A 57,671-nucleotide genomic window follows, 5' to 3' on the forward strand; every position below is an offset into this window, starting at 1 on the left:
CATCACCTGCTGTGCCAATAGCTTCAGTATATTCTGGAACTTCTTGAATAGCTGCTTCATCACCATTTACGCCACCAGTAAATTCTGGGACTTCTACTACTGGTGCTGCCTCATCACCTGCTGTGCCAATAGCTTCAGTGTATTCTGGAACTTCTTGAACAGCTGCTTCATCACCATTTACGCCACCAGTAAATTCTGGGACTTCTACTACTGGTGCTGGTTCGTCACCTGCTGTGCCAATAACTTCAGTGTATTCTGGAACTTCTTGAACAGCTGCTTCAACACCATTTACGCCACCAGTAAATTCTGGGACTTCTACTACTGAAGCTGGTTCATCACCCTTACTTGTAGTTGGAGCTGGTTTGGCTGGTTCTTCTGGAAGTTCTTGGTGGAATGTCGTCATTTCGTAGAACTCTGGTTTGCCACCTTCCCAAACAAGTTTCACATCCAATAATGGAGATTTATCTCGGACAGCAAATGTTTGGAAGCTTGAGGTAATCTCACCTATTTCTGACCAAGAATTTCTTTTATCTGATTTAAGAGTTCGAGCCAATACTCGGACCTTCACTCCTTGCGGAAGACTTGAAACAAGTCGGATATGGTTGACATCTGTCGGTTCTGACAAGTGGTAAACAAGCTCACCTTGCTCTTTCTCAGCCTTGTAGCTGGTCAAGACTTTACCATCTACGAGGTTGGTGTAGAGGTTACCTTGGCTTTCACCGCTGTTTCCTTCTACAGTTGGATCATTAATTGGCTTCACAAATTCACCATCATTGATTACCAACTCAGTGAAGCCTACAAAACGAGCATTATAGTCTGCTGTATATAGAACACGGAGATAGTTGGCTTTAACTGGGCTTGAAAGTTCACCCTCAATATAGCGGTTTCCTGGCATCTTAGAATCATGTGTCCAACCATCTGTCAAGGAATCATCACGTGTTTCATTGGCAGCACCATCACCAACTGTCACAAGATCTGTCCAAGTCTTACCATCTTGACTGACTTGAATCTTACCATCACGAAGATAATTTTGAGTACCGTCTTGAATGTAAGCTCTAATCTTCTTAATGTCGCGTTCGCTACCAAGTTTCAAAGTGATATGACCGTCTTTACGAGCATAGTCTGAGAACTCTACAAAGTTATTGTAAACACCATCGAATAATTGATCCAAGTTCTTGATCTTACGAACGTCATTTCGACCGTATGTTGGGTGGATTCCCATTGATGTAGAATCAAGTGTCGTTGGTTGAACTTCTTTTGTCTTAACAAGTAGAGATGTTGCTGTTACTGCTTGTTCTTGATCAGTCTTATTAACTAGACGAACATAACGTACCAAGGACTTATCAGTCACTTGATCAGCTGGATACCATTCTTGAGCATTTGGAGAGTATTCCAAGTTGAGGGATGGATTTTCAATACCAAGTGCTTGAATGCTTTCAGCTTGGTGGAGACGATCAAGTTTCATACCCAAGTAGCTATTAGCTGGAAGCTTAGTTCCGCTTGGAATTTGAAGCTCATAACGGCCTAGGCTGTCATAGACTGGAGTTGACTTCAGGCTTTCAACGTTTGTATCAGTCAATTCGCTATTGCCTGCACGTGTTTCAACTGAGAAGTCAGCGATACGCCACCATAGGTTGATGTTCTTAGTATTGCGAACACGGACGTAGCGAGCTGAAATTGGAGTTTCGATTTCTTTAGTTTGTTCACCAGTCAAGCGATCCAACTCTTGCCATGAGCTACCATCTGCAGAATATTCAAGAACACCTTCTGCCAATTTGTCTCCTGTTCCTTGAACTAGACGAACCTTGGTCACAGGTTTGACTTCACCCAAGTCAAGTTGTACCCAACCATTGACTGGAGTTGTGTCTGTTCTATCAGCATTTGCAAGCATGGCTTCAGTATTATCACGTCCGTCTGTAATTTGACCAACTGTTGTGTTGTACTTGTACATAAGATTTGGACTGATAGTCACAGTAGCTGACTGTTTAGTACGAGTAACTTCTACAGGACGGTTAACAGCAATTTCTCTTACCGCAAACCAAGTGTTCTCACGATCTGAAGTTGCAATCATTCGAACAGCTTTAGCATTGATATTGAGATTTTCAAATTTAAGCAGAGGCTCATTACCAGTGTAGCTTGGTTCTGAAAGTGTTACCCACTCATCATTTTCATTGAGATACTCAACCTTAGCGTTGTTAAAGGTATCACGAGGATTTGCTTGAGTTCCCATTGCAAAGGTCAAGTTTTGAACTGAAACAGCCTTATTAAATTTCAAACCAATGTAGTCACCAGTTTGAATGCTATTTGGTGACTTGATAAGGGCATGTGTTCCTAAATCTCCGTCAGTCACTTCAGCAAGTCCACCTTCGACACCTGTACGGTTTGTGATAAGGGTACTAATCACTTGGTCAGGATGCAAGGCTTTTTGGACTTCTGTTGCAAGGATTTCACGAAGGCCAAGCAAGAATGGACGGATATGTTGAACACCCAACTCAGCTCTTTCATCATGGTCTACATAGTGGAAGGTATAAGTTTGTGATTGTTCGTAGAGTTTCAAGCCCTTATAGTAACTATCCCAAAGTTTTGCAGAATCGTTCTTTTCAATAGCTTCTGTACCATCAAGAAGAGCACTCAAGGCGTCCATTTGGTCAATAGTATTATCCAACCAATAGTGGATTTGAGCACGCATCTTTTCGTCACCAGATGCTTTATAAAGTTGTGCTGCAGCTTTTAGTTTAGCAAATTCTGCACGCAAGCCTTCACGCTCTGCACCAACATCTTGACCAGCTTTCAACTTAGACATGAAGGTCGCCAATTTCGGTGCAAGTTCAACAGATTCTTCCAACTTCACAACACGACCATCCATGTTTTGGTTGATCATATGTTTACCAAGTTCACGGAAGGCAACAGATGTTTCACTGTCACTAAACTTACCTGTTTCAACAAAGTTGAAGGCGATGTCATTTACTTTCTTAGCTTCTTCTTCAGACTTCCATTGTTTCCATGCATACTGAGCTGCAGAGAAGAGGGCAATCTTAGAAGGTTCAGATTGTTGCATTGGGTTCAACATGATACCTGAAAGGAGGCTTGGGTCCACATTTGGATGAAGGAATTTCTCACCGCCACCCAAGATCAAGTGTTGTTTAGAGTTATCTGTAACAGGCCAGTTTACCCATAGAGAAACTGGTCGGTAGGTCTTCCCTCCTGCAGTCAGGTTATTCTTGAGGTTAGAGAGGAAGCTTTCAGACACTTCACCCCAAATCTTACCACCAGTAAGGGTCATAGAAGTTGAACTTGGAAGATTTTCGTTGAGTGATTTCAACTCATCTTCACGTCCATTACCCCAATATTGACCTGGAACGAAGATCATTTCCTTACGAAGGCCAACATAAGTTGCTTGTTTTTCAGTCAACCAATCTGTCATGTCCTTCATTAAGCGGTTATAGCTATTGTAGCCACCAACTGGACTTGGAGCATCATCGGCTAGAATACCGAACTCACGGACACCGACATCCATCAATTGAGTGAACTTAGCTTTAATGGTTTCAAGGTCTTTTTGGTAGTCAGCATCATTACCAAAACGGATACGGTTATTCATGAATGGATGGATGGTCCACACATAACGAGTCTTGTTTTGGTTTCCAACACGCGCCAATTCACGAATTTCAGCTAGTTTTTCTTCTGGATAAAGTTCACGCCATTTCTTGTTGTGATATGGATCATCTTTTGGTGCAAAGAAGTATTGGGTCAACTTCAAGTCACCACCATAACGCATCAACTCAGCACGATCAGCATTGCTCCAAGGGTTACCATAGTATCCTTCGATAAAGCCACGGTTCTTAATTTCAGCATAGTCTTCAACTGTTACGTTACGCAAGACTGGAGCTTCACTTTCATTCAGCATGTGTTTAAGAGTTGTCAAACCGTAGAAGACAGCATCTGTATCTTTACCGACGATAGAGATTGTATTGTTTTTGATTGATAAGGCATAGGCATCAATCTTATCAAAGAGTCCTTGAGAAATTCCAGACACTTCTTTTTCAGCCTGTGAATTTTGACCATGAACACCAAGGTAGATATTGGTAGCACCTGCCACTGCTGATTGACTACTTGTGTATGAGATTTGATGATCTTGTAAAACACTCTTCAAGCGGTTACGAGTATAGATATCCAAATTATCCCCCATAACAAGATTGACTTGTTTATGGAGTTTTGTAACACCCTCATCGTAAGTTACTTTTTGTGGCGTTGGGAAGACCTTGTACTCTTTCTTAAGGTAATCTTGACTTTTCGCTGCTGCAGCAACTGTTTCATCACTTGTTGGCTTACTAGCTACAAAGTTATCAGCAAGTTCAGTTGTACCATCACCCATTTCCTCAACTTTAGGTGTTTTTGGACTAACTGGCTCTTCTGCATTGGTAATAGAAACTGGTTTCAGAAGTTGAATTTCTGCAGCACTACCAAATCCTGCAACACCTGCTAGAACTTTTAACTCTACCTTATCCGTTTCAACTGCATCAAAGTTCACTGTTTTCTCTTTGGCATTGTTTTCCCAAGTTCCTGAAGCAACTTTAACCATCTGACCATCTTTTTGAGCATATATTTCATAAGATGTCACGACACCATTACCACCACCTGGACGTGGAAGATAAGTCAAACCATTAACTTTTTCACTTGCTTTCAAGTTCATAGCAACTGTGAATGGTGCTTGATGTCCAGACCATTTTGAATGCCAGAAGGTGTTTGGATCATTGTCGAAGGCTTTTTCTACTGGACCTTCTGCATTGGTACCTGGTAATTCTTGACTAGTTGCAGAAACTGTAAAATGATCATTTGGAATCAAACGTGGATTGACGAATGGTTCATTTGACAACTCAGCACTATGCAAGATTCCTTTGAAACCACCGATTGTTTCAAGCGGCAAAACTAAGCTGTTATGAGCAAAACGAGGATTAGCTGGATTTGCAATCCGTTCAACCTTTTCACCATCTACATAAACTTCTGTCGATTGTGGTTTCGTTACAACAGAGATTTGATAACGTTTATTCTTTTCAAGTTTCTTGTTGAATTGAATATGGAATTGTTCAAAAGTATAAGCTAAGTAGCCATCCTTATCCGCAAGATAAAGTTGGTTGTCTCCACTAGTTGAGAAGGTTTGTTCACCATCACCAGTTACAGTAACATCTAATTTCAAGACATGACTTGGTCCAGCATCACCAACTAGGCCTTCGATAGTACTATCTTTTTCGAAGTTCAAACCTGCTTCAGTCTTCTGTACTTTCTTAGCAAGATAATCTTTGATAGTTTCTGGATTGATCTTGAACAAGTCGCTTTCTTCTACTGTTTTATCAGGGTTAGATTGCGGTGCATAAACACTTGCTGGTTGAACACGTTCTGCATAGGTCTTGGCTGCACGGTCTGAACCCCAAGTGCGTTCTGCAGTTGTTTGCATACTCTTGAAGAAGCGTTTAAAGATATCGTAAGAAGTAAGTCCAGTTTCGTGAAGGTCAATATTGTCATTCCATACAGCGTGACCACCACCGATGATATTTGGATTAGATGCTTCTAGGCGTGGTCCTCCACCTGTTGTAAAGTCATTTGGAGTCCAACTATTGTATTGGCGCTCATAACTTGCATAGTCTCCGTAACCACCTTGACTATTGCTTCCGCTTGGAACACTATAGGTTGGAATATCTGTGATATTGATAATCTTAGCACCTTGAGCAATGGCAGCTGCTGGGCGTTGCCATCCCAGACTCCAGATATCCACTTCTACATCTTTCCAATCAACTGGCGTAGTTCCTTGTTTAGCAGAGAGTGAACCCCAAATACGTGGTGTTAAGCCCTTGCCTTTGATATACTTGATGAGGTCATTGACATAGCGACGATAACTTTCTGGACTTCCATAGTACTCATCTGTACCGATATGAACTGTAGATACACCATGGAGCGGTGCGTCTTCGCCATCGAGCAATTTATCATAGACTGATTTGACAAAAGCAAGCGTTTCTTCGTACTTGTTATCCAGGTCTAGCATAGCTACACGTTCTACATTGTGTTTTCTCGCACTAAGTTGTCCCTTATACATCAAATCTGGACGAACTTTAACAAATGAGAGGGCGTGACCTGGTGTATCAATTTCAGGAACAAGGTTGATATGCAAGTCTTTAGCAAGTCTAATGATCTGTTGCATTTCTTCCTTGGTGTAATGCTCTTTTGATGTTAATTTTTCACCATTCTCACCAACAACATCCGTTTCTACACGGAAGCCTGTCTTGGCATTTTTAAGAACATAATCTAGTTCTTCATCTTGAGAAAGATTTTTACCAGCCAAGTGATCTTTTAGGAAGATATAGTTGTCATTCAAGTGTAACTGAAGATCATTCATTTTGTAGTAGGCCATGTTGAGCATGATATCTACAAGCGTATCATAAGGGATAAACTTACGACCTGTGTCTAGCATGAAACCACGGTGACTGAAGCTTGGAAAGTCACGGATTTCACCGTTCTGTAAGTCTTTTTCTCCCATCTGAAGAAGAGTACGAGTAGCATAAAAGGCACCTGCGTTCGTTGCAGCTTCTACAGTGATAACTCCATCTTTAATGGTGATACCATAGCCTTCTTTTCCATAGCCCTTGTTTTCAACCTTTTTAAACTCAATGCGGCTTTGTGCTTCTTGACCACCTGTTGCGACTTCCAAACCACGATTTTCAAGGTCTGTTTGATAGAACTTCGCTTCTTTGTCAAATCCAGAATCTCCAACTGAAATGACAGTTTCTGAAGTAATAGAAGTTTTCCCTTCAGTTCCATACCATTGTTGGACTGCTGGCGCAACTGCTGGTTTGGTTCCAACACCTTCGTCTGCATGTAATCCTTTAATAAGAACTTCAAATTCTTTTGTGAAGGTATGGCTATCCTTAATCTGTTGAACCATAACTTTCACACGTTGGTCTGTTAGGGGTTTGTAGATTTTGTTATTAAGATCAACAACCCCCTGTTTGTTGCTACCAATCAAGCTAACTTGACCAGGTAATTTAGGCAATACAAGTGATTTTCCATCTTCAGCAACTGTTAATTCTGTAACTTGACGAATATCTGTCGGTTTGCTAGCGTCTGGAATGTTTGAGTAGGCACGAATTTCTTGAATCCCAACATTTTTCCAGTTCATTGTACCAGCTTGATAGTCTGTGATTTCAAGTTTAAGGTATTTGGCTTGGATAGCTTCTTTTAAGTCAACCTTTTCATCAAGTACAGGTGTTCCTGTTCTTTGATGAGCCAACTTCCATTCTTTTGCTCCTGAACCATTTACATCATCTTGACCAGCATAGTAGAGATTCCAAGATTTGATATTTGGATCATTTTGTTGACCACGAAGACGGCGATCCCAATCAATTTCCACATGCTTAATTACAGTTGTTTTCTCAAGTGTAAATTCGATTGTTGGTTTCTCAACGTTTTGGTCAGTAGCCCAACGAGTATCAGGTTTGCCATCAATTGCCTTTTCTGCTGTAAATGGTGTGTTGGCTTCATGGTTTGAAGCTGTTGCAGTCGCCTTTTCTAGATGATTGACATCTGGTGTATCTACTACATCTTTAGTCGCAGGACTTGCAACTAGTTTCGCCTCAGAAGCTGCTTCCTCTTTAGGATTTGTAGCTGGTTTTGAAGCTACTTCTTCCTTAGGAGCAGGAGTTTCAGTTGGTTTTGGAGTAGTTGTTTCAGCTGCAGTTGCTCCAGTTTCTGACGCTGCAGGTTGATCATCTACAGTTCCAGCACTCGCTTCTGCTTTTTCAATAGCTGCTGCTATATCTGCTGGCAGTTTATCCAGAGGCTGAGCCTGTGTTACCGTACCTTCTGTCTCTGCAGGTCCTTCTGTTTCAGCAGCCTGAACCACACTAGCTCCAAAGATACTGGCACCAATCATAACAGAAGCTGCGCCGATTGTAAATTTACGTATACTGTAATGACACCGTTTCTCAAAAAAATGTTTTCCCATTTTTTCCTATTTCCTTTCATACGCTCACAAGTGGTAAGCGTTCTCATTCCTCTTTAGAAAAAGAGAGGACCTAGAGGGTCCTCTCTGGGTTTTCTTTTTCTCCACGACAATGATTGTGGAGTCTAAGCTCTCTTTTATTGAAAACTTTTTTGTATTTTAATCTTCTTTTCTTTTGACAGCTAAGAGTGCTGCTGAAACTGCCATGCTGACACTAGCGATGAAGAGAGCTGTTTCAGAATTATATTCACCCGTATTTGGAAGAACATTTGAATGTGACTCTTTAGATGTATCTTTATTCTCTACTAAATCTTCTCGATACTCTGGTTTTTCCACTACAGGGGCAGGTTGGTTACCTACTGTACCAATTTGGCCTTTGTATTCTGGAATTTCATGGATTGCGCCATCACTTCCATTCACACCTCCGGTAAACTCTGGTACTTCATGAATTGCGGATTCGGTACCATTTACACCACCTGTGAATTCTGGTGCTTGGCTCACAGCTGCTTCTGCTACGTTAACTCCACCCTTGAATTCTGGAACTTCATTTACAGCTACTTCTTCTCCTGCCGTTCCAACTACTCCTGTATACTCTGGAAGTTCTACAACTGGCGCTGCTTCATCGCCTGCTGTGCCAAGAACTCCAGTGTATTCTGGAACCTCTACAACTGGCGCTGCTTCATCGCCCGCTGTGCCAAGAACGCCAGTGTATTCTGGAACCTCTACAACTGGGGCTGCTTCATCGCCCGCTGTGCCAAGAACGCCAGTGTATTCTGGAACCTCTACAACTGGGGCTGCTTCATCGCCTGCTGTGCCAAGAACTCCAGTGTATTCTGGAACCTCTACAACTGGGGCTGCTTCATCGCCTGCTGTGCCAAGAACTCCAGTGTATTCTGGAACCTCTACAACTGGGGCTGCTTCATCGCCTGCTGTGCCAAGAACGCCAGTGTATTCTGGAACCTCTACAACTGGGGCTGCTTCATCGCCTGCTGTACCGATTGGTTCTGTGTACTCTGGAACTTCATGGATTGCGGCTTCAACACCATTTACACCACCTGTGAATTCTGGAAGGTCAACAACTGGCGCAACTTCGTCACCCTTGCTTGAAGTTGGAGTTTCAGGTTTAGGTTTTGGAGTTGGTTCTGGATCTGGAGTTGGAGTAGGTGTTTGGTCTTTCAATTGGTCGAGATAATCTGCAAAGTATTCAAGCATTCTATTTGTCAAGAGATGATTATCTGTTGCAAATTTCATGCTGGCAACAACACTTGCTACTTCCTCTTGATTGCTCTTATCAGTCAATTTTTGAGCTTTAGCCAAGGCTGCTTCATAAGCTGTAGTATCAAGACCAGTTTCAGCAACTTGTGGACGAGCGAAGATCAATTCTGCAGCAGATTGATATCTATTGCCACCATCTCCGTAAGTTCTTGTTCCTGTTAGGACAATCTTCTTAGCTTTGATAGTCTTGCCAAAGTCGATATCTTTTGGCTTATTGTTATCAGCCCAATTGGTTGCATTGAAGGTATGTTCCTTACCTGTTTCATCCGTTACTACAAGAGTCACATCTCTCAAGTTACCATTTGAACCTGAACCACGCGGAACATAACGGAAGCCTGTGATTTCAGTTGGTTCCTTCAAGACCATAGTTGCAGGTTTACCAACATCTCCTCCGCTCCATGATGTATGCCATAGGCTTGACACGTTGCCATCAAAGGCATTTTCAAGACCTTCTTGAGCCTGAGCAGGAGCACTTAGGCTTGAAAAGTCATCTGCTACAAGAGCTGTTTTCTTCATCACTAAAGCATCTTTAAGAGCATTGACCTTAGCAATTTCAGACTTAGCTTCTTCTACACTTATATCATCGTCTGCTTGGCTGAGGTTGAAGACTGCTTCTTTCAAAGCATCCATTGTTTCTTTGGTGTAGTTGGTCATAGCAACAGTTGGAAGATAGTTCTTGACAGCATTTTCTGTCATCATCTTACCAGTCAAGACAATTTCTTCGATTTGAAGTCTGTCCATGATGAAGTCATTGTAGCCACGGAAGTTAGCATTACCACCTGAGTCTCCGCGAGTGTTACTTGCATTGCCTGTAGAGTAGATACCTACCCATGTATCGCCAGTTTCTGCACCTGTTACTAGGAAGGTTGCACGTTTCGCTTTCTTAGAATCTGTCCAAGTATTTGGCAATTCATGCACTTCCATATTGTTCGTTTGACCAGATTGGAATTCTCCCTTACCGACTACAAAGGCATAAGTATTGTCAGATCCAGCTTCATAGTCAAATGTAATACGATAGGTCTTGCCTGCTTCAAAGCGGAAGTTTTGTGGAATTGTTTGGTAAACCAAGTTACGACGACTTACGAGACCATTTGTCTTGAGTGACCAATTTCCTTCGATAACGTCATCAACTTTCTTGCCATTCCAATCACGTTGTGTGTATGGTCCATGTTTTTCAGACAAGTGAGTACGGTTGTCTTCAACACCTTCGATACCACCGATGACAAATGGGAAGATACCTTGACCAACATTTTCAAAGTCTTGTTTGAAGACGCCTGTTGCAGTATCGTGACCATCCCCGTACATATTTGATTCATTTTCAAAAGTACGGATTTCATCAAAGTAAGTTGCTTCATCGCCTGCTTCACGACTCAAGGTCAAGGTTACATTTGATACATCTGAACCTGTTGTGAAGAAAGCATACATATTTTGGAAGTAACTTGTGTTATCAACTGTTGCATTACTTCGACGAGTATTGTGAGCATAGGCTTTTACATAGTTAAGAGCTAGTGACTTGTTGGTGTAGTTGGTTACTTCTTTTTCACCAGTATTAACGGTAATACTTGCTTTAGCATTACTACGGTTGTCTACACCGACATAGACTGCGTATTTAGTATTTGGCTTCAAGCCAGTCAATTTTTGAGTGAGACTAACTTTTTCTTTATTGCCTTGGATGCGGAGCATTTGGTTTGCACCTTGAGACTTCACGATTTCAGCCTTAGAAGCATCTCCCGAAATCTTCCAATGATCCAAAGATTCACTGTTAAATCCTTGGTCATAGATGTGCATTCCTTCACTCCATGACATTTCTGGATTTGTTTGTTTAGAACGATAGAGAACATATGGCTGATTTGCAGTGAGGTCAAGGGTAATCTTACCGTCTTTCACGGCAACTTCTTTTTCCTCAGTCTTACCTTGGTCAGTTAGTTTATAAAGGTAAACCTTACCATTTGCCCAGTCGCTAGGAAGTGTCCAAGTTGTTGCACCTGCTTCAGTATTGAAGTAGTACATTTTTTCCTTGTCACTTTCAAGCTTATTACCATTTGCATCCCAGTTCCAAGGTGTCAAGTAGGCTGAACCATCTTGAATCACACGATCGTTAAGCGTAACAATTCGTTCACGATATTGTGGACTGTTGACATCATTGGATTTACGAGTTACCACAACCTTGTTATTTGCAGCATCGACCAACTCAACTTTCATTTCTGGAGTCCATTTATAGGTACTACCATTGTCAGTCATGGTTACTGGTTTACCATCTTCCCATTTGCTGACTGTGAAGTGTTGGAAGAACTTAGTCATAACGTCATGAGCAAACAAGTTGGTTACATAACCGTTATAATCACTACGTCCTTGCCATCCTTCGAAGTCCTTCATGCTATAACCGCCTAGAAGTGGGTAGTCAGCTGCACCACCATAACTTCTGTAGTCCCCAACCCAAGAATCTTTTTGGTGGTTACGGATAAAGCGAGTGATGGCACTGTTAATACCTTTATTTGTATAGCCACCATAGGTTAAGTCAGCTGCCCAGTGTTGGAAGGTAGAATCATATTCACCACCATGGCCCCACTCAATAGCAAATCGCCAACCTTGTTTGTTAATTTCTTTAGCAATAACATGAGTTGCCCAGGCACCGTTGTCACCTGATTGACCGTTACCCCAAACGTCGACGTAGATGAAGTCTAGACCTTCACCCAACTCTTTCTTCAACTCTTCCCAACGAGCTAGACGCCCATGAGCGAGGTCATAACCAGCATCAATGTTGATACCTTGGTCAAGCCAGTTCCAACCGTAGCTGTAGCTACCATCTGCATTTTTACGAAGAATATCTTCATTAAAGTATTTAGACTCTGGATAAGTTTCTGAAGCGTTGACGTGGATACCGAGGTGGGCACCGTATTTCTTAGCTTTCTCAATAAGAGTCTTAAAGTCTTCAACACCACCGATACGTTTACCGATGTCCGCGTAGTTCAAGTGACCAGAGTCATGTCCTTCACTTCCGTATCCTTTAAGGAGTACACCTTGACCAAGACCATCTGTATGGAGGTTGATCTTCTTGATACCATCCAAGGTCATGAGGAATGGGTTCTGCGCTTGTGAACCAAAGTTCATAGCGATACGGTAAGCTGTAATATCTTTGACTTTTTCCCAACCTTGAGGGTTGTTCATGATGCTACGGTAAGCAATCGCACCATCTTGCCAGTCAACTTTATGGTCAGCATTGGCATCTTCTGTGATGACAACTTTTGCACTTGGAAGTTCTTGAGTGTATGCTGGGAAGACAACTCCATTGTGGGCTTTTTCCCATTGCCATTCAGAGCTATGAATTTCCACGTAGTTAGCATTGCCAATCGTATTCTTATAAGCTGTCAAACGTGTCCAGTCGTAAGAACCACCACCGTAGCTATTTTGCGAGTTACTCCATACACCAGCAGCGAGTTTATCTGTTGAAACAAATCCGTACATATAGCCTTTGGCTAATTCTTTCATTGGATTTGTTACTTCGATATGGTCATCACCACTGACGTGAGTATTGTTTGACATGGTTGCCCCATCAAACTTCGCTCCCGCTTGATCGCTTGAAACAGATACCAAGGCATTTCCTAGGAAGCTGATTGAAGAAAGTAATTTACGTTCGTCATCAATCTTTTGTCCTGGTGTAACTTGGTTATGGTTGATAATCTTAGTCACATCAAAGTGAAGTTGGTTGTCCACCACTTGCAAACGAACGGTCATATCTGCATTGATGAGATTTTCCTCATCACGGAGTTTCATTTCATACTCGGCAGTCGTTGCATTGACCTTCTTATAGGTAACTTCAGGAGTCACAGCGTGCTTGTTAATCACAACTTGATTAATCGGTTGCACTTGACCTGGGAGCTTGTTACCATTAAGGACGTACTCTTTAATACGTGGGAAGGCTTGGTCGATGACTGCTTTCAATACTGTAGATTCGATCGTGTCATATTTGACTTTGCTATCGTCTACTGTATCACCTTTTTCTTTTTCAGCAGCCTCTTGGTCGTTTTTCACGCCTTCTTGGTCATCTGTTTTAACATTGACAATGGTTCTCTCACTGCTATAGCTTCCAGCCTTAAGAACGATTTTCTTCTCATCTTTGAGCTTGTCATTTACAGCAGATGGTAAGGTAAGTGTGTCAAAAAGTTTGACATCATTGTTTGTTGCGTTAAGTTGTCCATCTGATTTAAGACTGATGGTCAAGTGGTTGGTTGAGCCATTAACAGGAGCTGCAACACGTCCACCTTGGTACCAAAGTCCACTTCCATTTGACTTGTATTCCCAGAACCATCCGCCTTGGTCATAACCTACAAAAACGTTGTTATCAGTGTCTTTGAATTTCATGAAGACACCAAAGCGTGATTTACCTGTTTCAGATTCTTCTTTAAAGGTCAAATCGACTGTGGCATTTCCATTAGCATCGACTGTCAAACCATCTTTTTCAAACAAGGCTGGTTTCTTACCATTGTCATTTTGAGCAGTTGAAGCTAGTTGGTTGTAACGAACTCCATTTTCTTCACGGATTGTTACTGTTCCCTGTTGGTCTTTATTTTCAACTGTTTTCCATTCTGGAGAAACTTCTTTTGATTCAGCTGGTTTATTCTCAGCTGGCTTGTTTTCAGCAGGTTTATTTTCTGCTGGCTTGTTCTCAGCTGGTTTATTTTCTGCTGGTGTTTCTTCTTTTGGCTTATCTTCCTTAGGTTTATCCTCTTTTGGTTTTTCTTCCTTGTCCTCAACTTGTTTATCGAGAGCATCTAGACCAGCTGGTTTCGTTGTTTCAATACCCTTGATGTAGTTTTGAATCCATTCTAGCTGAGCAGGTGAGAAGAGAATACCTCCACTCCGTTTACCAGATACACCATTTTGGTGAATACCAATCAATTTCCCATTTTCATCGAAAATACCGCCACCACTAGCACCTGGTTCACTTCCTTGATAGCTAATGCCACGAACACCTTCTCCGTGATTGTTAATATCCTCAACAGTTGTATTCAGAATCGGATCAAGTTCGCCTTTTGGATAGCCAAATACATGAACCTTATCTCCTACCTTAGTTGTAGCAGGCTTGTCAGTCACTTCAACTGGTGCATTTGCAAGAGGTGTACGAAGCTTAACGATTGCCAAGTCATTTTTATATCCTTTGAGGAATCCTTCACGATCCCAGTGTTTTACATCATTTTTACTGAATTTGACGTCTGGAGCGCCTTGGTAAGAAATTGTGTAAACATCGTCATCACTTTCAACATTATCAGCTACCTTACGATTATTGCCATCTGGAACATCTTTGATAAAGTTATGAGAAACAGACAAAACGAGATTTTCCCCGATAACGATACCACTACCGAGCCCAGCAGAGCTTTTAATTTCGACAGTCGCACCGTAGTTTAATACCCCATTTTTTGTTTTAGCTACTTCTTCTGGAACTAAGCTTTTATCTTCTTTTTCTAGTTCTTCTTTTGAGGCAGTGCGACCATTTTCTTCAGCCTTATCAAGTTTTCCACGTAGTTCTTCAGGAAGAGTATCTGAAGCTGCTGAGCTTGTTGCAGTTGCAGTTTCTTTTTCTTTTGCCAGCAATTCTTCTTCAGTCTTTGGTCCTTCAGTTACTTCAGGAGAACCCTGATCTTCACCAGGTTTTGGCGCTTCAAAGTCATGCCCATCATCCTCTTTAGCATTGGCAAGAGCTGCCGCCAAATCAGCTGGCATATTCGCTGTTGAACCTGTTTGTCCAGAATCTGCGAGAACAGTGCTAGTTCCAAAGAAAGCTGCACCAATCATAACAGAAGCAACCCCTAATGAAAATTTCCGAATACTATATTTGCAACGTTTTTCAAATAATCCTTTATCCATCAGTTTTTTTGTTCCTTTCAGTTTACCAAGTAAGCGTTTGCATTTTGTTTTAAAAAAATATCCTCCTCAATTTTTAAACACTTCTGGATAAACATATAATTTTTTCTATACCAATTTAATATATCAAAAACAGTTTGAAAAATCAATAGTTTAATAGGTAAAACTAGTAAAAGTAAAATCCAATTATTGGGCAAGTCTGAAACGATTTTCAGATGGCTTTATTTCTAAAGAAATAGCCACAAAAAAGGAAACTTCATCTAAAAAGTTAGACCAATTTTGACTAACTTTTTAATAAAGTTTCCATGCATTTTTATACTATTTTTACGTTTTTTATTGTTGTAAAACCTTTCGCGGCTTCGTTCCTTCTGCAGGTCCGATAACTCCAGCAAACTCTAATTCTTCCATCAAGCGAGTTGCTCGGTTAAAACCAACTGATAATCGACGTTGAATCATGGAAGCACTTGCTTTTTGGGTTTCAATAACCAAAGCCTTAGCTTCTTCAAATAGCGGATCTCCACCTTCATCTCCTGTGCCAGACTCACCTTCTGTCTCAGAAACCTCTCCGGGATCAAAGCTGTCATCATAATCCGCATCTGCCTGAGCCTTGATAAAGCTAACAATACGCTCAACATCATCATCTGAGATAAAGGAGCCTTGCAGTCGAACAGGATGGTTTTCATCGATTGGTTTAAAGAGCATATCTCCTCGACCCAGAAGTTTCTCAGCACCATTTTCATCTAAGATAGTTCGAGAATCCGTTCCTGATGAAACAGCAAAGGCCACACGAGACGGTACATTAGCCTTAATCAGACCAGAGATAACATCAACCGACGGACGCTGCGTCGCAAGAATCATATGAATACCAGCTGCACGCGCCTTCTGTCCAAGACGGATAATAGCATCTTCTACTTCCTTGCTGGCTACCATCATGAGGTCAGCTAACTCATCGACAATTACAACAATCAAAGGAAGAGGTACTTGTTTGTACTCAGATTGAGCGTTGAATTCCTCCACCTTAGCATTGAAACCAGCAATATTACGAACCCCAATTTTGGCAAAGAGTTCATAGCGATTTTCCATCTCATCCACGACTTTTTGAAGGGCCTTGCTGGCCTTACGAGGATTGGTCACAACCGGAATCAAAAGATGAGGAATATCATTATAGACTGACAACTCAACCATCTTCGGATCCACCATCATAAACTTGACTTGGTCTGGACGCGCCTTCATGAGAATACTTGCAATGATACCATTGACTGCAACAGATTTACCAGACCCAGTCGAACCAGCTACTAGCAAGTGAGGCATTTTAGCAAGGTCGAAACTACGGGCTGTACCATTAACGGCTTTCCCAAGAGGAATTTCTAGGAGATTTTCTGGTTTTGTTTGCGATTGTTCCCAGAGTTCTCGGAAAGATACGGTCGCAATTTCAGAGTTAGGCACTTCAATCCCGACCAAGGATTTCCCTGGAATTGGAGCTTCGATGCGGACATCTTTCGCAGCCAAGGCCAGAGCCAAGTCATCTGCTAGATTGGAAATGCGATTGACACGAACACCAACTGCTGGCTTGACTTCGTACTTGGTAACGGATGGACCAATTTCAGCACGTTCAACCGTTACCTTGATACCAAAACTTGCAAAGGTTTCTTCCAAAATCTTGATGTTTTCGCGAACGATTTTCTTTTCCTTGGACTGGTCTTTGGGCTTATCGGGTGCAAAAAGTTGCAAGCTGGGGAGTTTGTACTCTAAAGCTTTTTTAGCAGAAAAATCTACCTCAACATCCTCATCCTCTAAGAACTCATCTTCCTCTGGAATGTCAACTTCGCTAGGAACTTCATAGTCTGCTTGAGGGAGAATAATTTCAGGTTCTACCCATTCTTCCTCTGGAAGAGGTGGTAAATCATCAAAGTGAACAGGGGGAGCTTCTAAAATCTCGCCAGTTTCCATATCAACAGGAGGTATATCCAATAAGGCTTGCTCTGCTTGTTCTTTTTCTAGTCTTGCTTGCTCTTCTGCTTCTCTTCGTGCCTTTTCTTCTTCTCGTTTGATAAAACGTTCCTGTTTCTTCTGCTCGCGTCGCTCCATCCAAAGGGCAAAACGTGCTCCAAGGAAATCAGCAACGTCATAGACAGACCAAGGACTGACTAGAAGAGCACCAATCAAGATTAAGATAGCTCCGATAAAGTAAGTACCAATATTTGAAAAAAGAAAGGCGACTGGAATATAAAGGGCAACACCTAGCAGCCCTCCCCCAGCAAAGCTAGTCACACGAAAACCTGTCAAATCTGTCAAAACTTGGGCTAAAGTTCCCTTAAAGACAGACTGCTCGATGCCATATTTCCATACTAGATAAGCTTCAAAAATCAGTAATAAACCTGAAAAAATGCAAAGAAAACCTGAGATCAGACCTTCTCGCTTCCGAATCCATTTAAAAAGAAAAAGATAGACTAGGACGACAACAATGACCAGATAAGCCAGACTTCCTACTAGTAATCGAATAAGGTTATAGAGGGTGAGTCCCACTGCTCCTAATTTCAGAGCAGCGAACATTAAGCAAAAAGCTATGACTAAGGAAATTAACATCCGTTGGATAGCTTGCTTTCTTTCTAATTCAGCTTTTGACGGTCTCCGTCTTGTTTTATTTGTATTTTTGTTTGCCATTCTTCTATTATACCATATTTCAGAAACATCTAGAAAAATCAAAAAAATGACTGCCCACTTTCGTGTTCAGTCATTTGAATGTATTTGTAATTATTTTTCTAAAGGTTTACGAAGGTAACCATAAACTACACCACTAACAAGTGCTCCAATCAAGACAAAGACAAGGTAAAGAAGGGCATTTGTTGTAAGGGCGATAACGAAGATTCCTCCGTGAGGTGCCATCAGTTTGATACCTGCAAGACCAACAAGTCCACCTGCCACTGCTGAACCAAGGATAAAACTTGGGATAGCACGAGCTGGGTCAGCCGCACCAAATGGAATCGCTCCTTCAGTGATGAATGACAAGCCCATAACGATGTTAGTCAAACCAGAGTTGCGTTCTTCTTTAGTAAATTTATCTTTGAAAAGAAGTGTTGCAACGAAGATCGCAAGTGGTGGAACCATTCCTCCAGCCATAACTGCTGCCATAGCTACTGAACCACCTGTTGACACTGTTGCTGCAAGAGTACCCGTACCAAAGACATAAGCTGCTTTATTGACAGGTCCACCCATATCGACAGCCATCATTCCTCCAAGAACGATACCAAGAAGGACAGCTGAACCGCCTCCAAGACCTGAAAGGAAGTCGTTCATTGCAGTGTTGATTGCTGCCATTGGGATGTTAACAGCAAGCATAACAAATCCTGTCAAGACTGTTCCAAGAAGTGGCAAGAGAAGGATTGATTTAGCACCTTCAAGTGAACGTGGAAGCTTCACGTATTTCTTAACCAAAAGTACCAAGGCACCAGCGATAAATCCACCAACAAGAGCTCCTAGGAAACCTGATGATACACCTGCAAGAGCTGAAGTTGCTTCACCACCTTGAGCATAAGGGATTTTACCAAAGGCAAAACCTTCTTTGGCAATAGCTCCAGCTACGAAACCTGCTACCAAACCTGGTTTTTCAGCGATTGAGTAAGCAACATATCCTGCAAATACTGGAAGCATCAAACCAAAGGCTGATCCACCGATTTTCATGAACATAGAAGCGAGTTCATGGTAAGAACCAAGATTTCCAAGGCTCTCATTTGGAACCCCCAAAGCACCATCAATCAAGAAGGCGAGGGCAATCATGATACCACCACCGATAACGAATGGCAACATTTGTGATACACCACTCATCAAGTGTTTGTAGAAGGCACCACCTAGACTTTGTTTTTCATTAGATGCTGTTGAAGCTTGCGCTCCATTAGCAGCTCGGTAGACTTCAGCATTACCAGAAAGAGCCAAGTTGATCAACTCTTCTGTCTTACGAATACCATCTGCAACTGGACGATTTACCAATGGTTTGCCATCGAAACGATCCATTTCAACTGCCTTATCTGCAGCGATGATAACAGCTTTAGCCTTACGAATATCTTCTGATGTCAATTTGTTACCAACACCGCTAGCACCATTGGTTTCAACCTTGATACCGACACCCATTTCCGCGGCCACTTTTTGAAGAGCTTCTTGTGCCATGTATGTGTGGGCAATTCCTGTTGTACAAGCTGTAACTGCTACGATAAAGTCACCAGATTCATTCGCAGGAGCTTGAACTGGTTCTTGAGCTTTTTCTGAAGCTTGGTCAAAGAGGTCAATGACTTGATCAGCTGATGTTACTTGACGAAGTTTATCAGCAAAGCCGTCTTTCATCAAGTATTGAGACAATTCTGCCAAGGCAGCCAAGTGAGTATCATTGGCACCTTCTGGAGCAGCAATCATAAAGAAGAGGTCAGTTGCTTGTCCGTCTAAACTTTCGTAGTCAACACCCTTGTTCGACTTAGCAAAGAGAACTGTCGCTTCCTTTACAGCAGCATTTTTGCTGTGAGGCATAGCGATACCGTCGCCCAAGCCTGTAGAAGTCAAAGCTTCACGCGCTAAGATTCCTTCTTTAAAAGTTTCAAAATCTGACACGTATCCGTGTTCAACCAAGCTATGAATCATTTCTTCGATAGCTGCTGTTTTTTCAGTTGCTTGTAAATCTAGCAACATAACGTCTTTTCTCAATAAATCCTGAATTTTCATCTTTTTTCTACCTCAACTTTTTCATAAGTCTCTTTGATAAATGCTGCAGTCGCCAAGTCATCTGAGAAGGTGGTTGCTGTTCCACAAGCCACTCCCCATTTGAAGGCTTCTACTGCGTCTTTTGATTTGACAAACTCACCAGTAAATCCAGCAACCATAGAGTCACCAGCCCCAACTGAGTTTTTCACTGTTCCCTTGATCGGTTTAGCAAAGTAAGCTCCCTCTGATGTTACCAGAAGGGCACCATCGCCAGCCATAGAGATAATAACGTTTTGAGCACCTTTAGCTAGCAATTCTCGAGCGTATTTTTCAATCTCATCTAAGCTTTCAAGCTTGACTCCAAAGATAGCTCCCAGTTCATGATTGTTTGGTTTGACCAAAAGAGGTTGATAATCCAAACTATCGATCAAGGTCTTACCTTCAAAGTCACAGACCACTTGAGCACCCGTTTGACGAGTCAAGGCAATCAAATCCTTATAGATGACATTGCCTAAGTTTTTAGCACTTGAACCAGCAAATACCACTGTATCTTCTGCTGTTAAACTTGAAAGAATAGCTTTTAACTCTTCAAGTTGTTCAGCTTCAACAGTAGGACCAGTCCCATTGATTTCTGTTTCTTGGTCTGCTTTGATCTTGACATTGATACGCGTATCCTCTGCCACTTGGACAAATCGGGTTTCAATTTGTTCTTCAGCTAAAGTATCTGTGATAAATTTACCTGTAAAGCCTCCGATGAAGCCTGTCGCTGTATTTGGAATATCCAGACGCTTCAAGACACGGCTAACATTGATACCTTTACCACCAGCAAACTTATCATCACTGTCCATGCGATTGACACTACCAACTTCCACTTTGTCCAGACGGACAATGTAGTCAATAGATGGATTGAGTGTGACTGTATAAATCATACTTCTATTACCTCCGTTTTCTCTTTGATAGCTGGCAAGAGCTCATGACCCTTGCTTGTAATGACAATAGCACGTTTTATAGGAGCTACTTTAGCAAAACAAGACTGGCCAATCTTGGACGAATCCGCCAAGACATAAGTCTGTTTAGCATTTTCCAAAATAGCTCGCTTAACCGCTCCCTCCTCCATATCTGGAGTTGTATAATAACCTTCATCTACACCGTTCATTCCGATAAAGGCACGGTCAAAGTGCAGTTGGTTAATCTGGTTAAGAGCTACTCCTCCGATGCTGGCATCAGTCGTCATTTTAACCCCACCGCCAATGATAACTGTCGGGATTTGCTTATCCACTAATTGAACCGCATGGTGAATGGAGTTAGTCACAACAGTAATGTCTTTTCGCTCCAATTCTTTAATGAGAAAGGCTGTCGTACTTCCTGCATCCACAAAGATAACATCTTTTTCTTTGATGAGGGAAGCTGCCTTTTGAGCAATCAACTTTTTCTCTTGAAGGTTTTTGACAGATTTTTCTTGAATGGTTTCTTCTTCTTGCAAGGAATGAGGCAACTCTGCTCCTCCATGCACTCGGCGAAGTTTATTTTCAGACTCCAATTCATCTAAATCGCGTCTAACTGTTGATTCTGAAGTATCTAGCAAGCCTACTAATTTCTCTAAAGTAACGACTTTATGTTTACCCAGCTCCTCTAAAATCAACTTTTTTCTCTCAGTTTTTAGCACTTACTCACCTCCTGTTAACGATTACAATAATCATTCTATCACAAAAAATAGCAAAGTCAAGCACTTTTTATCATTTTCTTTCATTTTCTATCATTTTGCCAATTGTTTGAATTTTAATTGCAAGATACTTGCCTTTATGATAAACTATTTTAGTAAGGATTGGAAGATTACTCAAGAGGCTTAAGAGGCCGTGTTGGAAACGCGGTAGGCGTGTGAAAGCGTGCGTGGGTTCGAATCCCATGTCTTCCGTAGCTATAGTGTGGCTGCATCTTCATGCAGCTTTTTATAATGGATTTTCGTCTATCAAAGATTTAAATTGCAAAAAATCACCCGAGAGTTAACTCTTGGGTGATTTTTTTCTAATTCACGTTAAAAGGTCCTTAAAAAATATCAAATAGCAATTTCACATTGAGGACAGTTAAGATAATGGAAACAATATAACCAAGGATAGTATTCCACTTGGCATTGGTAAATTCTCCCATCACTGATTTTTTTGAAGTGAGATAAATCAAGGGGAAGATTGAAAATGGAAGAGCGATAGAAAGAAAGACCTGTGAATAGACCAATAACTGATCCAAGGTTTTTTCCTGATGACCAAACAAAACTGCTACTATCATGACAGGCAGTAAGGCAAAGAGACGAGTCGCCAAACGAATGAACCACTGAGGCAATCGCATATGTAAGAAACCTTCCATAACGATTTGTCCTGTCAAGGTACCTGTGATAGTCGAATTCTGACCACTGGCTAATAGGGCCAAGGCAAACAAGGTTGATAAGGTTGAGCTAGCTATAGCTCCCGCAATGGTTGAATCCTGCAAGGCATTATACATTTGAGAGAAAGCAGAAATCTCAGATGCATGTCCGAAAAAGAGAGCCGCCCCTAAGATCAAAAGAAGGGAGTTAACCACAAAGGCCAAGGATAACTGGAGATTAGAATCCCAAGTCATAAAACGAACGGCTTTTCGCAAATCATTCTTGTCCTTGTGATTGATTTTCCGAGTTTGAGACAAGGAAGAATGTAAATAGAGGTTATGGGGCATCACTGTCGCACCCACAATCCCCAGCGCCAAGGTTAATTGACTTTCATGTCCAGGCAGAGGACTCTCAAACAAGGTTGCATTTGGCAAATAACCTTCAACGATTCCTTGGAAGCTTGGATGTGATAAAGCTACCAGATAGGTAAAGATTGCTAGAATCGTTAAAATCAGCGTTGTCACGATAGCTTCTATCTTCTTAAAGCCAAACTTCATCAGGAGCAATAAGAGAAAAACATCCAACACAGTCAAGAGAATGGCTATCATAATCGGAATCTTAAAGAGAAGATTTAGGGCAATGGCTGAACCTAGAACTTCTGCCAAATCTGTCGCCATCAAGGCCAATTCCAAAATCACCCATAGACTATAACGAAGCCATTTAGGTGAATGATGAGCCGTTGCTTGAGCCAGGTCCATCTGGGTTACAATACCAAGCTTTCCTGCCATCTGCTGAAGTTGCATGGCAATGAGAGATGAAATCAAGATAACAAACAAGAGACTATACTTATAGGAAGCACCACCGACTACACTGGTAATCCAGTTTCCTGGATCCATATAACCAACTGCGACAAGAGCACCCGGACCTAAAAAGGCCTTTAAATTTTGCCAGAAATGATTGTTATTTGGAGTATCGATAGATTGATTAATCTCAGAGAGTGACACTTTTTTATGAGAAGACATAGATACTTACCTCTTTCTAAACCTACTTTTTCATTATTTTCTATTAGAGAAAAATAAGATTGACTTTAAACTATTAAAACAATGAAAACTATATGAAAAACATTTAGTTTTTTCATTATTTTTCTTAAGGCACCTTAATATTTTTCTTAAGGCACCTTAATTATAACACAAAAAATGAAAACTATATGAAAAACATTTAGTTTTTTCATTATTTTTCTTAAGGCACCTTAATTATAAAAAATATGATAAAAACTTAAGAAAATTCAACAAAATTTTAGGGAAAGTCAGAATAAGTCTACTCATTAACGATAATGATAAATCTATTGATAAACTTTGACATTTAATGGTGAACTGTAACTATTATTTCTAACTCGATTTCTCTATAAAAGAGGAAAAACCAGCGTCTTTTGACGCTGGATAAAAGCTACTTAGATCATTTAACAAGAAACTAAATTGCTTCTGTGACAAAACTTCTACTTTCAAGTACCTTGAGCATGGCGTTAGCTGTATCTATGGCTGTGAAGAGGGGCACACCGTGTTCAATGGCTGAACGGCGGATTTGCTCTCCATCTTCGTCAGCAGTTCGTTTTGTTCCTACTGTGTTAATGATAGCTTGAATTCTTCCTTTACGAACAAAGCTTGGAATATCCTTATCGTCATCACCAATCTTACCAACAGGCTGGGCTTGCAGTCCATGACTAGCAAAGAAGGCTGCTGTCCCTTCTGTCGCAAGGATTCCATAACCAATATTTTGGAAACGACGAGCCAAGTCCAAGGCTTCTTCTTTGGCATCATCTGCAATGGTAAAGACAACGTTACCAAAAGTTGGCAGGTGAAGGTAAGAAGCTTCAAAAGCTTTATAGAGAGCTTTTTCTAGAGTCGTATCAGAGCCCATAACTTCACCTGTTGACTTCATTTCAGGACCGAGCAAGCTATCTACCTTAGCTAGTTTGGTAAAGGAGAAGACAGGCGCCTTGATATGAACACGAGTACTTTCAGGATAAAGTCCATCTTGGTAGCCAAGTTCTTCAAGTCTTTGCCCAAGAATGAGCTTGGTCGCTACTTGAGCCATAGGGATATTGGTTACCTTAGAAAGGAATGGCACTGTACGGCTGGCACGTGGATTGACCTCAATAACATAGACTTTTTCATCCTTGATAACAAACTGGATGTTCATCATTCCAAGGCAGTTAAGACCGATTGCTAGGCGTTTAGTATAGTCTGCGATTGTTTCTTGCACCTTTTGCGACAAGGTTTGTGGAGGATAAACGGCCATTGAGTCACCTGAGTGAACACCGGCACGTTCGATATGCTCCATGATACCAGGGATAAGGACATTTTCTCCGTCTGAAATGGCATCAACTTCACACTCTTGTCCAACGATGTAAGAGTCAACAAGAACTGGGTGGTCTGGACTAGCCTTAACAGCTGTACGCATGTAAGAACGAAGGTCTTCCTCGTTTTCTACGATTTCCATGGCGCGTCCACCCAAGACATAAGATGGGCGGACAAGAACTGGGAAGCCAATCTTGCGAGCTGCAAGAACTGCTTCTTCTTCATTGGTGGCCGTTTGACCAGGTGGCTGTGGAATATCCAAATCTTTGAGGGCTTGTTCAAAGAGATCACGGTCTTCAGCTCGGTCTAAGTCAGCAACCTGTGTACCAAGGATGGTCACACCTGCTTTTGCCAAGGGCTCTGCAAGGTTGATAGCTGTTTGACCACCGAACTGAACGATTACCCCTTTTGGTTGCTCCAAGTCAATGACGTTCATAACATCTTCAAATGTCAATGGCTCAAAGTAAAGCTTATCTGATACAGAGAAGTCGGTTGAAACTGTTTCTGGGTTTGAGTTCATGATGATAGCCTCATAACCAGCAGCTTGAATAGCCTTAACCGAGTGAACAGTTGCGTAGTCAAATTCAACCCCTTGACCGATACGGATTGGACCAGAACCTAGAACAAGTACAGATTCCTTGTCAGACTTGATAGACTCATTTTCCCAACCATAGGTTGAATAGAAATATGGTGTTTCAGAGTCGAACTCTGCCGCACAGGTATCAACCATCTTGTAAACTGGGACAATCTTGTTTTCCAAGCGAAGTTGACGAACGTGATCAGCAGTCGTTTTCCAGAGTTCAGCAATCTTACGGTCTGAAAATCCATTTAGTTTAGCCGTTTTCAAAACGTCTAGATCTTGTGGATGGGCACCCAACTCCTGCTCGATTTCAAAGATATGCAAGAGTTTGTCCAGATAGAAGATATCAATCTTAGTCAATTCAGCAATTTCTTCTGGTGTGTAACCACGGCGAATAGCTTCTGACACATAGAAGAGACGGTCATCTTGGGCTTTGACAACTTTTTCAATCAAGGCATCATCAGAAACTGAGGCAAGTTCAGGTATTTCATTGTGGTGAACACCGATTTCTAGTGAGCGACAGGCCTTGAGAAGGGATTCTTCAATGTTACGACCAATGGCCATAACTTCTCCAGTCGCCTTCATCTGAGTACCAAGACGGCGTTCACCCTTTTCAAACTTGTCAAATGGGAAGCGCGGAATTTTGGCAACCACGTAGTCAAGGGCTGGCTCAAACATGGCATAAGTTGAACCTGTAACTGGGTTAATAACTTCATCTAAGGTCAACCCTACAGCAATCTTAGCCGCCAATTTAGCGATTGGATAACCTGTCGCCTTGGAAGCAAGGGCTGACGAACGAGATACACGAGGATTTACTTCGATAACATAGTACTTAAAACTGTGTGGATCAAGCGCAAGCTGAACGTTACATCCGCCTTCAATCTTGAGAGCGCGGATAATGCTCAAACTAGCATCACGAAGCATTTGGTTTTCATAGTCTGACATAGTCTGCGCTGGGGCAAATACAATAGAGTCCCCTGTGTGAATCCCAACGGGGTCAAAGTTTTCCATGTTACAAACAACAAGGGCATTGTCAGCTGAGTCACGCATGACTTCGTATTCGATTTCCTTAAAACCAGCAATCGAACGCTCAATCAAACACTGGGTAACAGGTGACAACTTCAAACCATTTTCAGCGATTTCACGCAATTCTTCCTCGTTGGCACACATACCACCACCAGTACCACCGAGAGTGAAGGCTGGGCGGACAATAACTGGGTAACCAATAGTTGCTGCAAAGGCAACGGCTTCTTCCACTGTGTTGACAATTTCTGATTCTGGAATTGGTTGCTTGAGTTCTTCCATCAATTGTTTAAAGAGATCGCGGTCCTCTGCTTGGTCGATAGCAGACAATTTAGTCCCGAGAAGTTCTACTCCCAATTCATCAAGAATACCATTTTTAGACAACTCCATTGCCATATTAAGCCCTGTTTGACCTCCAAGTGTTGGAAGCAAGGCATCTGGACGTTCCTTACGGAGAATACGCGTTACAAACTCAAGTGTAATCGGTTCGATGTAGACCTTGTCTGCAATCTCTTTATCCGTCATAATGGTTGCAGGATTTGAGTTAACCAAGACAACCTCATACCCCTCTTCTTTCAAAGACAAGCAGGCCTGGGTTCCAGCATAGTCAAACTCAGCAGCCTGACCAATAATAATCGGACCAGAACCAATCACCATAATTTTTTGAATATCAGTACGTTTAGGCATTTACAAGATATTAAGGGCGTCAAGCGGACAAAGCTAAAATAGGAGTTATGACGAAGAACCGTCAGTTCTAGGAATAACTATCTTTTTAGCACCGTCCGTAGCCCGTATTCAATTCAGCAAATACGGCTCACCCTTCTCCTTTCTATTCGGCAACTCTCAGGTTGCCATTAAATAAATTCTCCGACGATTTTTTAGCGAAACGATTTTTTTCGATAAAAAATCTAGTGCAGGGAGTTTTTAGTTCGCCTAATAGCGACTAAAAGAAACGACCTGCCTTTCTATTCGTCGCCTCACAGGGCGACATTAAATAAGATACAAAGGACGAATAGAAAGCGATTGAATTTTAGGAAACCAAGGAAGGATTGACAATCCGAGTTGGGTTCTCTAAATTCCGAGCTTTCCGTCCGTGTTCAGTTACATAAATTCTCCGACGATTTCACACTCGTCTTTAGTTTGCTTGTTTGAAAGCTTCCATCATCTCGATGAACTCGTCAAATAGATAACTTGCATCGTGCGGACCTGGTGCAGCATCTGGGTGGAATTGCACGGAGAAACCTGGTTGGTATCTGTGACGTACACCTTCAACTGACTTGTCATTGATTTCTTCATGAGTAATCATCAAATGGTCTGGAAAATCTTCACGACTCACTGCGTATCCATGGTTTTGACTAGTAAAGTCCACGCGCCCTGTTGCAATTTCGCGTACAGCGTGGTTAAATCCACGGTGACCAAATTTCATCTTATAGGTCTTGGCACCATTTGCCATCGCAAAGAGCTGATGCCCCATACAAATACCAAATATTGGAATTTTCCCGAGAATACCACGAATCATATCGAGTGCTTCTGGAACATCTTCTGGATTTCCCGGTCCATTTGACAACATAACTCCGTCTGGATTTAAGTGAAGGATTTCCTCTGCTGTTGTAGTATAAGGAACGACCGTTACATTACAATCTCTCTTAGACAACTCTCTTAAGATTGAATGCTTGAGACCAAAGTCTACAAGTACCACACTTAAACCTACTCCTGGAGCTGGATATGCAATTTTTGTAGAAACCTGTTTGATATTATCAATTGGTAAAACAGTTGCTTGAAGCTGATCTGTGATGTGATCAATACTATCTCCCACATGTGTCAGAGTCGCTCTCATAGTCCCATGTTTGCGAATGATTTTTGTCAAAGCACGTGTATCAATACCTGAAATACCAGGGATTTTCTTAGATTTCAAAAATTCATCCAGCGTCATCTGGTTACGCCAGTTACTGGCTCTACGAGCTTCTTCAAATACCACTACACCTTTACAGGTTGGACTGATAGACTCGTAGTCATCACGGTTAATCCCATAATTCCCAACCAAGGGATAGGTAAAGGTTAGGATTTGTCCATTGTAAGACTGATCCGTAATAGATTCTTGATAACCAGTCATCCCAGTATTAAAGACGATTTCACCAGTTACATCAATATCAGCCCCAAAGGCTTTTCCTTCAAAAATTGTTCCATCTTCTAAAACTAGAAGTCGTTTAGTCATAAATTCACCTCTCGTGGATGCTCTCAGGCATCTTTTAACGTTTTGTGTCTTATTTTGCGTTTCTGTAAGTCAATACAGATTCTAAAATTGCCATTCTGACAAAGACACCATTGGTCATTTGTTGAACAATACGTGATTTTGGTGCTTCGACCAAGTGATCAGCAATTTCAACATCGCGATTTACAGGAGCAGGATGCATCAGAATAGCTTTATCTTTCAAGCGATCGTAACGTTCTTGAGTCAAACCATGCTGAGCATGATAGCCCTCTTTTGAAAAGACTGTTCCACTTTCATGACGCTCATGCTGAACACGGAGAAACATCATCACATCAACTTGGTCAATGATTTCATCAATGCTTACAAACTGTCCATAGTCTGCAAACTCTTGACTTCTCCATTCCTCAGGTCCAGCAAAGTAGAGTTCTGCTCCTAAGCGTTTTAAGATTTGCATATTGGATTTAGCCACACGCGAATGGTCAAGGTCACCAGCAATGGCTACCTTGAGTCCTTCGAAGTGTCCAAATTCTTCATAAATCGTCATTAAATCAAGCAAGCTCTGGCTAGGATGTTGCCCAGAACCGTCGCCACCATTGATAATCGAAGTCGTAATCGTCGGACTATCGATCAACTCTCTGTAGTAATCCACCTCTGGGTGTCGGATGACACAGGCATCTACTCCCAAGGCTGACAAGGTCAAAATTGTATCGTAGAGTGTTTCACCCTTGTTGACTGAACTTGTTTTTACATCGAAGTCCAGTAGGTGAAGGCCCAGTTTAATCTCTGCTACTTCAAAAGATTTGTGGGTACGAGTCGAACTCTCAAAGAAGAGATTAGAGACGATGTGTTGGTCTTCATAAGAAGCCTTTGCTCCATTTTTAAATTCGATCCCGCGTTTAATCAATTTCATGACTTGTTCTACAGTAAGGTCTTCCATTGAGACTACATGTTGAATGGCTTGTTGATTTTCTGACATGGCTAACTCCTTTGGCTATCTAAGCTTCTTCGGTAATAAGAACACGATCTTGTCCATCAAGTTCAGTCATCTCTACGATGATTTCTTCTGAACGACTGGTTGGGATATTTTTCCCTACATAGTCTGGACGAATCGGTAATTCTCTATGCCCGCGGTCAACTAGAACAGCTAAACTCACACGAGAAGGACGACCATGGCTTACGATGTTGTCAATAGCTGCTCGGATGGTCCGACCTGTGTAAAGCACATCGTCCACCAAGATGACCTCACGTTCTGTCACATCAACAGAGATTATAGAAGTATCTTCACCGCTTTTGACATCGTCACGGAATGGTTTGGTGTCTAACTCAACGACTGGCACTGAGATAGATTCCAACTGTTCCAATCGCTCTTGGATACGGTGGGCAATAAAGACACCGCGTGTTTTTATCCCAGCCAGTACAATCTTGTTCAAATCTTTATTTCGCTCGATAATCTCATAGGTAATTCGAGTAATCGCTCGCTTGACGGTCAATTCGTCTACAACTTCTTTTGTCTTCATGACAAACCTCCAAAAAGAAAAGTCTCCTTAAACAAGGAGACTTCAGAATGTATAGTTAAGCCAGCCCTACCAAAACAGCAGAGACTCCACCCTTCTACTTGATTCAGCTCCTTGCCTGCCTCACGGGACAGGATTAAAGGAATATTTGATTGGTACTACTATAACACAAACCAGGAATCGATGCAAGAAAAAACACAAGAAATCAATTTTATAACGAACTAAAATCGTACAACTGTGGATAGTGATCGCATTCTGGATTTTTCGGATGACAGATAGCACGACCAAAGTAAATCATAGCCTGATGGGCTGCAAGCCATTCTTCTGGTGGCAAAACATCCATGACACGTTTTTCGACCTCAAGGGGTGTAGCTGATTTTTTAACAATATCGTGGTGTTTACAGATTCGCTCTACGTGAGTATCTACTGCAAAAGCTGGAATACCGAATCCCACGCTCAAAACTACGTTGGCTGTTTTACGACCAACTCCTGCCAAACTCTCTAATTCTTCTCTAGTCTGAGGGACTTGACCGTCAAAATCATCCAGGAGTTGTTGGGAACATTTTTTGAGGAATTTAGCCTTATTGCGATAAAGGCCTAGGCGAGAAATATACGAGGCAATCTCACTCTCACTTGCATCTGCCATGGTTTGTGGGGTTGGAAAAGCTGCAAAAAGTCCAGGTGTAGCCTTGTTGACTGCCGCATCTGTCGTCTGAGCAGACAGCATAACAGCAACCAGAAGTTCAAAATGATTGCGAAAGTCTAGACTTGGTTTTGCATCTGGAAAAAGAGCGATGATTTCCTCAATGACATGACGGGCACGTTTCTTGGATAAAACCATCTATTCGTCTCCGTCAAACAGTCCTTGCAAACCTGCAAAAGGACTATTTTCTTCTTTCTTGACTGCTTGTTGGGCTTGATACTCTTCCTCAGACATGATTTGCCAGTCATTTCCAGAAACAAATCCCTGACCAGCTTCTTCTTCTGCCGTTAAGACTTTGATTGGAATGTTGAGCAAGATATTGTCCGAAACACTTTCAGCTAGGTCAATTTCTCCATTTTCAATCGGTAAAACCAAGTCATCATCTAGAACTTCTTGGTCCAGTTGATTTGTAGCACCTTCCATAAAGACTTCTGTCACTGGATAAGACTCTTTCAATTCTACCGGTTCCATGCTACGACTAGAAGCTAAAACGATTGTATAAGACAATTGATAGTCTAGGAAAAACATAAGGTCTTCGTACTGAACTTTTCCAATAGCGACAATATCTTTTACATCTAAAATTTCTTGATTACGGGCACGCAAGTCAGCTGCTAAGTCTAAAGTCTGCTCAAAGTGCAAGCCTTCAGGCTGCTTACGGATTTCTTGAATATTTAATTTCATACTTCCTCCATAAAGATCTACTTTCTTGATTATACCATGAAATCACTTAATTTAATCGCTCCAGACCTTGTTTTAAATATTATTAATTTTTGATATATTTATTATGACAAATTTATTTTTTGTGCTATACTATAGACATCAATACATGAGCAAAGGAGGACGCTCATATGGAAGACAAAGAACTAATCTTAGAAGCTTATCAACTCATTTCCGAGTTAAATAAAGCTTACCAAACCTGCAAACAAGGATTGCCTGATGATCTGCGCTTGCAGAAAATTATTGACCAGCTTCTAAATCAACTTAAAAAGGCTGAGAAAGTAGACAACGCCATCTTAATTGAACTGGAATCTTTTTACCAACAGACTAGTCTTTTGATTGGACTTGGTTCACTGAAATTAAATGACCAAGCCCGCACTGCTTGGCGAAACTATGACAAATTCCACTACGATCAAGTAAAGCACGTTTTGACACTCTATGGACCTGTTTTTGGTTTCTAGAAAGATTTGAATTTCTCATTTCTTTTGACAAAGTGTTCCAAAAGGTATAAAATAAACATAATAATTTTCGGAGGTAAGGGAGACATGAACAACTAAGTCTATCAAATAAAGAACCTTTATTTAGTAGATCTTGTTTCTGTCTCTTTTTGTGTGCTCTTTTTTCTGCTGGATTTTCAGCCCTTTTAAAAGAGTTTTTTGACATAGACTTTGGGCTCTACTAGATAAAGTAGAGCTTTTGTTATGCACTATGGATATTCTAGAAAGGCCAACAATATGATAAAAATCAATCATCTAACCATCACACAAAACAAAGATTTACGAGACCTTATTTCCGATTTAAATATGACTATCCAAGACGGAGAAAAGGTAGCTATTATTGGAGAAGAAGGAAATGGCAAATCAACCTTACTACGAGCTTTAATGGGAGAAAGATTAGCTGATTTCACTATCAGGGGAGATATTCAGTCTGACCTTCAGTCCTTGGCCTACATTCCCCAACATCTCCCTGAAGAACTGAAGAAAAAATCTTTACAGGACTACTTCTTTTTAGAGTCAACTGATTTAGACTACAGTCTCCTCTATCGTTTGGCTGAGGAGTTGCATTTTGATAGTGATCGCTTCGCTAGTGACCAAGAGATTGGTAGCCTCTCGGGTGGCGAAGCCTTGAAAATTCAGCTCATCCATGAATTGGCCAAACCCTTTGAGATTTTATTTTTAGATGAACCTTCAAATGACTTAGACATCGAAACAGTTGATTGGCTAAAAGGTCAGATTCAGAAGATTAGGCAAACCGTTATTTTCATTTCTCATGATGAAGACTTTCTCTCTCAAACGGCAGATACCATAATCCACTTACGACTGGTCAAGCATCGAAAGGAAGCTGAAACCCTGGTCGAACATTTAGACTATGATCGCTATAGTGAACAGAGAAGGGTTAATTTTGCCAGACAAAGCCAGCAAGCTGCCAACGATCAACGTTCCTATGATAAAACCATGGAAAAACATCGCCAAGTCAAGCAAAGAGTAGAAACTGCCTTGCGAAACACTAAAGATAGTACTGCCGGGAGACTATTGGCTAAAAAGATGAAAAATGTTCTTTCTCAAGAAAAACGTTACGAAAAAGCAGCTCAGTCCATGGCCCAAAAGCCACTTGAAGAAGAGCAAATTCAACTTTTCTTCTCAGATATAGAGCCATTAGCCACTTCAAAAGTCTTAGTTCGACTGGAAAATGAGACTTTGTCCATTGGTGAGCGTGTTTTGGCTCAGGAGTTACAATTAACTGTCCGTGGTCAAGATAAAATCGGCATTATCGGTCCCAATGGCGTTGGCAAATCCACTCTGTTAGCCAAGTTGCAGCAACTTCTTAATAATAAGAGAGAAATCTCGCTTGGATTTATGCCACAAGATTACCAAGAAACATTGAATTTGGATCTATCTCCAGTAGATTTTCTCAACCAAACTGGACACAAAGAGGAATTACAGAAAATCCAATCTCGCTTAGCCAGCCTTAATTTCAGCTATCCAGAGATGCACCACCAAATCCACTCCTTATCTGGAGGTCAACAAGGTAAACTCCTTCTTTTGAATTTAGTTCTACGTAAACCGAACTTTCTCCTTCTGGATGAACCCACACGAAACTTTTCTCCAACTTCTCAACCAGAAATCAGAAAACTCTTTGCCAATTATCCCGGTGGTCTGGTTACTGTTTCGCATGATCGACGTTTCTTAAAAGAAGTCTGTACGAATATCTATCGTCTGACAGAACATGGTTTGGAAGTCGTTGATTTACAAGATTTATAAATGTAGAAAATCTCAAAAGAGGCTGGGACAAAAGTCCTGGCCTCTCAATTGTATTTGGATTGTCGAGCAAGACGCAGTGGTTGAGTGGGCTCTACTACGCTGATTTCATCAGCTTTTACAGCCCTACTCAACTGTGCAGAGGTGGGACGACGAAATAGAATTCTAACGAATTACCGATTTCTGTCTCACTCTCTCTTTCTACATATGTTGCAAACGCTCAATTCGGTCTGAGCTTAAGGGTTTAGGATAGAAGAGTTTTTCAGGAGCCTTGCTATAGAAGGTTTTGCTACATGCTCTACAAACCAGCTCATGACTGGCTATTGTTACAGTTGTATAGGGAAAAAATTTTACCTATATTTATAAACTAAGGCATTCTAATTTGGAAATTATATCAAATACATAAAGCAGAATGCAACCAAATTATTGAGGACATGCAAGAGAATGGAATTCCAAAGATTGTCGGAAGTCTTATACCTTATACCAAATGCCAACCCCATACCTAAATAGGTGATAAAACTAGGAATCGTATAGGGTCCATGTAGATAAGCAAAGAGAACCGATGTGGCAACCAAGCCAATATATGTATTCTTAAATACTGTCCCTTGTAACAGTCCTCGCATAAAAATTTCTTCCGTAACGGGTGCTAAAATACAGAGATCTAGAAAGAGCACAGGCAATGAAAGTGATAAATTTTGAATTGATTGAGTAGTGTCTGATTGGGTAGGTCCTAAAAAATTGACCAAGATATAAAACAGGAAGAGCAAGGCGTATGAGAAAAGCCATTTCAGAATGTCTTTTAGGCAGATTTTTCGAATGTGAAACAGGTCATACTTTCTTCCTACATAAAAAAATATTGCAAGCTCAACAAGTGTAAAAATAATTGAGAGAACTAATGAATTTGTCTGCATAACTTTGTCAGCTATACTCAAGTGTATTGGTATGAAAATCAAAATCAAGAAAAAGGTCATCCAGCGCTTATACATGATTCACCTCACTAATATTTAATTACATATATTATACTACTTTTTTGTGATAGGACAAGTCACAAGTGAGGTGATAGATGCAAAAGAGAGTGGGACAGAAATCGGTAATTCGTTAGAATTCGATTTCGTCGTCCCACCTCCGCACAGTTGAGTAGGGCTGTAAAAGCTGATGAAATAAGCGTAGTAGAGCCCACTCAACCACTGCGTCTTGCTCGACAATCCAACATCAAAAAGAGGCTAGGACTTTTGTCCCAGACTCGTTTTTACATATGTTTCAAACGCTCAATTCGTTCTGAGATAGGCGGATGCGTATAGAAGAGTTTTTGCAAACCACCTCGTTTTTGAGGATCATTGATATAGAGAGCACTGCTAGCATCATCCACATGACGGCTCATTGGCTGACTATGGTCCAGCTTACGAAGGGCATTGATCATCCCTTGAGGATTACGAGTCAACTCTACACTTGAAGCATCCGCTAAAAATTCTCGTTGACGAGAGATGGCTAGTTGTACCAAAGTTGCTGCTAAGGGAGCCAAAACAATTGCTAGGAGAGAAACAACTAGCATAATAATTTCAAGTCCACCACTATCACGGTCATCACTTCTACGACCACGGCCTGCACCACCCCACCACATCATGCGTCCAGCCATACTTGATAAAAGTGTAATGGCACTGGCAAGGGCAACCGCAATAGTAGAAATCCGAATATCATAGTTACGAATGTGACTGACTTCATGGCCTATAACCGCTTCTAACTCTTCACGATTCATAACCGCTAAGAGTCCTGAAGTTGCTGCGACCGCTGCATTTTGAGGATTTGAACCTGTTGCAAAGGCATTCAAGCTAGCATCATCGATGATGAAGACACGTGGCATAGGAATTTGCGCCACCATAGCCATATCTTCAACAACATGATAAAGAGTTGGTGCGGTCTGCTCATTCACCTCGCGCGCACCATTCATGCTCATAACTATCTCTGTTGATTGAAAAATCATGGACAAGGCATAGATAAAGCCGATAATCAGAGCGATAACTAAGCCACCAAGACCAGACCGCATAAAGAGGTAACCAACTGCATATCCAACCAAAGCCAAAAGTAAAAAGAATACTAGTAGTAAAATCCAAGTTCTTCGCTTATTACTCGCGATTTGATCATACAACATCCTAGTCACCTAAACCACTAAAATCGACTTTAGGTACTGCCTTTTCTTCTTCAGGAGTTTGAAGGAAATCAGCGACTTTAAAACCAAAGAGTCCAGCAACTAGGTTACTTGGGAAAGTCTCCAATTTAACATTATAGTTGCTAACAACACTATTGTAGAGTTGGCGAGAGTAAGAAATTTTATTTTCAGTATTGGTCAGCTCTTCTTGCAATTGTGCAAAGTTGCCACTCGCTTTTAGGTCTGGATAATTTTCTGCAACAGCAAAAATTCCTGACACCTGGCGTGAAAGGGCATCACTAGCTCTCATAGCTTCTGCCGGTGAGGTTGCAGCGGCTACTTGATTGCGAAGCTCTGCAACTCTTTCAAGTGTTGAACCTTCATACTTTGCATATCCCTTTACAGTCTCAATCAAGTTTGGCAAGAGATCGTTACGACGTTTCAACTGAACATCAATCTGACTCCATGCCTCCTTAGTTTGCATGCGATTTTTAACCAATCCATTATAGGTAAGAATCACAAAGATACCAATAAGAGCAAGAACTCCAAGAATAATCAAATTCATCTGATATCTCCTTTCTATTTTTAGATTAGTACCAGTATATCAAATTTCTATCTTTTTGTGGTAAAATAAGATGATACTAAAGAAGGAAACTACTATGAAACCAGAAACATTTTATAACTTGCTAGCTGAACACAAGATTCTTCTTTCTGACCAGCAAAAATTTCAATTTGAGCGTTATTTTGAACTCTTGGTTGAATGGAATGAAAAAATCAACCTGACTGCTATTACAGAAAAAGAAGAAGTCTATCTCAAACACTTCTATGATTCCATCGCTCCTATTTTACAGGGATTGATTGAAAACCAGCCCATTAAACTCTTAGACATCGGTGCTGGAGCAGGTTTTCCTAGCCTTCCCATGAAAATTCTCTATCCTCAACTAGAGGTTACTATTATTGATTCTCTCAATAAACGTATCAACTTTTTGAATCTATTAGCCCAAGAACTAGGTTTAGAAAATGTTCACTTCTATCATGGACGTGCCGAAGACTTCGCCCAAGATAAGAACTTCCGTGCTCAGTTTGATTTCGTTACAGCTCGTGCAGTTGCCCGTATGCAGGTCTTGTCCGAGTTGACTATCCCCTACCTGAAAGTCGGTGGAACATTGCTAGCCCTTAAGGCTAGCAATGCACCTGAGGAATTAACTGAAGCTAAAAATGCCCTCAATCTTCTCTTTAGTAAGGTTGAAGAAAACCTCAGTTACACTCTTCCTAACGGAGACCCTCGCTACATTACTATTGTTGAGAAGAAAAAGGAAACTCCTAACAAATATCCAAGAAAAGCAGGTATGCCTAACAAACGACCACTTTAAAACATTTTAAAAAAAGTTGTTTACAAAAGAATTCCTCACTTTTTTATTTTTAAGCTCGGGAAAAAATGATTTACAAAATCAAACCTCGCTTTTTTATTTTCAAGCTCGGGAAAAAATGATTTACAAAATCATTTTTTTCTGCTATACTATCCTAAGCAAAGGTTTTTAATGTCATCCCGTGAGGTGACGAAGACGCAGAAATATATGAAATTCTTTAATATTGGGATAACCATGTTTTGAAGAAGTCTTACTCTGAGAGCCTATTGCTGTAAAATAATGGGCTCTTTTTTGATGCCCAAAAGTGAGGTTTATATGAAACAAGAATCAACTGTTGATTTGTTACTTGACGTTGACCAACGTCCTTCAGCTGGCAAAGGAATTCTCCTTAGCTTCCAGCACGTATTCGCCATGTTTGGTGCAACCATCTTGGTACCTTTGATCTTGGGAATGCCTGTATCGGTTGCCCTTTTTGCATCAGGTGTCGGAACACTGATTTACATGGTATGTACTGGATTTAAAGTTCCAGTTTATCTAGGTTCTTCATTTGCCTTTATCACAGCAATGTCACTTGCTATGAAAGAAATGGGTGGCGATGTATCTGCTGCCCAAACAGGGGTTATCTTGACTGGTTTGGTCTATGTCCTTGTTGCTGCAAGTGTTCGTTTTGCGGGTACAAAATGGATTGATAAACTCTTGCCACCAATCATCATCGGACCTATGATCATCGTTATCGGTCTTGGACTTGCTAGTTCAGCTGTTACCAACGCTGGTCTGGTAGCTGATGGAAACTGGAAAAACGCTCTTGTAGCCGTTGTTACTTTCTTGATTGCTGCCTTTATCAATACAAAAGGAAAAGGCTTCCTACGAATCATCCCATTCCTTTTTGCCATTATCGGTGGTTACCTCTTTGCCCTAGCACTTGGATTGGTTGACTTCACTCCTGTTCTTGAAGCTAACTGGTTTGAAATCCCTGGTTTCTACCTACCATTCAATACAGGTGGTGCCTTCAAACAATACAACCTTTACTTCGGTCCTGAAACAATTGCCATCTTACCAATCGCAATTGTAACCATTTCTGAACATATCGGAGACCATACCGTTTTAGGTCAAATCTGTGGACGCCAATTCTTGAAAGAACCAGGTCTACACCGTACTCTTCTTGGTGATGGTATCGCAACATCTGTTTCTGCCTTCCTTGGTGGACCAGCAAATACAACTTACGGAGAAAATACAGGGGTTATCGGTATGACTCGTATCGCTTCTGTCTCAGTTATCCGTAACGCTGCCTTTATCGCAATTGCCCTCAGCTTCCTTGGTAAATTTACTGCCTTGATTTCAACAATTCCAAACGCTGTACTTGGTGGTATGTCTATCCTTCTTTACGGGGTTATCGCAAGTAACGGTTTGAAAGTCTTGATCAAAGAACGTGTTGACTTCGGTCAAATGCGCAACCTTATCATCGCAAGTGCTATGTTGGTGCTTGGACTTGGTGGAGCTATCCTTAAACTTGGACCAGTTACCCTTTCAGGTACTGCCCTATCAGCTATGACAGGTATCATCCTAAACTTGATCTTGCCATACGAAAACAAAGACTAATCCATATAGAATCAACAAGAGGTCGGGACCGAAATCCCGACCTCGTTTTTATGAACAAGAAGACTTTGATACAGTAACTCATTGGACTGTTGTCAAAAAGTTTGATTTCTTAATTTCCCCAAGCAATCAAGAGATACAAGAGACTGGAACCAAACATATCTGCTAGAGCATGCATGAGAAAAAATGGCAGTAAATTCTTGACTACATACTTGTACAAGAAATAATAAAAGAGACCATAAACAAGCCCAATCACCAAGGCCCAGAGTAAGCCTTGATAGGTATGGAAAGAAATCCGTATAATTACCGAGTAGACTAGAGCCAACCACTTGTGCTTTTCTTTTACTGAGGTCAGTAAGCCTAAGAAGAAAAATTCTTCATAAAAACCATTTAGTAAAGCATAGCAAATCGCCATCGGCGTTAAAGCCATGAATTTTCGAATGATTTCCATAGGGTCTATAAAAGGAATTAGTTGAGGATTGAAATAATTATACTCACCACTAAGGGTTGTAATGATATCACCGAATATCCCAACTACAGCAAAGATAAGGGGTACCCAAATTAAAACAGACCAGCTCCAACGTATAGGAAGCTGTTTAAAATCATAATTTCGAATCACAAGATAAAGAAAGGTAATCCCTAACATAATCAATTGGAAATTGAAATTACTAGAATAAGCTGCTCCATCACTTGCTAGATTTGTCGTAGTTTCTACGACACTAGCAAGAGTTGAAGGCGATAAACTCTCCATAAATTGTTGGGTAGAACGAATGATAAACTCTCCAAACATTAAAACAGTGATGATGAGGATATCAAACCATTTTAAGTATCTTAAAGGTTTTAATGGGTGAATACTTTGTAGAAACTTCATATTCCCTCCTTATCTTTAAATGTATGGATTGATTATAAACATCCATTCTTAATACTCAATGAAAATCAAAGAGCAAACTAGGAAACTAGCCGCAGGCTGTACTTGAGTACGGCAAGGCGACGTTGACGCAGTTTGAATTTGATTTTCGAAGAGTATAAAGTTATATGAACCAACTAGCTGGAAGATTAAAACCAGCCTTATCAAAGACTGGTTTAATCCATTAAACGGAGTGATGTTTCTTTTCCAATATTAGATCCTTCAATGAAATAATTGTTACAGCTAATAAAATCATAGCCATTCCAACAAAGTCAATCGGATAGAAAATATCTCCCATAATCATGAAGGCGAAAAATACTGCCGAGATAGGCTCAATCGAAGCCAAAAGGCTAGACTTGACTGGTCCTATCATACTGGCTCCCTTGAGGAAGGCTGTATAGGCAAAGACCGTTCCAATCAGAATGATGCCTGCAAAAGCTAGAATGGTATCAAAAGCTAAGGGAACACTAGCCCCGATAATCCCTGTAAAAGGCACTGCTAAAAAACCAGAGATGGTCATTCCAACACCAATAACCAATATGCTCCCCCATTTTTGAATCAATTTTATGGGTAAAATGATATAAAGAGCATAGGTCAGGGCCGAGAACAAACCCCAAAATAAACCAGCTGGAGTCATCGAGAGTTGATCCAATTGCCCATGGGTTGCAATGAGAAAAGTCCCACCTATAGCTAAAAACATAGAGATGATTTCTGAAAGCGTCGGAGCCACCTTATCCTTGATACAAGTGTAAGCAAGGATTCCAACTGGACAGACATACTGAAGTACTGTCGCTGTCCCAGCATTTGTCTCCTGAATAGCTGATAGATAAGCTAATTGATTTAGAAAAAGACCAAATAAAGAAAATATCAAGAGAGAAAACAGGCTTGATTTATCCTTCAGAAAAGCCATAAATTTATCCCTCGATTTAGTATAAGCCAGAAGAACCAAGAGTAATCCAGCGATTATCAAACGGATATTGGTCAGAACGAGAGCTGAAATCCCGTGAACCATCAAGTACTGACCACTGGTTCCCGACAAGCCCCAGGCAATACCTGCAATGACTGTATAAAGAGTTCCTTTTAAAACTTTTGACATACTTCCTCCCTAGTCTGCCTCTCGAATCAAGTCCATAACCTGATTACGGTCCAATATCCACTGGGCACGCTCATCTTTTTCATAGGTTCTGTTAGATAAAAAGATTACCGCCTCTTGTTTCTTACGATTCCACATGATAAAGGTCCCAGTATAGCCTGTATGGTCCAGCCAATCACCTTCAAGATTCCAGGCCAATGAGCGTTCTTTATCACTCAGATCCGAAAAATTCTGACTTAAGTCTGCAGCAAAATCATACTGCAAATAATGCTCTAGAAAGATTTTTAAATCATGAACTGTCGAAAACAAACCTGCACTACCTGCATGCTTTCCAAGCAAACGAGCCTTGGGATCATGGACCACTCCTGCTTTCTGTCCACGGACCGTTGGAACAGCACAGTTAACTGGACCAAACTGAGTTTCCTTCATTCCCCAAGGATCCAAAACTTGCTCTTGTAAAATCTGATCCAAGTCCTTTTCAAAATAGTTTTCCAAGAGAAAACCTAGCAAGAGAAAGTGCACATCCGAGTAGAGAAAGGCTCTCTTCTCTCGGCGATTCAAATGATACATGGCATTCCTCAACTGGTCTTCTGAAAGCTGATCCCTATTTGGGATAAAAGGATCCAAATCTGTCGCATGCGTTAGGAGTTGACGAACAGTGATGTCTGGATAATCTACTTCTGGAAGATAGTCTCTTATGGAGTTATCAAGCTCAATCTTACCTTCCTTCCACAAGAAGGTTAAGACCGTTCCTACTCCAACAACCTTGCTGACACTTGCCAAATCATAGACCAAGTCCTCACGAGTCTGCTCACCAATTTCTGGATTTGCTTCTCCTAGATACCAGTCAGACCAAACGCCATCCTGATAATATGCAAAAGAGGCACCAGGATAAATCCCCGCCTCAATTTGTTGCTTTATTTTTTGAATGATTTTTTGTTTCATACTGCTTCAAACCACAATTCAATATTGTTGGTATCCTTAGTTAGGAAAAACTTCTCCGATTTTGGAATAAAGTAACCAGCTTCTTCAAAACGCTGACGCAATACAGGCAAATCTAAATTCTCTACTTGAAATTTCAACATGGACAAGTCCCAAGTTACATTATTTTCAACCAGTAAATCGCTCCCTTGAGCTTGATTAAAAGCTAGTCGATTTTCGATTTCTTCTTTTTCAAGCAGGCTTGATGTCTCATCTGGCAAGTTGATTTCCACCGAGATTTCAAAGGCTGTCAAATATCTCAGTTTCTCATCTATTGAAAAAGTGACTTCTTCCTCAACTTTTTTCAAATCTTTGATATTATCTTCAGCATGAATAAGAATACAATCCCCTTCTGGAGAAAGAAGCTCAAAAGCATATCCCTTAGCTCCCTTATAGAGTTGAGGGATTTCTTCCATTCTAGCTAGTAAGGCTTCAATCTCAGATGGCTTCTCTACCTTTACAAGTAATCTAGCTAATTTTTTAATCCCTTCAACCTTACGGCTCCTCATACTTGGTGACTCTTCTAAAACTAACTTTTCAATGCCTGACTGGTCTCCTAGTGATAAGAAGGCTGACTCTTCAAGCAAAGGTTTCATCCCCAAAGTCTCAATATAAAATGATTCATTTAGATTTCTATTATTTACCTTTAGCGTCGGGATCATACGCTTTATTTGATTTACAATCATAAATTCCTCCAACACTTTTTATTTTAAAGGATTTTATCTTTTTTTACAAGTTATTCAATAAAAAACTTTAACTATATTAACTCCTTAAATAAATCAACCCCTTCTGCTAATAGAAGGGGGACTGGTTTGTTTTTACTAAAATACCTTATTTAGTCTTTCCAAGCTAATTCTGCTTGGAGACCATAATGGTCGCTCACCTGTGGGCTGTTTTTACCATCAAAGACCACGTGAAGGTTTTCTACCTGCATATCCTTTGTCGTAAAGATATAATCGATTCGAAGAGGTTCGCTGTTTCCCTTCCAACCATCAATTTCAGGTGGAACGGTGTAGCTACCACTTCTTTCTTTTGCAACTTCAAAGGCGTCTTGCAAGCCTAATGGACTAGCAAGAATTGCTTGGTAACCCTCCTGACCTGCTGGGTTGTTAAAATCACCTGCTAGCAAGAGTGGCTTGTTCAATTCTTTCAAAACTGCTTCAACGCGCGCCCATTCCTCTTGGAAGCCTTTATCCCACCAAGAGAGATGGACACTCGCAACTGCAAGTGCTTTACCTTCAACTACTGTTTCTGCTAGAGCAACTCGACGAGTGTGGTAATCTGTCGGATCATCGACATCTGAAACCAAAATTTCACGCGCCTCAATTGGTGTTTTAGATAGGATTGCAACACCTTCATGGTAACGATCGTAACCGATATGGTTGTAGGCCCAAGTCCAATAATAGTTTTGACCTTGCTCAGCCAACTTCTCTACCAAAAGTCGCACATAGTGGTCTTGATGAATCGGCTCAGCCGATGGTAATGGCTGATAAAGTGGGCCTGTTTCTACTTGAGCTGAGGTGATTTCTTGGTTGATTTCCTGAAAACAAATCAAATCATAACTGTTTTCAAGTATATCTTGGAGTAAAAGTTGGAACTTTTGTTCAGGATCTTTTTCCATCCAACTATGGGTATTGAGTGTTAAAAACTTCATGCTTTTCTCCTATAAACAAGAGGTTGGAAACAGCTTCCAACCTCCTAAATATTACAATTCTACTTTTGCAACTGCTGTTTTAGCAGCAAGAGAACCTGTTTGTTCTAATTTAACTGATTTGATCGCATCACCATTTGTGAAGACAACTACTGTTGAAGTTTCGCGTCCTGCTGCACGGATAGCATCCAAGTCAGCTGTGACAAGAAGATCACCTGCCGCAACTTTTTGTCCTTCAGCAACATGAACTGTAAATGGTTTTCCTTCAAGACTTACTGTGTCCAAACCAATGTGAACAAGTACTTCAAGGCCTGCTTCAGTCACAAGACCAAGAGCGTGTTTAGTTGGGAAGATACTTGATACAGTACCTGATACTGGAGATACAATGTTTCCGTTTGCTGGTTCCACCGCAAATCCATCACCCATCATTTTTTGAGCAAATACTGGGTCTTTTACTTGTTCCAAGGCAACCACTTGACCGTCAGCAACTGAATAAACTTCTTCAGTTACACCTTTATATACAACAGCATTTTTAGAAGATGATGCTATTTGACTTGGAAGAGTTTCAGGAATCACTTCACCTGAGTCAAGAAGGTCTTGAATATCTGATTTCAAAACATCAGCTTTAGGTCCATAGATAGCTTGGACACCTTGCCCTTTCATGACAAGTCCCATAGCTCCTTCAGCTTTCCATTGTTCTTCTGTTCCGACTTTTTCAGCGTCTTTTACAGTAACACGAAGACGAGTCATACATGCGTCAACATCAACGATGTTAGCACGTCCACCAAGAAGGTTGATGATGTTAACAGCTTGAGAAGCTTCTGCAACTTTTGACTCACCAGAAGCAGCAGATTCTGATGAACCTTCAGCAGTTTCGTAGTTTCCGTTACGTCCTGGAGTAGCATAGTTGAATTTTTGAATCATGAAGTTGGCGATGAAGTACATGATAACTGCAAATAGCGCTGTTACCCAGATAAAGTTAATAATATCCATACCGAGACCCGCATTGATCGCCATTGGTGTACGAGTCAAGAATTCGATAGAACCGAATGAGTGCATACGTAGGTTAACCACGTCAGCCATAGCAAAGGCAGCACCTTGAACTACTGAATAAACAAGATACATAGGTGTTGCAACGAACATGAACATATATTCAATTGGTTCAGTAACACCAGTCAAGAATGTTGCAAGAGCTGTTGCAATCATCATTCCTTTGTATTGGTGTTTCTTGTCTGCTTCAACATTACGGTAAATAGCAGCAGCCACACCCATCAAAATACCGAATGAACCAATCATTTGTCCAACTTTGAAACGAGCTGGATGAACTGTATCGAGCAATGTTTGGTATTGGCTAGCATCAGTACCTTTAAGGTTAACAAGGTCTGTTACCCATGCAAGCCAAAGCGGATCTTGTCCAAATACTTGAGTGCCTTTTGCTGCACCAGTTAAAATATCGTAAGTACCACCAAGAGCTGTATAGTTCATTGGGATAGTCAACATATGGTGAAGACCAAATGGCAAGAGCAAGCGTTCCAAAGTACCATACAAGAATGGTGCAAGGATTGGAGCAGTTTCTTGTGAGTTGGCAATCCAGATACCGAAGTTGTTGATACCTGTCTGAATCAGTGGCCAGAAAGCTGAAAGAAGAATTGCAGCGATTGCTGAGCGAAGAATAACTACAAATGGTACAAAACGTTTCCCGTTAAAGAATGAAAGTGCATCAGGAAGTTTACGGAAGTTGTAGTATTTGTTAAAAGCAGTCGCTCCAACAAAACCTGAGATAATCCCTACAAATACCCCCATGTTAAGGGCTGGAGCCTCAAGTACGCTAATGAAGTAATCAGAAACCTTGATAGATCCACCAAAGATTGTTGAAACCATAGCGTTAGGATCTTTCAACATATCCCCTGATACACCGAAGATTGTACCAGTGATACGGTTAATAAGGATAAATGCAAGACCTGCCGCAAAAGCACCACCAGCACGTTCTTTAGCCCAGCTTCCTCCAATAGCGAGGGCAAACAAAATATGAAGGTTACCGATAACCCCCCAACCAATTTGCTCTAGTACGCCACCAGTAATAACTAGGGGAGCAAGGTTTGGGTCAATCATTGCAAGTGACTTACCGATTGAAATCATCAATCCAGCCGCCGGCATAACAGCGATAACCACCATTAGAGCCTTACCGAATTTCTGCCAAAATTCGAAAGACAAGACATTTTTGAATGTATCTTTCATCATTCAAATCTCCTTTATATTTATTCGGCAAACGTTTTACGAAAACGTTTGCGCATGTTTATGTTTTAATTTTACCACTTTTTATTTTTTTGTAAAGGCTTTTATAAAAAAAATTTGACTTTTTCTGTCGTTTCACTTTCTAGGCACGCTCTCTCTTGCTGACCTTTTTTGAGTTTGCGAGTCTTTTTTGATATAATATTAGCTATGAAATCCTATAATACCTTGAATGATTATTATCGAAATTTATTTGGAGAAAAGACTTTTAAAGTCCCTATTGATGCTGGCTTTGATTGTCCCAATCGCGATGGAACTGTAGCACATGGGGGCTGTACTTTTTGTACGGTTTCTGGTTCTGGAGATGCAATCGTTGCTCCTGATGCACCTATCCGCGAGCAATTCTATAAGGAAATTGACTTTATGCACCGTAAGTGGCCAGATGTTAAAAAGTATTTGGTTTACTTCCAAAATTTTACCAATACTCATGAAAAGCTGGAAGTGATTCGCGAGCGCTATGAACAAGCTATCAACGAACCAGGTGTAGTTGGCATCAATATTGGAACTCGACCAGATTGCCTTCCTGATGAGACAATTGAATACTTGGCAGAATTATCAGAGCGAATGCATGTTACCGTAGAGTTAGGCTTACAAACTACTTATGAAGAAACTTCAGAATTGATTAACCGCGCCCACTCCTATGAACTCTACGTGGAGACTGTAAAGCGCTTGAGAAAATATCCTAAAATCGAGATTGTTGCCCATTTGATCAATGGTTTGCCAGGTGAAACTCATGAAATGATGGTAGAAAACGTTCGGCGTTGTGTAAGGGACAATGATATCCAAGGGATTAAACTTCACCTACTTCACCTCATGACCAACACTCGAATGCAACGCGACTATCATGAAGGTCGTTTGCAGCTCATGAGTCAGGATGAATATGTCAAGGTCATCTGTGACCAACTAGAAATTATTCCCAAGCATATTGTCATCCATCGGATTACGGGTGATGCGCCTAGGGATATGCTGATTGGTCCTATGTGGAGTCTCAATAAATGGGAAGTTCTAAATAGCATTGAGGCTGAAATGAGACGACGCGGTAGCGTCCAAGGATGCAAGGCTGTAAAACAGGAGTTTATGAATGAAAAGACCACTTGAAATGGCACATGATTTTCTTGCCCAAGTCATCACCCAAGAGGATATTGTCGCTGATGCGACCATGGGAAATGGCCACGATACCCTTTTTCTTGCCAAGTTAGCTAAACAAGTCTACGCTTTTGATATACAGGAACAAGCTCTAGAAAAGACTAGCCAACGTCTCCAAGAAGCTGGTTTGACCAATGCAGAATTAATCCTACAAGGTCATGAAACCGTGGATCAGTTTGTAACTGAGGTGAAAGCAGCCATCTTTAATCTTGGTTATCTTCCTTCAGCTGATAAAAGCATTATCACCCAACCTCAAACAACTATTGAAGCACTGGATAAACTTTGCCAAATGCTAGTTAAAGGTGGACGAATAGCCATCATGATTTATTACGGGCATGAAGGCGGAGATATAGAACGGGATGCAGTCATGGATTTTGTCAGTCACTTACCACAACAAGAATATACTTCTACGATCTATCGCACTCTCAACCAGATCAACAATCCACCGTTTTTAGTCATGATTGAAAAATTAGAAAGGTATCGCCATGGATAAACAATACCTACGAGATAAAATAGAAGGTCTTCGCCACAAATTCGTTGAATCAACCCAACATGAACGGGCAGTTGGTATGTTAGATGAAGCTCATATGAGCAAGAAGATGCTGAAAATCAAGAAAAAAATGATAACACTTGAAATGGAGCGTTGTCAGAAGAAAATCGAGCATAAGGACTGCTCGAAAATTGATCAAAAAATCCAAGAACAAAAGGAACTTTTTGAAGCTTGTCGAAAACAAAAATAAGGAGGTAGAAGATGGATTTACTTTTTTATCTCTTGATATTTTTACTTGTTCTCATTGTTTCTAGTACGACCAATAAACTTCTTCCCTTTTTACCCATGCCCCTGATTCAGATTTTGCTGGGTATCGGTATTGGTCTTTGCTTACCTAATAACCAATATCATCTAGATACTGAATTGTTTCTTGCTTTAGTTATCGGACCGCTCCTCTTTCGAGAAGCTCAAGAAACAGATGTAACCTCTATCTTAAAACACTGGAAAATCGTTCTCTACCTGATTTTCCCTGTTATCTTTGTATCAACATTGAGCATGGGAGGCCTTGCCCATGTCCTTTGGGCAAGCTTACCTTTAGCTGCCTGCCTAGCCGTAGGGGCTGCACTTGGTCCTACTGACCTGGTTGCCTTTGCTTCCCTTTCTGAACGTTTTACTTTTCCAAAACGAATTTCAAATATCTTAAAAGGAGAAGGCCTGTTAAATGACGCTTCTGGGCTAATTGCCTTTCGTGTTGCTCTCATCGCATGGACAACAGGGACTTTCTCACTTACCCAAGCTGGTACTTCATTAGCAATTTCCATCGTTGGAGGGTTTGCAGTCGGCTTTATAACAGCCTTAATCAATCGTTTCCTCCATACTTTTCTACTCAGTGTTCGAGCTACTGATATAGCCAGTGAACTCTTGCTGGATCTTAGTTTACCACTTCTAACCTTCTTCATAGCTGAAGGAATTCATGTTTCTGGAATTATCGCGGTCGTTGTCGCTGGTATTTTAAAAGCCAGTCGTTTTAAAAAGATAAATCTTCTCGAAGCTCAAGTGGATACAGTGACTGAGACCGTTTGGCACACTGTTACCTTTATGCTCAATGGTTCTGTCTTCGTACTGTTAGGAATGGAACTGGAGATGATTGCTGAGCCGATTCTTAAGAGTGCTTTTTATAACAATGTGCTTCTTCTTGTCACAGTCTTTCTTTTAACCTTCCTACTCTTTGCTATCCGCTTTGTAATGATTTACGGTTTTTACGCGTTTCGGATTAAGAAACTTCAAAAAAGTCTCCACAAGTATGTTAAAGATATGCTTCTCTTGACATTTTCTGGAGTTAAGGGAACAGTTTCTATTGCTACTATCCTCTTGATACCGTCTAACTTAGAGCAAGAATATCCTCTTCTTCTCTTCCTCGTCGCAGGTGTAACCCTTGTAAGTTTTCTTACTGGATTACTGGTCTTGCCACACCTTTCAGAAGAGCAAGAGCCATCTAAGGATCATCTCATGCACATCGCTATCCTAAATGATGTTGCCATGGAGTTAGAGAGAGATTTGAACCATACTAAAAACAAGGTTCCACTCTATGCTGCGATTGATAACTATCATGGACGGATTGAAAATCTCATCCTCAGCCAGGAAAATAAGGAAATTCAGGAAGACTGGGAAGCTCTTAAACTCTTGATTCTCAGTATCGAGAACGATGGTTTGGAACAAGCTTACGAAGAAGGCAAAATCGGTGAAAGAGGTTATCGTGTTTATCAACGGTACTTGAAAAGCATGGAGAAAAATATTAAGCGAAACTTTGCTTCTCGCCTAACCTACTACTTCCTTGTTTCTATACGGATTGTGCGGTTTCTCCTTCATGAGTTGCTCACATTTGGAAAAACCTTTCGTTCTTGGAGAGACAAGGAAAACCAAAGACTTCTTGCCATCGATTATGACCAGATTGCAGAGCTCTATCTAGCCAACACTGAAATCATCATCGAAAGTTTAGAAAACCTCAAAGGGATTTATAAGAGTTCTCTGATCAGCTTCATGCAGGAATCACGTCTCCGTGAAACCAGTCATATTACCAGTGGTGCCTTTGTGGAACGGGTTATCAATCGTATCAAACCCAATAATATCGACGAAATGTTGAGAGGATACTATCTAGAACGTAAGTCCATCTTTGAATACGAGAAACAAAAACTTATTTCAGCCCAGTATGCTAAAAAACTGCGACAAAATGTGAACAACCTAGAAACTTATTCCCTAAAAGAATCAGCCAACACATTACCTTATGATATGATGGAATTAGTTCGCAGAAATTAATGGCTATATAACATAAACAATTAAAAAATGGAGGATTGATAAATGATAAAGCTATGGAGAAAAATAACAGATAAACCTCTGTTAAAAGCTTTTTTGCATTACTATCAAGTCTCAGATAGTGAGTTGACTAGTGTAGCCGTTGCCTACTATTGGTTGATTTCAATCTTCCCTTTACTTATGATAGCCGTCAATATCTTGCCTTATTTTCAAATTCCAATCTCTAATTTTTTACTAACCTTAAAAGAACTTTTACCAGATACAATCTATGATGTAGTAGCAAAGATTGCTCGTGAAGTCCTGACACAACCATCTGCTGGACTCTTAAGTTTTGCGGTGATATCAGCTCTTTGGACCTTTTCAAAATCCATGAATTTCCTTCAAAAGGCCTTTAACAAAGCCTATGGAATTGCAAAAAATAGAGGAATTATCTCACACCAACTGATGAGTCTCCTAGTTAGTTTGGGACTTCAAATTCTCTTTGCTCTTGCCTTATTCCTAAGTATGTTTGGTCATATGTTATTGGATCTGCTAAAAAACTACTGGAAATCCGAAAGTTCTCTATTTGCATATTTACAGGATTTTACAGGACCGCTGATTTATGTCTTTCTGTTTGCGATCTTGATCATGCTCTATTATTTCCTTCCAAACGTGAAAGTCAGTCGTATTCGTTACGTCCTTCCTGGAAGTCTATTCGTGTTTGTCACTCTCATATCTCTATTAACGATCTTTTCAGCTTATTTCAACAATTATGTTAACTATCTAGTCGACGTTCGATTTTTCAGTTCCATCATCGTTGTTGTCATGATGTTCTGGTTTATAATCATTGCCAAGTTATTGATTGTCGGTGCAGTCATCAATGCCAGTGTTCAAAGTTTGAAGGATCCAGACTTTAAAACAAAGCAATAATTTTTATCGATTAATACTCAATGAAAATCAAAGAGCAAACTAGGAAGCGAGCCGCAGGTTGCTCAAAACACCGTTTTGAGGTTGTGGATAGAACTGACGAAGGCAGCTCAAAATACTATTTTGAGGTTGCAGATGGAAGCTGACGTGGTTTGAAGAGATTTTCGAAGATTATAAACAAATCAATCCCCCAGTCATTTAATACTGGGGGATTTTTGAATTTCCTACTTTATTGTCCACTCGTTAGGGCTTGCAATTCTGTTTTTAGATAGTGAGCCAAATGTTGGTGGGCAAAAATATTGGCATTCTTTTCTGCGGTAGGATTGTAGTTTGTATTGGTATTTACATCATAAACATAAATATCACCACTCTCTGACTGAACCCATTCAATAGCAGCAACATCAATCTGCGCATTTTTTAGGAAGTTTTCATAAACTTCTCTTCGGTCATCTGGTAGAGGTTCTGTAATCTGGAATTTCTCAGATGTTTCCAGTTGCTCTGGTCTCTTACCGATTTGGCAACCATCTGCTGGGCACAGTTGGAAACCATCTGAAGAATCGATTGAAACAGTATAAAGGAACTTTTGATTGATAAACTCTGAACGACGGATACGACCATCACTTGGCTTGATGTAGGCTTGTAACAAGGTAATCCCGTCCACTGATGGCTCAAAGAGAGGGCTATTGATATAAGCTTCCAATTCTTCTTCATTTTGAAAGAGTTGAACTCCCAATCCCTTACCTGCTCGATTGTGCTTGGTAATCAAAGGATAAATGTTCAATTTTCTTGCTGCTTCAATGATATTTTCTTGGCCTAAAACTGCAACTGTCGCAGGAGTCTCAATACCAGACTCGTTTAACTTCAAATATTGTTTGACTTTACTGATTTCAAGGTTGATAGCGCCTGTTCCATTTACAACCTTGCGTCCGTGTGCTTCTAACCAAGTAATCACCTGCTCTGTAAATTCTGGTGCATAGCGATGTCCTCTTGTGTGAGAGGATGCAGACATGCGATTATAAAAGATACCTTGTGGTGGTGGGCTTTGAAGGTCCAATATACCACTAGATAAATCCCACAGTTCATAAGGGACTTCTAGTTCTTCCAACCATTTGACCAAATGCTGGGTCCATTCTAGATTCTCATGAATTACATAAACTTTTGCTTCACTCATTACTTATAATCTCCTTAAGAAAAGCTGACTGATAGTTGGCTTTCCTTTTCTTCTAAAATATATCCTTCTGTTTTTTCAATAACGCTAACTGTTAAGATTTGACCCAAAACATTAATCATGGTACGGCCGGCATTGACAAAGAAATCAACTGCAAAAATCAAGGCTACTCCTTCAACTGGCAAGCCCAGTTGAGGTGCTGCTGCTAGTAGAACCACGATAGCTCCTGATGGTACGGTTGCCGCAGTTTTTCCAATCAAGGTCAAAAGCAAAACAGTAAACAAGAGACTTGATAAAGAAAATTGAATGCCGTAGGCATGGGCAATAAAGATTGTCGCTACTGAGAAATAAACTGCTGCTCCCTCTAAGTTAAAAGTATATCCTAAAGGAACAACTAAATCAATCGTATGCTCGTCATGCCCCTGTTTTTTCAAATCTTTAAGAAGGGATGGCAAGACAACACTAGAACTACCCGTAACAAAGGCCAGAGTCAAGAGACTCAAATTTTCACGAAAGGATGACAAATACGGTACTTTAAAGAAGAAAGCAATCAAAGGGAAAATAAGCAGAACCAATACAGCATAAGCCAAATAAGTTCCAATTACAAATTGACCAAGTCCAATCAATTTGTCAACACCAGTAGTTGCAACGTCTTTTGCGATAAATCCAAAAATTCCAATCGGTGATAGTTTGACGATCACTGTAACAATCTTGTAGATGGCCTCAATACAGATTTGGAAACCTTCGATAATTTTCTGAGATTTCTCTGATTTAAGATTCCCAATTCCGTAACCAAGAAAGATAGCAAACACGATAATTGGCAAAAGAGCACCTTCTGAAAGAGACTTGACGATATTTGATGGAATAAAACCAAGCAAAAATTCGCTAAATTTGACATTATTGGCAATTCCATCAAGGTTCCCACCAGTTTGACCGATATTCACTCCTTGACCAAATCCTAAATAGTAACTAGCAAATACAAACAAAAGAGTAATTGCAGTTGTTACTGCGAAAAAGTAAACCAAACTCTTGGTCAATATTTTTCCAAAAGATTTTTTCCCGATAACGCCAGCTACAGCAACAACGATAGTAGGAAAGATTAAAGGAATAATGACCATATTGATCAATTTAATAAAGGCTTGTCCTAAAAATTGATAAAATCCTGCAAATTGTGGCCAGATGACTGCAGCAATCACCCCCAAGACCAAAGCCACTAATAATTGGATTCCTAGTGAGAGTTTTGACCATAACGTAACTAATTTCATAAGAAACTCCTTTGTTTTATTTGCTACTCATTCTACTACTATTCTTCACTTCTGACTAATATATATTTTCTATGTTGAACATAAAAAAGATTTATATTGAGAGTTCAAACTATCATCGTACCGAACACATGATTCATTCTGTTCAAGCAGGAATTATAAAATCTGTTTCTTACCAATGATTTTTTGCTAAAACAGTGATAAATCAAGGAATTTACTTTTCTATTCTCAAAATTTTATGATACAATAATGGTATGATTTTAATGAAACTTGCTTCCATCTTGCTTTTGGTACTAACCTTAGCTCTGGCGATTATTTTAAGCAGACTCTTTAAGTTAAAGAAAAGGGGCATCAATGCTGCTGATTTAGCTTTTCCTTTTCTAATTTTTGAATATTATTTGATTACGGCTAAGATGTTTACACACAATCAACTTCCAGTATTGGGAACGGCCTTATCAATACTAGCAATTGTGTTGGTCTTTTTCTTCTTAAACAAAAGACGTAGTTTTTATTATCCAAAATTTATTAAATTCTTTTGGCGAGCTGGATTTTTACTAACACTGCTCATCTATATCATCATGATTGTTCAAATTTTCGTGATGAAATAGTCAACTATTACAATATAGCCCACCAGCACCTCGATTTTGGCCACTAAATGTTCCATCTGAGGCACTTTTCTGATAAAATTATAAAAAAGTTAAAATAGGAGATAAATCAAGTGAAAAAAACGCTCTTGGCAAGTGCCATTACGCTTTCAGTATTTGGTCTAACAAGCAACCTTAGCTATGCTGAGGAAAACCAAGCACAGTCTACCCCAGTAGAAACAACACACAGTGAAACCTCTACTGACAAAGTGGAGAAAAACAGTCTCCCGGCCAAGGAAACTGAACCTTCAACTGAGGCAAATGCCAATCAAACAACAAATCCAGCTAAGAAAGAAGAAGACAAGGCTCCTGAAGTCCAAAAAGATGGTTGGGTATTCGAGGAAAATATCTGGCGCTTCTATGAAAATAATGCCCCTGTTCTAAACTGGAAAAAAATCCACGGGAAATGGTACTACTTCAACAAAGATGGAATCATGTTGAGCGATACTATTTTTGACGGATATATCCTGACTAGTAGCGGGGCTATGGTCGATTCTGGTTGGAGTAAACTCCAAGATAAATGGTATTACGCTAACGCTTATGGAAAAATTTCTCAACAAAAATGGGAAAAGATTGGTGGTGTCTGGTACTATTTTGACCAAGACGGTGTCATGCTCAGCAACACAATTTTTGACGGCTATCTATTAACGAATAGCGGCGCCATGGCTGAGAGTGCTTGGGTAAAACAAGATGGACAATGGTACTATGCACTTGCTTCTGGTAAAGTCATCAAAAACAAGTGGGAAAAAATTGGTGGTTCTTGGTACTACTTTGACAAAGATGGTATCATGCTAAGTAAGACAATTTTTAACGGATACCTTCTCTCCAATAGTGGAGCTATGGCTGAAAGGTCCTGGGTTTATTTAGAAGGAAAATGGTACTTCGCCCAAACATCTGGTCGTCCAACTCAAGAGAAATGGGAAAAAGTCGGTAGCTCGTGGTACTATTTTAACAAAGAAGGTATTATGGCCAATAACCAATGGATAGGTAGCTACTATCTAAAAGCTAGCGGAGCTATGGCCGAAAAAGAATGGATTTTCGATAAAAACTATAATAGCTGGTTCTACTTAAAATCTGGTGGTGCATATGCAGCGCGTGAATGGATCGGCTCTTACTACCTCAAGTCAGGTGGTTACATGGCTAAGAGCGAATGGATTGACGACAGCTACTACAATGCCCGTTACTATGTGGATGAAAATGGTGTCTATGTCACGGGAACTCGAAAAATCGATGGAACAGCACATCAGTTCCAAAGTAATGGAAAATGGATTGGTGAAGTACCTATAAGTCGTGGATTTGAAAAAGGGAAATACACGAAAACTGTTTTCTTAGATCCAGGACATGGTGGAAAAGATCCTGGTGCTGTTTATTATAACACTCAGGAAAAAGACCTAACCATGCAAATTTATCAAAAACTACGTAAGGAACTCCAGGGTCTTGGTTATACCGTTCTTTCTTCGAGAGATAGTGATGTCTATGTCGACTTTGTCACTGAACGTTCAAAAATGGTTAACAAAACGGACTCAGACATGTTCATCAGTATTCACTTCAATGCAAGCGGGAATCCTGCTTCAGGGAGATCTGGTATTCAAACTTACTCTTACGAAGAAGACAGTGGCTATCGTGCTAAGATCAATCCATACTGGCATAACCACCCTGACCGTATCAGTGAAAGCAATCGCCTGGCTGCCGATATCCACTCTTCACTACTAGCTGAAACTGGTGCTAAGGATGCAGGACTCCTACAAAGTAGTTTTGCTGTCCTTCGAGAAACTGATAAACCAGCTGTTCTATTGGAATTGGGCTATATTGATAATTTCAATGAGAATCAACAAGTCCGCAGTGACGCCTACCAAAACAGATTGGTTGCAGGTATCGTTAAGGGAATTCAAAAATATTACGCAGGTCAATAAAGAAAAAGTCTCGAGAAAATCTCGAGATTTTTTGTATTATTCTTCTTACTTGTTGGCTTCAGGAAAGAGAAAACCAATCCCCACACAGGCCAGAACTCCAGCACCGATAACCAAACCGCTTGAAAGTGGCAAGAGATCAAGAGTGGCATTGGCGATGATAAAAGCAATAATCAAGCACATAATACTGGCCTTATAATCTTTTTTCACCAAATTCTCAAGAGTAAAAAACAGAAATAAACCTACTGGAAATAGTGCCCAGATGTTAACATCCAAACTCGGCCATCCAACAAAGCCAAAATACAAGACTACTACTGCAACAACTAAAAATCCAATACCTAATACTTTTTTCATGATACGACCTCATTTTCTATTTTGTTAAGAAGTTTTATCTCCCTTTAACAATTACAACTATAACAGAAATAAAAATGGTCAACAATAGCTTTTGTCTATGTGGCAGACATGATAGACTATGTGGTCAGAATTTTTCTTCACCCACTATAGTTGACAAATAGCTAATCTTTTTTAATCAGAATATTAGCCTTCTTTTTTCTTATGAGCTACAAGACCAAATCCATACATTACTCCAAGAAGTCCAAGTGCTGCTATCTTCAGTAGCAGTATTTGGCAACTGAGGAGTATTTTCTTTAGCATAGTTTGCTTTCTCTGGAGTTACCGGTGTTGAAATCTTTTTGTAGACTTGCTCTGCATCTCCATCTGGAAGTTTCTTATCCTCTACTAAAAAGATTTACTTTATTTTCTAATAAAACAACGTTCTTGCACAACTTCCTATTACTCATAAATTTATACAGTCTACTAATAATAGCTTGCTATACTCACTTTATTATTCTAAAATTACAGTCACAAAGAGTTCATTATTGCAATAAATATCTAATTCATTTTCAGAATTATCACTAAACACTCCACCACCTTTTTTATAAAAATAAACTTCTAAATTACCTTCATACTCGACTTCAAAATTAGAATCTGCTTCTATAGTCAATTGAGAAAACATGGGCTCATATCAAAAAGCACCTCAAAAAGGTATTACCAACTTGCAATACTTTTTTGAGGCTCTCTTGTCTTGTTCTTGTTTCAATTGGCTATAATATTTTTGCCCCCTTTTGCTTACTACTAAAGTTTGATATACTCCCCTTATAGTGGACAGTGAAAAAACAAAATTTCACTAGAAACTACAGGGGGAGTTTTCGTATGTCAAAAAGAGGTCCGAAATCAGTGGAGGAGAAGTTAGAAGTTGTTCATCTTTACCTTGAACAAGGGAAGTCCATATCTATTTTGACCAAAGCATTTGGAGTAAATGGTGACACAATCAGAAATTGGATTCGTATGTATCAAACAGATGGTGTAGAAGGGCTCAAGGAGCGTCATAGCTGGAAGAAATATAGTTCAGAGTTAAAAGAAAAGGCTGTAACAGATTATCTTGCAGGTAGAGGTGGTTTATCTTGAATCAAATTTTCATTCGTTTCGCTTTATCCCTTAAAGGTTACAATGGTTGCGCCAGATCCACCTGCATTTTGTGGTGCATAGCCAAAGCTCTTGACTTGTTTGTTTCTTTGCAGATACTTAGTCACCCCTTCACGGATGACACCTGTACCGATACCATGGATGATGTCGACTTGGGCCATATTGTTGAGCAGGGCTTGGTCAATAAAGGCATCCAAGGCTTCCATAGCTTCCTCGTAGCGTTTGCCACGAAGATCTAGTCGAGCCTGTGGACCTTTGCCTGCTGCACGTTTGACGACGTTGACTTGTTTCTTCTTGACTGGCGCTTCTTTCTGGGCTTGAACCAAGTCAAATTCTTTCTCTTCAAGTGTCATCTTAATCAAGCCAACCTGTGCTTCCCAACGGCCATCCTTGAGTTGATTGGTCAAGGTACCACGTTGACCATAGCTTAAAACGATAATATCATCCCCAACCTTTGGAGCTCGTTTTTTCTTAGCCTTTTGTAGGACCTTGTTTTTAGAAAGATCTACTTTTTCAGGGGTTAATTTTTTGAGCTTAGCCTTGGCTTCAATTATCTCATGTGGTTTTAGTTGTGATTTGCTATGGAGATTTTTAAGAATATCATCGCTCTCAGCTAGAGCCAAGTCAACAATCTCAGTAGCTTGCTCACGTGCCTTATTGAGTTCTGTTTCCTTCTCACGATTGAGTTCATTGTAGAGTTTTTTAAGGGCGCGATTCATCTTGAGATTTTCTTGCTCGACTTGGCGGATATTCTCAAGACGTTTCCGGCTTT

38 protein-coding genes, 1 tRNA gene and 3 pseudogenes (1 of these 42 running past the window's edge) are annotated in these 57,671 nt (G+C 40.5%); 14 read left to right on the top strand and 28 right to left on the bottom strand.

Annotated elements, in window-relative coordinates; translation table 11 throughout:
* From O3611_RS08180 to O3611_RS08205, 6 genes are all read right to left on the bottom strand, one after another.
* Positions 1–7,993: SIALI-17 repeat-containing surface protein (locus O3611_RS08180; RefSeq protein WP_371608323.1), on the bottom strand; the 7,993-nt coding region annotated here is incomplete at its 3' end.
* Positions 7,994–8,149: 156 nt separating this feature from the next.
* Positions 8,150–15,130: a SpGH101 family endo-alpha-N-acetylgalactosaminidase gene (locus tag O3611_RS08185; protein WP_371608324.1), complete on the bottom strand. Its 6,981-nt coding sequence runs from the start codon at positions 15,128–15,130 to the stop codon at positions 8,150–8,152.
* A gap of 330 nt (positions 15,131–15,460) precedes the next feature.
* Positions 15,461–17,791, bottom strand: a complete 2,331-nt coding sequence (locus O3611_RS08190) for a DNA translocase FtsK (protein WP_371608325.1) — start codon at positions 17,789–17,791, stop codon at positions 15,461–15,463.
* Between the two features lie 90 nt (positions 17,792–17,881).
* Positions 17,882–19,837, bottom strand: coding sequence for a fructose-specific PTS transporter subunit EIIC (locus tag O3611_RS08195; RefSeq protein WP_371608326.1), 1,956 nt, complete (start codon positions 19,835–19,837; stop codon positions 17,882–17,884).
* Positions 19,834–20,745, bottom strand: coding sequence for a 1-phosphofructokinase (pfkB, locus tag O3611_RS08200; RefSeq protein WP_371608327.1), 912 nt, complete (start codon positions 20,743–20,745; stop codon positions 19,834–19,836). The genes O3611_RS08195 and pfkB overlap by 4 nt, the downstream gene beginning before the upstream one ends.
* Positions 20,742–21,482: a DeoR/GlpR family DNA-binding transcription regulator gene (locus tag O3611_RS08205; protein ID WP_371608328.1), complete on the bottom strand. Its 741-nt coding sequence runs from the start codon at positions 21,480–21,482 to the stop codon at positions 20,742–20,744. The genes pfkB and O3611_RS08205 overlap by 4 nt, the downstream gene beginning before the upstream one ends.
* Before the next feature lie 161 nt (positions 21,483–21,643).
* Here O3611_RS08205 and O3611_RS08210 point away from each other — a divergent pair.
* Positions 21,644–21,731 (top strand) — tRNA-Ser (locus O3611_RS08210).
* A 131-nt stretch (positions 21,732–21,862) separates the two neighbouring features.
* On the opposite strand, the gene O3611_RS08215 is transcribed toward O3611_RS08210, so the two are convergent.
* The 7 genes from O3611_RS08215 to O3611_RS08245 all read right to left on the bottom strand — a co-directional run bounded on the left by O3611_RS08215 (position 21,863) and on the right by O3611_RS08245 (position 31,245).
* Positions 21,863–23,197: an Nramp family divalent metal transporter gene (locus tag O3611_RS08215; protein ID WP_371608329.1), complete on the bottom strand. Its 1,335-nt coding sequence runs from the start codon at positions 23,195–23,197 to the stop codon at positions 21,863–21,865.
* A gap of 448 nt (positions 23,198–23,645) precedes the next feature.
* Complete coding sequence (carB, locus tag O3611_RS08220; RefSeq protein WP_371608330.1) at positions 23,646–26,822, bottom strand: carbamoyl-phosphate synthase large subunit; 3,177 nt, start codon at positions 26,820–26,822, stop codon at positions 23,646–23,648.
* A 448-nt stretch (positions 26,823–27,270) separates the two neighbouring features.
* Positions 27,271–28,350 (bottom strand): carbamoyl phosphate synthase small subunit, encoded by a 1,080-nt coding sequence (locus O3611_RS08225; protein ID WP_371608331.1) that lies wholly within the window; start codon positions 28,348–28,350, stop codon positions 27,271–27,273.
* Between the two features lie 49 nt (positions 28,351–28,399).
* Positions 28,400–29,323, bottom strand: a complete 924-nt coding sequence (locus tag O3611_RS08230; protein ID WP_045763807.1) for an aspartate carbamoyltransferase catalytic subunit — start codon at positions 29,321–29,323, stop codon at positions 28,400–28,402.
* 19 nt (positions 29,324–29,342) lie between these two features.
* A complete protein-coding gene (gene pyrR, locus O3611_RS08235; protein WP_049549150.1) occupies positions 29,343–29,864 on the bottom strand; it encodes a bifunctional pyr operon transcriptional regulator/uracil phosphoribosyltransferase PyrR in 522 nt (173 codons plus the stop codon).
* A 208-nt stretch (positions 29,865–30,072) separates the two neighbouring features.
* Entirely contained in the window at positions 30,073–30,702 is a 630-nt protein-coding gene (gene nth, locus O3611_RS08240; RefSeq protein ID WP_371608332.1) for an endonuclease III, read from the bottom strand.
* Entirely contained in the window at positions 30,703–31,245 is a 543-nt protein-coding gene (locus O3611_RS08245) for a DUF177 domain-containing protein (RefSeq protein WP_049502643.1), read from the bottom strand.
* 167 nt (positions 31,246–31,412) lie between these two features.
* Between O3611_RS08245 and O3611_RS08250 the strand changes: the two genes are divergently transcribed.
* Positions 31,413–31,742, top strand: a complete 330-nt coding sequence (locus O3611_RS08250; RefSeq protein ID WP_371608333.1) for a helicase BlpT — start codon at positions 31,413–31,415, stop codon at positions 31,740–31,742.
* Between the two features lie 240 nt (positions 31,743–31,982).
* Entirely contained in the window at positions 31,983–33,542 is a 1,560-nt protein-coding gene (locus O3611_RS08255) for an ATP-binding cassette domain-containing protein (RefSeq protein WP_371608334.1), read from the top strand.
* 386 nt (positions 33,543–33,928) lie between these two features.
* Here O3611_RS08255 and O3611_RS08260 read toward each other — a convergent pair whose 3' ends face one another.
* The 3 genes from O3611_RS08260 to O3611_RS08270 form a co-directional block, all read right to left on the bottom strand.
* Positions 33,929–34,525 (bottom strand): lysostaphin resistance A-like protein, encoded by a 597-nt coding sequence (locus O3611_RS08260; RefSeq protein ID WP_371608335.1) that lies wholly within the window; start codon positions 34,523–34,525, stop codon positions 33,929–33,931.
* A 263-nt stretch (positions 34,526–34,788) separates the two neighbouring features.
* Complete coding sequence (gene htpX / locus O3611_RS08265; RefSeq protein WP_371608336.1) at positions 34,789–35,688, bottom strand: zinc metalloprotease HtpX; 900 nt, start codon at positions 35,686–35,688, stop codon at positions 34,789–34,791.
* Between the two features lies 1 nt (position 35,689).
* The gene (locus tag O3611_RS08270; protein ID WP_371608337.1) at positions 35,690–36,250 is read right to left on the bottom strand and encodes a LemA family protein; all 561 of its coding nucleotides are present in this window, start codon (positions 36,248–36,250) and stop codon (positions 35,690–35,692) included.
* A 94-nt stretch (positions 36,251–36,344) separates the two neighbouring features.
* Here O3611_RS08270 and rsmG point away from each other — a divergent pair, with 94 nt between their 5' ends.
* Positions 36,345–37,058, top strand: a complete 714-nt coding sequence (gene rsmG, locus O3611_RS08275; protein WP_371608338.1) for a 16S rRNA (guanine(527)-N(7))-methyltransferase RsmG — start codon at positions 36,345–36,347, stop codon at positions 37,056–37,058.
* Between the two features lie 312 nt (positions 37,059–37,370).
* On the top strand, positions 37,371–38,654 hold the full coding sequence (locus O3611_RS08280; RefSeq protein WP_371608339.1) for a uracil-xanthine permease family protein: 1,284 nt from the start codon (positions 37,371–37,373) through the stop codon (positions 38,652–38,654).
* A 109-nt stretch (positions 38,655–38,763) separates the two neighbouring features.
* On the opposite strand, the gene O3611_RS08285 is transcribed toward O3611_RS08280, so the two are convergent.
* The 6 genes from O3611_RS08285 to O3611_RS08310 all read right to left on the bottom strand — a co-directional run bounded on the left by O3611_RS08285 (position 38,764) and on the right by O3611_RS08310 (position 45,524).
* Positions 38,764–39,522, bottom strand: coding sequence for a CPBP family intramembrane glutamic endopeptidase (locus O3611_RS08285; RefSeq protein WP_371608340.1), 759 nt, complete (start codon positions 39,520–39,522; stop codon positions 38,764–38,766).
* A gap of 220 nt (positions 39,523–39,742) precedes the next feature.
* On the bottom strand, positions 39,743–40,654 hold the full coding sequence (locus tag O3611_RS08290; protein WP_371608341.1) for a DMT family transporter: 912 nt from the start codon (positions 40,652–40,654) through the stop codon (positions 39,743–39,745).
* A gap of 9 nt (positions 40,655–40,663) precedes the next feature.
* Positions 40,664–41,596 (bottom strand): serine hydrolase domain-containing protein, encoded by a 933-nt coding sequence (locus tag O3611_RS08295; protein ID WP_371608342.1) that lies wholly within the window; start codon positions 41,594–41,596, stop codon positions 40,664–40,666.
* A complete protein-coding gene (locus O3611_RS08300) occupies positions 41,593–42,318 on the bottom strand; it encodes a CppA N-terminal domain-containing protein (protein ID WP_371608343.1) in 726 nt (241 codons plus the stop codon). Before O3611_RS08300 ends, O3611_RS08295 begins: the two co-directional genes overlap by 4 nt.
* 149 nt (positions 42,319–42,467) lie before the next feature.
* Entirely contained in the window at positions 42,468–43,286 is an 819-nt protein-coding gene (locus tag O3611_RS08305) for an endonuclease/exonuclease/phosphatase family protein (RefSeq protein ID WP_371608344.1), read from the bottom strand.
* Between the two features lie 51 nt (positions 43,287–43,337).
* Positions 43,338–45,524 (bottom strand): PTS transporter subunit IIBC, encoded by a 2,187-nt coding sequence (locus O3611_RS08310; protein ID WP_371608345.1) that lies wholly within the window; start codon positions 45,522–45,524, stop codon positions 43,338–43,340.
* 201 nt (positions 45,525–45,725) lie between these two features.
* On the opposite strand from O3611_RS08310, the gene O3611_RS08315 reads away from it, so the two are divergent.
* Genes O3611_RS08315 through O3611_RS08335 form a run of 5 tightly spaced genes read left to right on the top strand, consistent with a single transcriptional unit; the run spans position 45,726 to position 50,433 of the window.
* The gene (locus O3611_RS08315; RefSeq protein ID WP_049504214.1) at positions 45,726–46,673 is read left to right on the top strand and encodes a TIGR01212 family radical SAM protein; all 948 of its coding nucleotides are present in this window, start codon (positions 45,726–45,728) and stop codon (positions 46,671–46,673) included.
* Positions 46,657–47,214, top strand: coding sequence for a class I SAM-dependent methyltransferase (locus tag O3611_RS08320; protein ID WP_371608346.1), 558 nt, complete (start codon positions 46,657–46,659; stop codon positions 47,212–47,214). The genes O3611_RS08315 and O3611_RS08320 overlap by 17 nt, the downstream gene beginning before the upstream one ends.
* Positions 47,207–47,461 (top strand): hypothetical protein, encoded by a 255-nt coding sequence (locus O3611_RS08325; protein ID WP_006150587.1) that lies wholly within the window; start codon positions 47,207–47,209, stop codon positions 47,459–47,461. The genes O3611_RS08320 and O3611_RS08325 overlap by 8 nt, the downstream gene beginning before the upstream one ends.
* A gap of 11 nt (positions 47,462–47,472) precedes the next feature.
* Entirely contained in the window at positions 47,473–49,527 is a 2,055-nt protein-coding gene (locus O3611_RS08330; protein ID WP_371608347.1) for a cation:proton antiporter, read from the top strand.
* Positions 49,528–49,569: 42 nt separating this feature from the next.
* Positions 49,570–50,433 (top strand): YihY/virulence factor BrkB family protein, encoded by an 864-nt coding sequence (locus O3611_RS08335; protein WP_371608348.1) that lies wholly within the window; start codon positions 49,570–49,572, stop codon positions 50,431–50,433.
* A gap of 226 nt (positions 50,434–50,659) precedes the next feature.
* On the opposite strand, the gene O3611_RS08340 is transcribed toward O3611_RS08335, so the two are convergent.
* The gene (locus O3611_RS08340; protein WP_371608349.1) at positions 50,660–51,601 is read right to left on the bottom strand and encodes a RimK family alpha-L-glutamate ligase; all 942 of its coding nucleotides are present in this window, start codon (positions 51,599–51,601) and stop codon (positions 50,660–50,662) included.
* Between the two features lie 14 nt (positions 51,602–51,615).
* On the bottom strand, positions 51,616–52,863 hold the full coding sequence (locus tag O3611_RS08345) for a dicarboxylate/amino acid:cation symporter (protein WP_371608350.1): 1,248 nt from the start codon (positions 52,861–52,863) through the stop codon (positions 51,616–51,618).
* 251 nt (positions 52,864–53,114) lie between these two features.
* On the opposite strand from O3611_RS08345, the gene O3611_RS08350 reads away from it, so the two are divergent.
* Together O3611_RS08350 and O3611_RS08355 are read left to right on the top strand one after the other, a co-directional pair.
* On the top strand, positions 53,115–53,468 hold the full coding sequence (locus tag O3611_RS08350; protein WP_083301295.1) for a DUF3397 domain-containing protein: 354 nt from the start codon (positions 53,115–53,117) through the stop codon (positions 53,466–53,468).
* A 110-nt stretch (positions 53,469–53,578) separates the two neighbouring features.
* Complete coding sequence (locus O3611_RS08355; protein ID WP_371608351.1) at positions 53,579–55,417, top strand: N-acetylmuramoyl-L-alanine amidase; 1,839 nt, start codon at positions 53,579–53,581, stop codon at positions 55,415–55,417.
* A gap of 45 nt (positions 55,418–55,462) precedes the next feature.
* On the opposite strand, the gene O3611_RS08360 is transcribed toward O3611_RS08355, so the two are convergent.
* The 3 genes and pseudogenes from O3611_RS08360 to O3611_RS08370 all read right to left on the bottom strand — a co-directional run bounded on the left by O3611_RS08360 (position 55,463) and on the right by O3611_RS08370 (position 56,429).
* A complete protein-coding gene (locus O3611_RS08360; protein WP_371608352.1) occupies positions 55,463–55,768 on the bottom strand; it encodes a hypothetical protein in 306 nt (101 codons plus the stop codon).
* 183 nt (positions 55,769–55,951) lie between these two features.
* Positions 55,952–56,048 (bottom strand): annotated as a pseudogene (locus O3611_RS08365) (cell wall anchor protein); the annotation flags it as partial.
* Positions 56,049–56,258: 210 nt separating this feature from the next.
* Positions 56,259–56,429, bottom strand: a complete 171-nt coding sequence (locus O3611_RS08370) for a hypothetical protein (protein WP_193388990.1) — start codon at positions 56,427–56,429, stop codon at positions 56,259–56,261.
* On the opposite strand from O3611_RS08370, the pseudogene O3611_RS08375 reads away from it, so the two are divergent.
* Together O3611_RS08375 and O3611_RS08380 are read left to right on the top strand one after the other, a co-directional pair.
* Positions 56,417–56,523: pseudogene (locus O3611_RS08375) on the top strand (IS630 family transposase); the annotation flags it as partial. The gene O3611_RS08370 and the pseudogene O3611_RS08375 sit on opposite strands and share 13 nt — an antisense overlap.
* A gap of 103 nt (positions 56,524–56,626) precedes the next feature.
* A pseudogene (locus O3611_RS08380) lies at positions 56,627–56,875 on the top strand (transposase); the annotation flags it as partial.
* Between the two features lie 29 nt (positions 56,876–56,904).
* On the opposite strand, the gene O3611_RS08385 reads toward O3611_RS08380, so the two are convergent.
* On the bottom strand, positions 56,905–57,671 hold the final stretch of the coding sequence (locus tag O3611_RS08385; RefSeq protein ID WP_371608353.1) for an endonuclease MutS2. Its footprint extends 1,570 nt past the window's final position; the window shows 767 of its 2,337 coding nt (coding positions 1,571–2,337); its start codon lies beyond the right edge, outside the window — the gene reads right to left on this strand; the stop codon is at positions 56,905–56,907.

The organism is Streptococcus sp. 27098_8_91, assembly GCF_041432385.1.
Classification (GTDB): Bacteria; Bacillota; Bacilli; order Lactobacillales; family Streptococcaceae; genus Streptococcus.

Bases quoted from the DNA above. Each gene is read 5' to 3' on its own strand.
- O3611_RS08185 (WP_371608324.1), bottom strand. From the start codon at position 15,130: ATGGATAAAGGATTATTTGAAAAACGTTGCAAATATAGTATTCGGAAA.
- O3611_RS08190 (WP_371608325.1), bottom strand. From the start codon at position 17,791: ATGGCAAACAAAAATACAAATAAAACAAGACGGAGACCGTCAAAAGCT.
- O3611_RS08195 (WP_371608326.1), bottom strand. From the start codon at position 19,837: ATGAAAATTCAGGATTTATTGAGAAAAGACGTTATGTTGCTAGATTTA.
- pfkB (WP_371608327.1), bottom strand. From the start codon at position 20,745: ATGATTTATACAGTCACACTCAATCCATCTATTGACTACATTGTCCGT.
- O3611_RS08215 (WP_371608329.1), bottom strand. From the start codon at position 23,197: ATGTCTTCTCATAAAAAAGTGTCACTCTCTGAGATTAATCAATCTATC.
- carB (WP_371608330.1), bottom strand. From the start codon at position 26,822: ATGCCTAAACGTACTGATATTCAAAAAATTATGGTGATTGGTTCTGGT.
- O3611_RS08225 (WP_371608331.1), bottom strand. From the start codon at position 28,350: ATGACTAAACGACTTCTAGTTTTAGAAGATGGAACAATTTTTGAAGGA.
- O3611_RS08230 (WP_045763807.1), bottom strand. From the start codon at position 29,323: ATGTCAGAAAATCAACAAGCCATTCAACATGTAGTCTCAATGGAAGAC.
- pyrR (WP_049549150.1), bottom strand. From the start codon at position 29,864: ATGAAGACAAAAGAAGTTGTAGACGAATTGACCGTCAAGCGAGCGATT.
- nth (WP_371608332.1), bottom strand. From the start codon at position 30,702: ATGGTTTTATCCAAGAAACGTGCCCGTCATGTCATTGAGGAAATCATC.
- O3611_RS08245 (WP_049502643.1), bottom strand. From the start codon at position 31,245: ATGAAATTAAATATTCAAGAAATCCGTAAGCAGCCTGAAGGCTTGCAC.
- O3611_RS08250 (WP_371608333.1), top strand. From the start codon at position 31,413: ATGGAAGACAAAGAACTAATCTTAGAAGCTTATCAACTCATTTCCGAG.
- O3611_RS08255 (WP_371608334.1), top strand. From the start codon at position 31,983: ATGCACTATGGATATTCTAGAAAGGCCAACAATATGATAAAAATCAAT.
- O3611_RS08260 (WP_371608335.1), bottom strand. From the start codon at position 34,525: ATGTATAAGCGCTGGATGACCTTTTTCTTGATTTTGATTTTCATACCA.
- htpX (WP_371608336.1), bottom strand. From the start codon at position 35,688: ATGTTGTATGATCAAATCGCGAGTAATAAGCGAAGAACTTGGATTTTA.
- O3611_RS08270 (WP_371608337.1), bottom strand. From the start codon at position 36,250: ATGAATTTGATTATTCTTGGAGTTCTTGCTCTTATTGGTATCTTTGTG.
- rsmG (WP_371608338.1), top strand. From the start codon at position 36,345: ATGAAACCAGAAACATTTTATAACTTGCTAGCTGAACACAAGATTCTT.
- O3611_RS08280 (WP_371608339.1), top strand. From the start codon at position 37,371: ATGAAACAAGAATCAACTGTTGATTTGTTACTTGACGTTGACCAACGT.
- O3611_RS08285 (WP_371608340.1), bottom strand. From the start codon at position 39,522: ATGAAGTTTCTACAAAGTATTCACCCATTAAAACCTTTAAGATACTTA.
- O3611_RS08290 (WP_371608341.1), bottom strand. From the start codon at position 40,654: ATGTCAAAAGTTTTAAAAGGAACTCTTTATACAGTCATTGCAGGTATT.
- O3611_RS08295 (WP_371608342.1), bottom strand. From the start codon at position 41,596: ATGAAACAAAAAATCATTCAAAAAATAAAGCAACAAATTGAGGCGGGG.
- O3611_RS08300 (WP_371608343.1), bottom strand. From the start codon at position 42,318: ATGATTGTAAATCAAATAAAGCGTATGATCCCGACGCTAAAGGTAAAT.
- O3611_RS08305 (WP_371608344.1), bottom strand. From the start codon at position 43,286: ATGAAGTTTTTAACACTCAATACCCATAGTTGGATGGAAAAAGATCCT.
- O3611_RS08310 (WP_371608345.1), bottom strand. From the start codon at position 45,524: ATGATGAAAGATACATTCAAAAATGTCTTGTCTTTCGAATTTTGGCAG.
- O3611_RS08315 (WP_049504214.1), top strand. From the start codon at position 45,726: ATGAAATCCTATAATACCTTGAATGATTATTATCGAAATTTATTTGGA.
- O3611_RS08320 (WP_371608346.1), top strand. From the start codon at position 46,657: ATGAAAAGACCACTTGAAATGGCACATGATTTTCTTGCCCAAGTCATC.
- O3611_RS08325 (WP_006150587.1), top strand. From the start codon at position 47,207: ATGGATAAACAATACCTACGAGATAAAATAGAAGGTCTTCGCCACAAA.
- O3611_RS08330 (WP_371608347.1), top strand. From the start codon at position 47,473: ATGGATTTACTTTTTTATCTCTTGATATTTTTACTTGTTCTCATTGTT.
- O3611_RS08335 (WP_371608348.1), top strand. From the start codon at position 49,570: ATGATAAAGCTATGGAGAAAAATAACAGATAAACCTCTGTTAAAAGCT.
- O3611_RS08340 (WP_371608349.1), bottom strand. From the start codon at position 51,601: ATGAGTGAAGCAAAAGTTTATGTAATTCATGAGAATCTAGAATGGACC.
- O3611_RS08345 (WP_371608350.1), bottom strand. From the start codon at position 52,863: ATGAAATTAGTTACGTTATGGTCAAAACTCTCACTAGGAATCCAATTA.
- O3611_RS08350 (WP_083301295.1), top strand. From the start codon at position 53,115: ATGATTTTAATGAAACTTGCTTCCATCTTGCTTTTGGTACTAACCTTA.
- O3611_RS08360 (WP_371608352.1), bottom strand. From the start codon at position 55,768: ATGAAAAAAGTATTAGGTATTGGATTTTTAGTTGTTGCAGTAGTAGTC.
- O3611_RS08370 (WP_193388990.1), bottom strand. From the start codon at position 56,429: ATGTTTTCTCAATTGACTATAGAAGCAGATTCTAATTTTGAAGTCGAG.